This is a genomic window from Streptomyces sp. NPDC051677 (assembly GCF_044453465.1).
Lineage (GTDB): Bacteria > Actinomycetota > Actinomycetes > Streptomycetales > Streptomycetaceae > Streptomyces.
On sequence record NZ_JBITCT010000010.1, the window covers coordinates 57,672 to 110,789 of the forward strand.

General features: G+C 72.8%; 61 protein-coding genes and 2 pseudogenes (2 of these 63 running past the window's edge). 22 read left to right on the top strand and 41 right to left on the bottom strand.

Annotated features, from left to right (window positions below; genetic code table 11):
* On the bottom strand, window positions 1-445 hold the 5' end (the start) of the coding sequence (locus ACIBAF_RS13955; protein WP_399463420.1) for a helix-turn-helix domain-containing protein. It extends 449 nt beyond the left edge of the window; 445 of the gene's 894 nt are visible here — the first part of the coding sequence; the start codon lies at window positions 443-445; its stop codon lies beyond the left edge, outside the window.
* A 60-nt stretch (window positions 446-505) separates the two neighbouring features.
* Here ACIBAF_RS13955 and ACIBAF_RS13960 point away from each other — a divergent pair, with 60 nt between their 5' ends.
* Window positions 506-1,309 (top strand): phytanoyl-CoA dioxygenase family protein, encoded by an 804-nt coding sequence (locus tag ACIBAF_RS13960; protein WP_399463421.1) that lies wholly within the window; start codon window positions 506-508, stop codon window positions 1,307-1,309.
* A 74-nt stretch (window positions 1,310-1,383) separates the two neighbouring features.
* Here the strand turns inward: ACIBAF_RS13960 and ACIBAF_RS13965 are convergent, their stop codons facing one another.
* The 3 genes and pseudogenes from ACIBAF_RS13965 to ACIBAF_RS13975 all read right to left on the bottom strand — a co-directional run.
* A complete protein-coding gene (locus ACIBAF_RS13965) occupies window positions 1,384-1,899 on the bottom strand; it encodes a flavoprotein (RefSeq protein WP_399463422.1) in 516 nt (171 codons plus the stop codon).
* Window positions 1,900-1,908: 9 nt separating this feature from the next.
* Window positions 1,909-2,408 (bottom strand): annotated as a pseudogene (locus tag ACIBAF_RS13970) (nuclear transport factor 2 family protein).
* Window positions 2,388-2,483, bottom strand: a pseudogene (locus ACIBAF_RS13975) (ferredoxin); the annotation flags it as partial. The pseudogenes ACIBAF_RS13970 and ACIBAF_RS13975, both read right to left, overlap by 21 nt.
* 235 nt (window positions 2,484-2,718) lie before the next feature.
* On the opposite strand from ACIBAF_RS13975, the gene ACIBAF_RS13980 reads away from it, so the two are divergent.
* Window positions 2,719-3,345, top strand: coding sequence for a LysE family transporter (locus ACIBAF_RS13980; protein ID WP_399463423.1), 627 nt, complete (start codon window positions 2,719-2,721; stop codon window positions 3,343-3,345).
* Between the two features lie 153 nt (window positions 3,346-3,498).
* Entirely contained in the window at window positions 3,499-3,948 is a 450-nt protein-coding gene (locus ACIBAF_RS13985; RefSeq protein ID WP_399463424.1) for a nitroreductase family deazaflavin-dependent oxidoreductase, read from the top strand.
* An 81-nt stretch (window positions 3,949-4,029) separates the two neighbouring features.
* Here the strand turns inward: ACIBAF_RS13985 and ACIBAF_RS13990 are convergent, their stop codons facing one another.
* Window positions 4,030-5,055: a cation diffusion facilitator family transporter gene (locus ACIBAF_RS13990; protein WP_399463425.1), complete on the bottom strand. Its 1,026-nt coding sequence runs from the start codon at window positions 5,053-5,055 to the stop codon at window positions 4,030-4,032.
* Between the two features lie 109 nt (window positions 5,056-5,164).
* Between ACIBAF_RS13990 and ACIBAF_RS13995 the strand changes: the two genes are divergently transcribed.
* Entirely contained in the window at window positions 5,165-6,184 is a 1,020-nt protein-coding gene (locus ACIBAF_RS13995; RefSeq protein WP_399463426.1) for a glutathione S-transferase family protein, read from the top strand.
* Window positions 6,185-6,215: 31 nt separating this feature from the next.
* On the top strand, window positions 6,216-6,512 hold the full coding sequence (locus ACIBAF_RS14000; protein WP_399463427.1) for a DUF4235 domain-containing protein: 297 nt from the start codon (window positions 6,216-6,218) through the stop codon (window positions 6,510-6,512).
* Between the two features lie 65 nt (window positions 6,513-6,577).
* On the opposite strand, the gene ACIBAF_RS14005 is transcribed toward ACIBAF_RS14000, so the two are convergent.
* The 4 genes from ACIBAF_RS14005 to ACIBAF_RS14020 form a co-directional block, all read right to left on the bottom strand.
* Entirely contained in the window at window positions 6,578-6,823 is a 246-nt protein-coding gene (locus ACIBAF_RS14005) for a hypothetical protein (protein WP_399463428.1), read from the bottom strand.
* Window positions 6,824-7,022: 199 nt separating this feature from the next.
* Window positions 7,023-7,415, bottom strand: coding sequence for a VOC family protein (locus ACIBAF_RS14010; RefSeq protein WP_399463429.1), 393 nt, complete (start codon window positions 7,413-7,415; stop codon window positions 7,023-7,025).
* A gap of 73 nt (window positions 7,416-7,488) precedes the next feature.
* Window positions 7,489-7,953: a pyridoxamine 5'-phosphate oxidase family protein gene (locus ACIBAF_RS14015; protein ID WP_399463430.1), complete on the bottom strand. Its 465-nt coding sequence runs from the start codon at window positions 7,951-7,953 to the stop codon at window positions 7,489-7,491.
* A 31-nt stretch (window positions 7,954-7,984) separates the two neighbouring features.
* On the bottom strand, window positions 7,985-8,491 hold the full coding sequence (locus ACIBAF_RS14020; protein ID WP_399463431.1) for a GNAT family N-acetyltransferase: 507 nt from the start codon (window positions 8,489-8,491) through the stop codon (window positions 7,985-7,987).
* 107 nt (window positions 8,492-8,598) lie between these two features.
* On the opposite strand from ACIBAF_RS14020, the gene ACIBAF_RS14025 reads away from it, so the two are divergent.
* Both ACIBAF_RS14025 and ACIBAF_RS14030 read left to right on the top strand, forming a co-directional pair.
* A complete protein-coding gene (locus tag ACIBAF_RS14025) occupies window positions 8,599-8,961 on the top strand; it encodes a DUF1304 domain-containing protein (protein ID WP_399463432.1) in 363 nt (120 codons plus the stop codon).
* Window positions 8,958-9,521 carry a TetR/AcrR family transcriptional regulator gene (locus tag ACIBAF_RS14030; RefSeq protein ID WP_399463433.1) on the top strand — a complete coding sequence of 188 codons (564 nt, stop codon included), beginning with the start codon at window positions 8,958-8,960 and terminating at the stop codon, window positions 9,519-9,521. The genes ACIBAF_RS14025 and ACIBAF_RS14030 overlap by 4 nt, the downstream gene beginning before the upstream one ends.
* Before the next feature lie 7 nt (window positions 9,522-9,528).
* Here ACIBAF_RS14030 and ACIBAF_RS14035 read toward each other — a convergent pair whose 3' ends face one another.
* Complete coding sequence (locus tag ACIBAF_RS14035; RefSeq protein ID WP_399463434.1) at window positions 9,529-10,386, bottom strand: hypothetical protein; 858 nt, start codon at window positions 10,384-10,386, stop codon at window positions 9,529-9,531.
* 63 nt (window positions 10,387-10,449) lie between these two features.
* On the bottom strand, window positions 10,450-11,406 hold the full coding sequence (locus ACIBAF_RS14040; protein ID WP_399463435.1) for a GlxA family transcriptional regulator: 957 nt from the start codon (window positions 11,404-11,406) through the stop codon (window positions 10,450-10,452).
* Between the two features lie 71 nt (window positions 11,407-11,477).
* On the opposite strand from ACIBAF_RS14040, the gene ACIBAF_RS14045 reads away from it, so the two are divergent.
* Window positions 11,478-12,428, top strand: coding sequence for an NADP-dependent oxidoreductase (locus tag ACIBAF_RS14045; protein ID WP_399463436.1), 951 nt, complete (start codon window positions 11,478-11,480; stop codon window positions 12,426-12,428).
* A gap of 7 nt (window positions 12,429-12,435) precedes the next feature.
* On the opposite strand, the gene ACIBAF_RS14050 is transcribed toward ACIBAF_RS14045, so the two are convergent.
* Together ACIBAF_RS14050 and ACIBAF_RS14055 are read right to left on the bottom strand one after the other, a co-directional pair.
* Complete coding sequence (locus tag ACIBAF_RS14050) at window positions 12,436-13,542, bottom strand: NAD(P)-dependent alcohol dehydrogenase (RefSeq protein WP_399463437.1); 1,107 nt, start codon at window positions 13,540-13,542, stop codon at window positions 12,436-12,438.
* 44 nt (window positions 13,543-13,586) lie between these two features.
* Window positions 13,587-15,041 (bottom strand): aldehyde dehydrogenase family protein, encoded by a 1,455-nt coding sequence (locus ACIBAF_RS14055; protein ID WP_399463438.1) that lies wholly within the window; start codon window positions 15,039-15,041, stop codon window positions 13,587-13,589.
* 104 nt (window positions 15,042-15,145) lie between these two features.
* On the opposite strand from ACIBAF_RS14055, the gene ACIBAF_RS14060 reads away from it, so the two are divergent.
* The gene (locus ACIBAF_RS14060) at window positions 15,146-15,613 is read left to right on the top strand and encodes a MarR family winged helix-turn-helix transcriptional regulator (protein ID WP_399463439.1); all 468 of its coding nucleotides are present in this window, start codon (window positions 15,146-15,148) and stop codon (window positions 15,611-15,613) included.
* A 213-nt stretch (window positions 15,614-15,826) separates the two neighbouring features.
* Window positions 15,827-16,207, top strand: a complete 381-nt coding sequence (locus ACIBAF_RS14065; protein ID WP_399463440.1) for an anti-sigma factor antagonist — start codon at window positions 15,827-15,829, stop codon at window positions 16,205-16,207.
* Between the two features lie 35 nt (window positions 16,208-16,242).
* Here the strand turns inward: ACIBAF_RS14065 and ACIBAF_RS14070 are convergent, their stop codons facing one another.
* Genes ACIBAF_RS14070 through ACIBAF_RS14080 form a run of 3 tightly spaced genes read right to left on the bottom strand, consistent with a single transcriptional unit; the run spans window position 16,243 to window position 18,628 of the window.
* The gene (locus ACIBAF_RS14070; RefSeq protein ID WP_399463441.1) at window positions 16,243-17,241 is read right to left on the bottom strand and encodes a ribose-phosphate diphosphokinase; all 999 of its coding nucleotides are present in this window, start codon (window positions 17,239-17,241) and stop codon (window positions 16,243-16,245) included.
* Window positions 17,242-17,288: 47 nt separating this feature from the next.
* Entirely contained in the window at window positions 17,289-18,323 is a 1,035-nt protein-coding gene (locus ACIBAF_RS14075) for an alpha/beta hydrolase (RefSeq protein WP_399463442.1), read from the bottom strand.
* Window positions 18,324-18,325: 2 nt separating this feature from the next.
* The gene (locus tag ACIBAF_RS14080; RefSeq protein WP_399463443.1) at window positions 18,326-18,628 is read right to left on the bottom strand and encodes a hypothetical protein; all 303 of its coding nucleotides are present in this window, start codon (window positions 18,626-18,628) and stop codon (window positions 18,326-18,328) included.
* Here ACIBAF_RS14080 and ACIBAF_RS14085 point away from each other — a divergent pair.
* The 3 genes from ACIBAF_RS14085 (at window position 18,609) to ACIBAF_RS14095 (ending at window position 20,339) form a co-directional block, all read left to right on the top strand.
* Window positions 18,609-18,917 (top strand): sensor histidine kinase, encoded by a 309-nt coding sequence (locus ACIBAF_RS14085; protein WP_399463444.1) that lies wholly within the window; start codon window positions 18,609-18,611, stop codon window positions 18,915-18,917. The genes ACIBAF_RS14080 and ACIBAF_RS14085 overlap by 20 nt on opposite strands.
* Window positions 18,881-19,558 (top strand): response regulator, encoded by a 678-nt coding sequence (locus tag ACIBAF_RS14090; protein WP_399463600.1) that lies wholly within the window; start codon window positions 18,881-18,883, stop codon window positions 19,556-19,558. Before ACIBAF_RS14085 ends, ACIBAF_RS14090 begins: the two co-directional genes overlap by 37 nt.
* A gap of 91 nt (window positions 19,559-19,649) precedes the next feature.
* The gene (locus ACIBAF_RS14095) at window positions 19,650-20,339 is read left to right on the top strand and encodes a DUF4230 domain-containing protein (RefSeq protein WP_399463445.1); all 690 of its coding nucleotides are present in this window, start codon (window positions 19,650-19,652) and stop codon (window positions 20,337-20,339) included.
* Between the two features lie 67 nt (window positions 20,340-20,406).
* On the opposite strand, the gene ACIBAF_RS14100 is transcribed toward ACIBAF_RS14095, so the two are convergent.
* From ACIBAF_RS14100 to ACIBAF_RS14125, 6 genes are read right to left on the bottom strand one after another with little or no spacing between them, the layout of a single operon-like run.
* Complete coding sequence (locus ACIBAF_RS14100; protein ID WP_399463446.1) at window positions 20,407-22,185, bottom strand: complex I subunit 5 family protein; 1,779 nt, start codon at window positions 22,183-22,185, stop codon at window positions 20,407-20,409.
* The gene (locus ACIBAF_RS14105; RefSeq protein ID WP_399463601.1) at window positions 22,185-22,532 is read right to left on the bottom strand and encodes a sodium:proton antiporter; all 348 of its coding nucleotides are present in this window, start codon (window positions 22,530-22,532) and stop codon (window positions 22,185-22,187) included. The genes ACIBAF_RS14100 and ACIBAF_RS14105 overlap by 1 nt, the downstream gene beginning before the upstream one ends.
* Window positions 22,533-22,542: 10 nt before the next feature.
* Complete coding sequence (locus tag ACIBAF_RS14110) at window positions 22,543-23,283, bottom strand: MnhB domain-containing protein (protein WP_399463447.1); 741 nt, start codon at window positions 23,281-23,283, stop codon at window positions 22,543-22,545.
* A complete protein-coding gene (locus tag ACIBAF_RS14115; RefSeq protein ID WP_399463448.1) occupies window positions 23,280-23,540 on the bottom strand; it encodes a hydrogenase subunit MbhD domain-containing protein in 261 nt (86 codons plus the stop codon). The genes ACIBAF_RS14110 and ACIBAF_RS14115 overlap by 4 nt, the downstream gene beginning before the upstream one ends.
* A complete protein-coding gene (locus ACIBAF_RS14120) occupies window positions 23,533-23,985 on the bottom strand; it encodes a monovalent cation/H+ antiporter complex subunit F (protein WP_399463449.1) in 453 nt (150 codons plus the stop codon). Before ACIBAF_RS14120 ends, ACIBAF_RS14115 begins: the two co-directional genes overlap by 8 nt.
* Window positions 23,982-24,164: a hypothetical protein gene (locus ACIBAF_RS14125; RefSeq protein ID WP_399463450.1), complete on the bottom strand. Its 183-nt coding sequence runs from the start codon at window positions 24,162-24,164 to the stop codon at window positions 23,982-23,984. The genes ACIBAF_RS14120 and ACIBAF_RS14125 overlap by 4 nt, the downstream gene beginning before the upstream one ends.
* A 459-nt stretch (window positions 24,165-24,623) precedes the next feature.
* On the opposite strand from ACIBAF_RS14125, the gene ACIBAF_RS14130 reads away from it, so the two are divergent.
* Window positions 24,624-25,076 (top strand): VanZ family protein, encoded by a 453-nt coding sequence (locus ACIBAF_RS14130; RefSeq protein ID WP_399463602.1) that lies wholly within the window; start codon window positions 24,624-24,626, stop codon window positions 25,074-25,076.
* Window positions 25,077-25,110: 34 nt separating this feature from the next.
* Here ACIBAF_RS14130 and ACIBAF_RS14135 read toward each other — a convergent pair whose 3' ends face one another.
* On the bottom strand, window positions 25,111-25,347 hold the full coding sequence (locus ACIBAF_RS14135) for a hypothetical protein (protein WP_399463451.1): 237 nt from the start codon (window positions 25,345-25,347) through the stop codon (window positions 25,111-25,113).
* Window positions 25,348-25,480: 133 nt separating this feature from the next.
* On the opposite strand from ACIBAF_RS14135, the gene ACIBAF_RS14140 reads away from it, so the two are divergent.
* From ACIBAF_RS14140 to ACIBAF_RS14155, 4 genes are all read left to right on the top strand, one after another.
* Window positions 25,481-26,551, top strand: a complete 1,071-nt coding sequence (locus ACIBAF_RS14140) for a PHP domain-containing protein (RefSeq protein ID WP_399463452.1) — start codon at window positions 25,481-25,483, stop codon at window positions 26,549-26,551.
* 40 nt (window positions 26,552-26,591) lie between these two features.
* Window positions 26,592-27,248, top strand: a complete 657-nt coding sequence (locus ACIBAF_RS14145) for an HAD family hydrolase (RefSeq protein WP_399463453.1) — start codon at window positions 26,592-26,594, stop codon at window positions 27,246-27,248.
* Between the two features lie 306 nt (window positions 27,249-27,554).
* On the top strand, window positions 27,555-28,517 hold the full coding sequence (locus ACIBAF_RS14150) for an SDR family NAD(P)-dependent oxidoreductase (RefSeq protein WP_399463454.1): 963 nt from the start codon (window positions 27,555-27,557) through the stop codon (window positions 28,515-28,517).
* A 92-nt stretch (window positions 28,518-28,609) separates the two neighbouring features.
* Entirely contained in the window at window positions 28,610-29,638 is a 1,029-nt protein-coding gene (locus ACIBAF_RS14155; RefSeq protein WP_399463455.1) for an SDR family oxidoreductase, read from the top strand.
* A 67-nt stretch (window positions 29,639-29,705) separates the two neighbouring features.
* Here the strand turns inward: ACIBAF_RS14155 and nrfD are convergent, their stop codons facing one another.
* The 6 genes from nrfD to ACIBAF_RS14185 all read right to left on the bottom strand — a co-directional run bounded on the left by nrfD (window position 29,706) and on the right by ACIBAF_RS14185 (window position 36,653).
* Complete coding sequence (nrfD, locus tag ACIBAF_RS14160; protein WP_399463456.1) at window positions 29,706-30,659, bottom strand: NrfD/PsrC family molybdoenzyme membrane anchor subunit; 954 nt, start codon at window positions 30,657-30,659, stop codon at window positions 29,706-29,708.
* The gene (locus ACIBAF_RS14165; RefSeq protein WP_399463457.1) at window positions 30,656-31,519 is read right to left on the bottom strand and encodes a 4Fe-4S dicluster domain-containing protein; all 864 of its coding nucleotides are present in this window, start codon (window positions 31,517-31,519) and stop codon (window positions 30,656-30,658) included. The genes nrfD and ACIBAF_RS14165 overlap by 4 nt, the downstream gene beginning before the upstream one ends.
* Window positions 31,516-34,761 carry a formate dehydrogenase gene (gene fdh / locus ACIBAF_RS14170; protein WP_399463458.1) on the bottom strand — a complete coding sequence of 1,082 codons (3,246 nt, stop codon included), beginning with the start codon at window positions 34,759-34,761 and terminating at the stop codon, window positions 31,516-31,518. The genes ACIBAF_RS14165 and fdh overlap by 4 nt, the downstream gene beginning before the upstream one ends.
* Window positions 34,762-34,770: 9 nt before the next feature.
* Complete coding sequence (locus tag ACIBAF_RS14175) at window positions 34,771-35,007, bottom strand: hypothetical protein (protein WP_399463459.1); 237 nt, start codon at window positions 35,005-35,007, stop codon at window positions 34,771-34,773.
* Window positions 35,008-35,109: 102 nt separating this feature from the next.
* Window positions 35,110-36,069, bottom strand: coding sequence for a phosphotransferase family protein (locus tag ACIBAF_RS14180; protein ID WP_399463460.1), 960 nt, complete (start codon window positions 36,067-36,069; stop codon window positions 35,110-35,112).
* Window positions 36,070-36,164: 95 nt separating this feature from the next.
* Window positions 36,165-36,653 (bottom strand): erythromycin esterase family protein, encoded by a 489-nt coding sequence (locus tag ACIBAF_RS14185; RefSeq protein ID WP_399463461.1) that lies wholly within the window; start codon window positions 36,651-36,653, stop codon window positions 36,165-36,167.
* A gap of 95 nt (window positions 36,654-36,748) precedes the next feature.
* Here ACIBAF_RS14185 and ACIBAF_RS14190 point away from each other — a divergent pair, with 95 nt between their 5' ends.
* The 3 genes from ACIBAF_RS14190 to ACIBAF_RS14200 all read left to right on the top strand — a co-directional run bounded on the left by ACIBAF_RS14190 (window position 36,749) and on the right by ACIBAF_RS14200 (window position 40,435).
* Window positions 36,749-38,002, top strand: a complete 1,254-nt coding sequence (locus ACIBAF_RS14190; RefSeq protein ID WP_399463462.1) for an FUSC family protein — start codon at window positions 36,749-36,751, stop codon at window positions 38,000-38,002.
* Window positions 38,003-38,048: 46 nt separating this feature from the next.
* Complete coding sequence (locus tag ACIBAF_RS14195) at window positions 38,049-39,101, top strand: hypothetical protein (protein WP_399463463.1); 1,053 nt, start codon at window positions 38,049-38,051, stop codon at window positions 39,099-39,101.
* A gap of 89 nt (window positions 39,102-39,190) precedes the next feature.
* Window positions 39,191-40,435: a lactonase family protein gene (locus ACIBAF_RS14200; protein WP_399463464.1), complete on the top strand. Its 1,245-nt coding sequence runs from the start codon at window positions 39,191-39,193 to the stop codon at window positions 40,433-40,435.
* Here the strand turns inward: ACIBAF_RS14200 and ACIBAF_RS14205 are convergent.
* Both ACIBAF_RS14205 and ACIBAF_RS14210 read right to left on the bottom strand, forming a co-directional pair.
* The gene (locus ACIBAF_RS14205; protein WP_399463465.1) at window positions 40,403-41,125 is read right to left on the bottom strand and encodes a DUF2470 domain-containing protein; all 723 of its coding nucleotides are present in this window, start codon (window positions 41,123-41,125) and stop codon (window positions 40,403-40,405) included. The two genes, ACIBAF_RS14200 and ACIBAF_RS14205, sit on opposite strands and share 33 nt — an antisense overlap.
* A gap of 86 nt (window positions 41,126-41,211) precedes the next feature.
* Window positions 41,212-41,826, bottom strand: coding sequence for a TetR/AcrR family transcriptional regulator (locus ACIBAF_RS14210; RefSeq protein WP_399463466.1), 615 nt, complete (start codon window positions 41,824-41,826; stop codon window positions 41,212-41,214).
* A 108-nt stretch (window positions 41,827-41,934) separates the two neighbouring features.
* Here ACIBAF_RS14210 and ACIBAF_RS14215 point away from each other — a divergent pair, with 108 nt between their 5' ends.
* Window positions 41,935-43,509, top strand: a complete 1,575-nt coding sequence (locus tag ACIBAF_RS14215; protein WP_399463467.1) for a cytochrome P450 — start codon at window positions 41,935-41,937, stop codon at window positions 43,507-43,509.
* Here ACIBAF_RS14215 and ACIBAF_RS14220 read toward each other — a convergent pair.
* From ACIBAF_RS14220 to ACIBAF_RS14265, 10 genes are all read right to left on the bottom strand, one after another.
* On the bottom strand, window positions 43,471-44,301 hold the full coding sequence (locus ACIBAF_RS14220; protein WP_399463468.1) for a pentapeptide repeat-containing protein: 831 nt from the start codon (window positions 44,299-44,301) through the stop codon (window positions 43,471-43,473). The two genes, ACIBAF_RS14215 and ACIBAF_RS14220, sit on opposite strands and share 39 nt — an antisense overlap.
* A 31-nt stretch (window positions 44,302-44,332) precedes the next feature.
* Window positions 44,333-45,076 (bottom strand): PIG-L deacetylase family protein, encoded by a 744-nt coding sequence (locus ACIBAF_RS14225; RefSeq protein WP_399463469.1) that lies wholly within the window; start codon window positions 45,074-45,076, stop codon window positions 44,333-44,335.
* Between the two features lie 64 nt (window positions 45,077-45,140).
* On the bottom strand, window positions 45,141-46,442 hold the full coding sequence (locus tag ACIBAF_RS14230; RefSeq protein ID WP_399463470.1) for an alpha/beta fold hydrolase: 1,302 nt from the start codon (window positions 46,440-46,442) through the stop codon (window positions 45,141-45,143).
* 128 nt (window positions 46,443-46,570) lie between these two features.
* Window positions 46,571-47,608 carry a LacI family DNA-binding transcriptional regulator gene (locus tag ACIBAF_RS14235; protein ID WP_399463471.1) on the bottom strand — a complete coding sequence of 346 codons (1,038 nt, stop codon included), beginning with the start codon at window positions 47,606-47,608 and terminating at the stop codon, window positions 46,571-46,573.
* Window positions 47,609-47,699: 91 nt separating this feature from the next.
* Complete coding sequence (locus tag ACIBAF_RS14240) at window positions 47,700-49,124, bottom strand: BNR repeat-containing protein (RefSeq protein ID WP_399463472.1); 1,425 nt, start codon at window positions 49,122-49,124, stop codon at window positions 47,700-47,702.
* A gap of 98 nt (window positions 49,125-49,222) precedes the next feature.
* The gene (locus tag ACIBAF_RS14245) at window positions 49,223-49,543 is read right to left on the bottom strand and encodes an L-rhamnose mutarotase (protein ID WP_399463473.1); all 321 of its coding nucleotides are present in this window, start codon (window positions 49,541-49,543) and stop codon (window positions 49,223-49,225) included.
* A gap of 17 nt (window positions 49,544-49,560) precedes the next feature.
* A complete protein-coding gene (gene rhaS / locus ACIBAF_RS14250) occupies window positions 49,561-50,643 on the bottom strand; it encodes a rhamnose ABC transporter substrate-binding protein (protein WP_399463474.1) in 1,083 nt (360 codons plus the stop codon).
* 34 nt (window positions 50,644-50,677) lie between these two features.
* Window positions 50,678-51,670 (bottom strand): ABC transporter permease, encoded by a 993-nt coding sequence (locus ACIBAF_RS14255; protein ID WP_399463475.1) that lies wholly within the window; start codon window positions 51,668-51,670, stop codon window positions 50,678-50,680.
* Window positions 51,663-52,733, bottom strand: coding sequence for an ABC transporter permease (locus tag ACIBAF_RS14260; protein ID WP_399463476.1), 1,071 nt, complete (start codon window positions 52,731-52,733; stop codon window positions 51,663-51,665). Before ACIBAF_RS14260 ends, ACIBAF_RS14255 begins: the two co-directional genes overlap by 8 nt.
* Window positions 52,730-53,118 carry the end of a sugar ABC transporter ATP-binding protein gene (locus ACIBAF_RS14265; RefSeq protein WP_399463477.1) on the bottom strand. 1,129 nt of this gene lie beyond the right edge of the window, so 389 of the gene's 1,518 nt are visible here — the last part of the coding sequence; the start codon falls outside the window, past its right edge; it ends in the stop codon at window positions 52,730-52,732. Before ACIBAF_RS14265 ends, ACIBAF_RS14260 begins: the two co-directional genes overlap by 4 nt.

The following is a 53,118-nucleotide window of genomic DNA, read 5'->3' on the forward strand; positions in this document are numbered from 1 at the left end:
CCTCTGCGGCGCCGGGGCGGCGGGCGTCGGCGTACATGCGCCGCCAGGCCGCCCCGACCCGGTCGTGCAGGGCGACCGGGACAGGTCGGGCGACGTACAGGCCGTCCCCGGTGTCGTACGGGCGGAGCCAGGGCGTCCAGGACGGGCGGGCCTGGCAGTGGGCCCACCAGAACCGCCAGTGCCGGGCCCCGGGTTCGACGGTGTAGGCGTGCGGGACACGCGGCGCGAGGACCACCAGGTCCCCGACGCCCGCCCGCACCTCGCCGCCGCCCTGCCGTACCCGGCCGCTCCCGCCCGTCGTCCAGATGAACAGCCAACTGTCCGAGCCCCGCGGCCGGTCGACGCCGTACCCCACGCCCTCGTCGAAATGACCGGCCACCACCCACCCCGGCGGCGGGGAGGGATCCCCGGACTCGGCAGTCCTGGGCAGATCGTCAGCACGCATGGGCATCCTCCGGTACGCCGGGTCCGGCACAACATGAGCGGGTCTACCAAGGAGGCACCTATGACCGTCCCGGACATCGGCCTGACGCCGGCCGCGCTGCGACAGTACGAGGAGGACGGCTTCACCGTCGTCCGGGGGCTGTTCCGACCCGACGAAGTCGAGCGTCTGCGCGGCGAGTTCGCGGCCCTGCAGGCCACCGGCGAGGCGGTGCCGGGGCACTTCGAGCCGCGGGCCGGCGACGACCCGCTCGCCCGGTACCCGAGGGTGATGCACCCGCACGAGATCAGTCCCCTCGCCCGGCGGGTGCTGTTGGACGCCCGTCTGCGGGGCGTGCTGGAGCAGCTGCTCGGCGAGGAGGTGCTGGCCGCGCAGAGCATGTTCTACTTCAAGCCGCCGGGCGCCCGGGGGCAGGCGCTGCACCAGGACAACTTCTATCTGCGGGTCGAGCCGGGCACCTGCATTGCGGCTTGGCTGGCCTGCGACGTGATCGACCGGGAGAACGGCGGCCTGGAGGTCGTGCCGGGTACGCACCGGATGGATCTGTTCTGCCCGGAGGAGGCGGACGCGGAGGTGTCGTTCGCCCGGGAGTACGTGCCGCCGCCGCCCGGGGTCTCGGCGGTGCCGGTCGACATGGCGCCGGGGGACGTGCTGTTCTTCAACGGCAGTCTGGTGCACGGGTCGCAGCCCAACCGGAGCGTCGATCGGTTCCGGCGGTCGTTCATCGGGCACTATGTCGGGCTCTCGGCTCGGCGGATCGGGCGGTACTACCGGACGGTGTCCATGAGTGGGGAACGGGTGGCTCTGGCGGTCAGCGAGGGGGCCGGGCCTTGCGGTACGGAGTTCGCGCCGCAAGGCCCGCATTAGGAACGGCGCGCCCCTTCGGTTCCGGGGCCTGCCGGATCGGCGGACGCGAGGCCTCCCTCGACCCGCCGGGCGGCTCAGTCGAGCAGGTCCAGCGCCCGCTCCCAGCCGAACCCCTCCCCCTCCGCACCGCCGTACGGATGCCCGAACCGGACGCCCATCCCGCGGAGCCGTATCAGGCTGTCCTGGTAGGCGGGGTGGCCGGCGAGGAAGTCGTTCACGCAGGGCAGGACCCCGATGGGTATGCCGAGGCCGGAGACCTCGCACAGGGTGCCCAGGGCGAGGGTGTCGGCGATCCCGGCCGCCCACTTGTTGATCGTGTTGAAGGTGGCCGGGGCGACGACGACCGCGTCGGGTTCCGGGAAGGGCCGCGGATCGCCGGGGCGCCGCCAGGCGCAGCGGATCGGGCGCCCGGTCTGCGCCTCGACGGCGGCGGTGTCGAAGAAGCCGTTCATGGCGAGCGGGGTCGCGATGACGCCGACGTGCCACTCCCGCTCCTGCGCGGCAGTGATCAGCCTGCCGACGTCCGCGGCGATGCCGGCGGCGCAGACGACGACGTAGAGAAAGGGCGGCTGCTCGTCCTGTTCGGTCACCCGGGAACCCTACTCAAGCGGGAAGGACAGCCCTCGTTCGGCGTCGGGGCGCGATCCGTGGATCCGGCGGTCGGCCTCCTCGATCGGCACGTCGTCGATGCTCGCCTCACGGCGGGTCATCAGCCCGCGCTCGTCGAACTCCCACAGTTCGTTGCCCTAGCTGCGCCACCACTGCCCGTCGGCGTCGCGCGACTCGTACGGGAAGCGGACCGCGATGCGGTGATTGTCGTGGGCCCACAGGTCCTTGCGGAGCGCGTACACGTGCTCGCGCGCCCACTGGGCGGTGAGGAACTCGACGATCGCGGCGCGCCGGTGAGGAAGGTGACGCGGTTGCGCCAGACCGAGTCCTCGGAGTGGGCGAGCGCGACCTTGTGCGGGTCGCGGGTGTTCCAGGCGTCCTCGGCGGCCTGGACCTTCTGGGCCGCGGTCTCCCGGGCGGCGCGGCTGCTGCTGGGCTGAGAAGCGCCGGCGGGGCGGGGTCGGACCGCCGTCTCGGACACTCTGATCACGCCGACGGGACTGGCCCGCGCGACCTCCTTCACCATCGGGTCGCCGCCGCCGTCCTCACGGCCGGGCAGGAGGGCCGGATCGGCGAATGGGGCGATTCGGCCGGGATCATTCGCTCCGATGTGTCATTCCGGGCCGTGGCCATGAGCTGGGGACGGCGGCGGAAAACCGGTTGCCGGCGGCCGGTCGCGGGGCGCAGGATCCGGCCATGTCCACACGCGATGCCCGCCTGCCGCTGATGTCCGCCGCCGCTCTTCCGGCGCGGGTCCAGCAGCAGCCCGGCCGTCACCGAAGGCGCGACGCCGTCCGACCGTGACGGCCGCGTTCGTCGCGGGCCTGGTCGCGGGATACGGCATCGCCGTGCCCGTCGGCGCGGTCGCGACCTACCTCGTCTCCCTCACCGCCCGCACCTCCCTGCGCACCGGCGCGTGCGCCGCACTCGGCGTCGCCACGGCGGACGGGCTCTACGCCCTGGTCGCCACCGTCGGCGGCACCGCCGTCGCCGCCGCGCTACGACCGGTGCTGACGCCGCTGCGCTGGGCCTCGGCCCTGGTCCTGCCGGCGCTGGCGGCACGGGGCGCGGTGACGGCCGTACGCCGGTACCGGGCCCACCGAGTCAGCACCCGTACCGCACCGCCCCCGCCGAGCCCGGCCCGGGCCTACCTGAGCCTGCTCGGCATCACGCTCCTCAACCCGACCACCGTGGTCTACTTCGCCGCGCTGGTCCTCGGTGCCGGCTCCTCCTTGCGACCCCTGGACCAGGGCGTGTTCGTGACGGCGGCCTTCGTCGCCTCGGCGAGCTGGCAGCTGCTGCTCGCCGGGGGCGGCGCGCTGCTGGGCCGGGCGCTCACCGGTCACCGGGGGCGGCTGGTGACGGCGCTCGCGTCGAGCGGCGTGATGACCGTGTTGGCCGTGCTGGCAGTGCGCATGACGGGGTAGGTGTGCACTGTGCACCGTGCTCTGCCGCGGATGAATCACGGGGGTACCGGTGTTGAAGAAGTGTGCGCGTCGGACGTGCGGGACGCGGACGGCCGGCCGCGTGTCGATACGGCGATGCGACGACATGTCGATACGACGAAAGGGACGGATGCCATGCCTCTCGAAGGCGAGTACGAGCCCAGCCCGACGCCATGGGTGCGCGAGCAGGTGGAGCAGTACGAGAGCTCAGGCGGCACCGAGGGGACGACGCTGCAGGACACAGGGCTGCCGGTCATCCTGCTGACGACCCGGGGTGCGAAGAGCGGGAAGATCCGCAAGACGCCGCTGATGCGGGTCGAGCACGACGGCCGCTACGCCGTGGTCGCCTCTCAGGGCGGGGCCCCGAAGCACCCGGTCTGGTACCACAACATCAAGGCCGACCCCCAGGTGGAGCTTCAGGACGGGCCCGCCAAGCAGGACATGACGGCCCGTGAGATCACCGGCGCGGAGAAGGCCGAGTGGTGGGAGCGTGCCGTCGCCGCATATCCGCCGTACGCCGACTACCAGAAGAAGACGGACCGGGAGATCCCCGTGTTCGTCGTGGAACCGGGCGCCGGCGGCTGAGCGGAGGAACGCCCTCCAGGAATTTCGTAGAAAAATCTGCCGTGGGTGCGCATGAACGGGCGTGCACCGGGCAGCCGAGAGTCAGGCCCCGCCGCGTTCCCCCGTCGCGGCGGGGCTTTCTCGTGCCTCGCGCGCCGGGCGGTCGGTCACGTCGAGGAAGATCGGGGCCGCCTCCGGGGTCGTACGGGCGATCGAGCGCTTGATGCGGACGGCGACCTCTTCGACCCGCTCGCTGTCCATGCCCGGCATGAGGTCGACGCGGGCCGCCACCATGGTCGAGTCGAGGCCCGTCTTCATCGTGAACAGCGCCTCCACGCTGTCGATCTCGGGCTGGGCGTCGAGGAGCGCCCTGATCCGCGCGCCGGTCTCGGGGTCGGCCGCCTCGCCGATGAGCTGGTCGCGGGCCGCACGACCGAGTCCGTAGGCGACGTAGACGAGCAGCACACCGATCGCCAGCGAGGCGCCGGCCTCCCAGACGACCTGCCCGGTGACCATGTGCAGGACCATGCCGATCGCCGCCAGGGTGACGCCGAGCACCGCCGTGCCGTCCTCGGCGACGACCGTGCGCAGGGCGGGGTCGCGCAGGCCCGCGAGACCGCCGCCCTGCCGGTGCACCTGGTGCAGGGCCCGCAGCAGTGAGACGCCCTCGGCGAGGAAGGCGACGCCGAGCACGATCAGGCCCACCACATAGCCGCTGAACTTCTCGTCCGCGCCGGTCCGCAGGGCCTCGACGCCCTGGAAGACGGAGAAGCAGCCGCCCATCACGAAGATCCCGACGGCGGCGAGAAGCGACCAGAAGAAGCGTTCCTTGCCGTAGCCGAAGGGGTGCCGTTCGTCGGCCGGGCGCCGGCTGCGGCGCAGTGCGGCCAGGAGGAAGACCTCGTTCAGGCTGTCGGCCACGGAGTGCGCCGCCTCCGACAGCAGCGCGGGCGAGCCCGCGACCACACCGCCCACCGACTTGGCGACGGCGATGACCAGGTTGGCGGCGAGCGCCAGCAGGACGGTGAGACGTGTCCTGCGATCGGCTGCGCGGCCTGTCGTGGCTTCGGACGTGCGGCCTGTCGTGTGCTCGGGCGTGCGGTCGGTCGTGCGGTCGGCTGTACTCACCTTCGCCGACTGCCCCGGCGGGTCGGGATCACACCGTGCCGTCGGCGGAAATCGGGGAACGCGGTCAGCAGGACGTACTCGAGTACCGCGGCGAGCAGCGGGAGGAACCATGAGCGGCGGGGGCGACGGCAACAGCGCGTACGGGCGCACGACGTTCACCCGGTCCAGGAGTCACTTCACCGACCGGATCACCGCGGACGGCAGGGACGGCTGGCCCGTGACGGCCGACCGCTATCGGCTGGTGGTCAGCCGGGCCTGCCCCTGGGCGAGCCGGGCGGTGATCTCCCGGCGGCTCCTGGGGCTGGAGGACGCGCTGTCGATGGCGATCGCCGACCCGATCCAGGACGACCGCAGCTGGCGCTTCACCCTCGACCCGGACGGCCGCGACCCGGTGCTCGGCATCCGGTATCTCAGCGAGGCGTACGACAAGCGGGAGACCGACTACCCCGGCGGGGTCAGCGTGCCGGCGGTCGTGGACGTGCCCAGCGGCGAGCTGGTCACCAACGACTACCAGCAACTCACCCTCGACCTCGCCACCGAGTGGACGGCCCTGCACCGCCCCGGCGCCCCCGACCTCTACCCCGACCGGCTGCGCGACGAGATCGACGCGGTCATGGCCGACGTGTACAGGGACGTCAACAACGGGGTGTACCGGGCGGGTTTCGCGCGTGAGCAGGGCGAGTACGAGGAGGCGTGTGCGGGGGTCTTCCGGCGGCTGGAGCTGCTGACGGACCGGCTGGCCCGGCAGCGGTATCTGGTCGGCAGCGCGATCACCGAGGCCGACATCCGGCTGTTCACCACGCTGGTGCGTTTCGACGCCGTCTATCACGGTCACTTCAAGTGCAACCGCTGGAAGGTGACGGAGAATCAGGTCCTGTGGGGTTACGTCCGGGACCTCTTCCAGACGCCCGGCTTCGGTGACACCGTCGACTTCGACCACATCAAGCGGCACTACTACCGGGTGCACACCGGCATCAACCCGACCCAGATCGTCCCCCTCGGCCCCGACCTGGCCGGCTGGCGCACGCCGCACCACCGCGAGGAACTCGGCGGCCGCCCCTTCGGCGACGGCGCCCCGCCCGGCCCGGCGCCCGCCGACGAGGAGGTTCCGGCGGCCGGACGACCCTGAGAGAGCCTGCGAGAGAAGGAGTGAGGCAACCGTGGCCAAGAAGAGGAAACTCCCCCTTGTCTACCAGCCCATCGGCTTCGTGCTGGGCTGGGCGAGCGGCGCCCTGGCAGGGCTCGCGTTCCGCAAGGTGTGGATGGCGATACGCAACGAGGACGACGCCCCCGACGCCCTGGACCGGGACCGCGGCTGGGGCGAGATCCTGCTGGCCTCGGCGGTCCAGGGTGCGATCTTCGCAGCGGCCCGCAGCGCCGCCGACCGCACCGGCGCCAAGGCGATCGAGCGGTCCACGGGAGTCTGGCCGGCCAAGGAGAAGGGCGGCCGGGACTGAACACACCCGAGACGTCCGGCACGGGGGATGCTCTACGGCAACCCAGCCACGCGGGTGGCCACAGCTCACCGGGCTCCGGGTCGGCCCGGCACCCCGTGCCCGACGGCGGCCACGACACCGACTCCCGGTACGGCCCGGGTGACCTCGGGGGCGGAGGGGCGTCCGCGGATCCCGAGCTGCGGCAGACGGGCGGACGCGGGCCGCACACGTTCGGATCGGCCGGACGGCTCGGAGCCGACCGCTGCTGTGGCGCCGAGGGTCCCGGCGGCCAGGGCTCCGAGCTGCGGCAGACGGGCGGACGCGGGCCGCACGCGTTCGGATCGGCCGGACGGCTCGGAGCCGACCGCTGCTGTGGCGCCGAGGGTCCCGGCGGCCAGGGCTCCGAGCTGCGGCAGACGGCGGACGTGGGCCGCACGCGTTCGGGTCGGCCGGGCGGCTCGGAGTCGACGGGTGCCGCGGTGCCGACTCCTTGTACGGCCCGGGTAGCGTCAGGGGCGGGGGCTGCTTGGGTCAGCCCTGTTTCGGGGCTGTGGAAGGTTCGAGGCGGAGGGTGAAGGAGTGGCCCGCCGGGTCGGCGTAGCCGCGTTCCTCGTGGGGGCCGGAGGCGCCCTTGGTCTCCAGGGGGCGGCCGCCCAGGCCCACGATCCTGCGTTCCACCTCGTCGAGGTCGTCGACGAGGAAGTCCAGGTGGGCCTGGAGGGCGTTCTCGGGGCGCGGCCAGCTCGGCGGGGTCGCGTTCACGTCACGCCGGAAAGCCAGGCGGGTGCCGTCGGCGCCCCTGATCTCCACGCGGTTGGCGGTCGAATCGGTCTCCTCGGCGTCCAGCAGCCCCACGTAGAACTCGGCGAGCTTCTCGGGCTCGGCACAGTCGAGCACCACGACGCCCGCTTTCACCACTGCCATGTCGTCTTCTCCTCCGCGAGGTCCGGGCGGGGGCGAGCGCGTCCCGTCCCCGAACCTTGCGGATACCCCGGTTTCAGTCGGCCAGCAGCCACTCCCCGTCCCGCATCAGCTCGCGCCCCTGGAGCTCGTCGGCCTCACGCCAGGCCTGGATGCGGCCCGGGAGGACCCGGAAGTACAGGTAGGGCGCGGACAGTTCGCGCGGGTCGAAGCCGGTCTTGCCCGCGAAGATCTCGGCGTCCTCCTCCGGCAGCTCGGCCGGCGGCACGGCCACGGCCGTTCCCTCGATCATGACGACGTCCCGGGTCGGGCCGACGCCGACCCGGGCGATGCCGGTGGCCAGCAGGTTGCGGCCGGTGGGGCTGGTGGCGGGGGTGGCGAAGAGAAGGGTCGCGCCGTCCCAGACGTAGGAGAGCGGGACCAGGTAGGGGGCCGCGCCGTCCTCGGCGGCCGTGGCGACCCAGGCGTCCACGTCGTGCTCCAGCCGGTGGAGCGTGTCGAGCTTGCGCTGCTTCGCGGGGCGTGCGATTGCTGACGTCATGTCTCCAGTGTGACCTTCGCCCGCCCGGCTGTCAGAGGGATCGCCGGAGGGTGACGAGGCGCGGGGCGAAGCCGTGGCGTGCATAGAAGCGCAGGGCGTCGGTGTTGTCGGTGTAGGCGGTCACCTCGGTCTGGCCGGCGCCCTGTTCGACGGCCCAGGCGAGGAAGGCCTCGACGAGTCGCGCGCCGGCGCCGTCCCCGCGGTGGGCGGGGCGGACGTACAGGCTCATGAGGGTGGCGGACTTGACCGGCCGCACCGCCGAGGGCTCGGTGACCGACCCCATCAGGTGGCCGACCACCTGTCCCTCGCGCTCGACGGCGAGCACGAGGCGGGAGGGGTCTTCGAGGGCGGCCGCGAAGGACCCGGCGGCGTGTTCGCGCGGCCAGTCGGCGTTGACGGCGGGGTCGCGGGCGCCGGCGTCCTCGGCGAAGAGTCCCGCGCTGGAGGCGACGAGGCCCGGTATGTCCTCGGTGCGGGCCACGCGCACGGTCACCGCTGGGTCGGTCGCTGCTCGGTCGGTCGCCTCGTGATCAGTCATGTGCCGCAGGCTAGCGGCCCCCACTGACAGTCCATCGGCAGCAGACTGGACTTCCTGGACAGGTGTCCCGTTATAGTGGACACCTGTCCAAGAAGTTGAGGGAGACCATGGAAATCCTGGCGAACGTGCTGGTCGTTCTGGTGGCCGCGCTGCATCTCTACATCCTGGTGATGGAGATGTTCCTGTGGCAGAAGAAGCCGGGGATGTCGTTCCACGGCTTCGACGCGGAGATGGCGCGGCGGACCGCCTCGATGGCCGCCAACCAGGGGCTCTACAACGGTTTCCTCGCGGCGGGCCTGGTGTGGGGGTTGATCGCGGCCGACCCGACCGGGTTCCGGGCGCAGGTGTTCTTCCTGTCCTGCGTGATCGTCGCGGGCGTGTACGGCGCGGTCACGGCGAACCGTCGGATCCTCGTCGCGCAGGCCCTGCCCGGCGCGCTCGCCCTGGCCGCCGTCCTGATCGCGCAGTGACGCGCGGCGAGCCCGAGGACCCGCGGGCGGCCCGTACCCGGGCGAGGCTGCGGGCCGCGCTGCTCCAGGAGTGCGCGCAGCGGCCGTTGGCGGAGGTCGGCGTCGCCGCGCTGGTGCGGCGGGCCGGTGTCGGGCGGGCCACGTTCTATGTGCACTATCCCGACCTGGAGGCTCTCGCGGTCGACGCCTGCGCGGACGTCGTACGGGAGGCCGTGGAGGCGTTGCACGCCTGGCAGGGGCGGCCGGACCCGGTGCGGGCGCCGGCCGCGCTGGCGGAGTTCTTCGGCTCGCTGACCCCGCACGCCGCGCTGTACCGCACCCTGCTGGCGCCGGGCGGCGGGGGCCCGCTCGGCCGGGTGCTGCACCGGGACCTGCGGGCCTACAGCCTGCGCGAGCGGCAGCGGGCGGGCGCGGCGGACGCGCCCCTGGTCGCCTCGGCCGTCGCCGCGACCTTCGCCGGGGTGCTGGCGGACTGGCTGCACGGCGATCTCGACGGCGCCCCCGGAGAGATCGCGGACCAGGTGTGGCAGTTGCTGGTCGCGCTGCACGCGAGCCGCTGAGCGGCGGTCACGCGCAGGCCACCACGTCCTTCGCCAGCGGCCAGGCCTCGACGCCGTCGGGGGTGCGGACGTAGGCCGTCGTGCGGTCGTCCGTCAGCCACAACTGCCGGTCCCCGTAGCGGTATCCGGTGTCGTGGGCGTCGGCGGGCATCGGGACGTCGCCGTCGTACGGGGAGGTGAGGAGGTCGCCGTCGAGCACACCGTCGGGGTCGCGGACGTACTGCCGGCGATCGTCGGCCCGGCCCATCCCCAGGAAGTGCGCCTTCTGCCAGCCGCAGTGCTGCGCACCGGCGTAGCTGCTCAGTGTCGTGGTCGCGACCCGCTTCCCGTCGCGGTCGGTCCAGATCTCCTGGCCGCCGGAGTCGGTGACGCTCGCGGGGAGTTCGGCCGGATCGCAGGAGGCGTGGGTCTCCGGGCCCCAACCCGGCCTGTTCTTCTGGTCCTTGGCGACCACGACCGCCACCTTCGTCCGGCCGCCGACGTCGTAGGAGTACAGGACGCGATCGGTCTCCGCGCGCTCCACACGGAATCCGGAGCGCGGACCTGGCGGCTCGAACATGTGGAAGTACAGCCTCAGTCCGTCCTGAGGGGTGTCTCCGCCGTCGTGCTCGCTCCACCCGTCGGGCCCGGCGCCCCAGGCGATCTCACCGTCGCACTCCAGCGCCCGGCCCGCGGCGCCCGAGGCGAGGAGCATGGCCGCCGGGGTGTCCTCGTCCACCTCCTTCACGGCGATGTGGAGCGGGCCGCTGTACGGGGTCGCCACGGGCCCGCGGTCGATGACCATGTCCTCGCCCCCGTCGTCCTCGGCGCCGCATCCCACGGCGGCCACCAGTGCCGCCGTCACCACGACGAGCCCTCTGCGCACATCCGCCCCCTCGTTCCACCGACCGTTCCCGCACCACTTCGACGCCGCCGCGGGCCGCAACGTTCAGCGGACCGTCTGGAACGTCCTGCGGTACGCCTGTGGGGTGACGCCGATGGCCGCGTGCAGGTGCTGGCGCAGGGAGGCGCCGGTGGCGAAGCCGACGCGGCCGGCGATCTGGTCGACGGAGAGGTCGCTGGCCTCCAGCAGGTGCCGGGCGTGCGTGACGCGCTGCTGGATCAGCCAGCGGCCGGGGCTGAGGCCCACCTCGTCGTGGAAGCGGCGGGCGAAGGTGCGCAGGCTCATCCGGGCGTGTGCGGCGAGGTCGGCCAGGGTGAGGGGTTCGTCCAGGCGCTCCAGGGCCCAGGCGCGGGTGGCCGCCGTGCTCGCCGCGCCGCTCTCGGGTATCGGCTGTTCGATGTACTGGGCCTGGCCGCCGTCGCGGAACGGCGGGACCACGCAGCGGCGGGCCACCTTGTTGGCGAGTTCGCTCCCGTGGTCCTTGCGGACGAGGTGCAGGCAGACGTCGACGCCGGAGGCCGCGCCCGCCGAGGTCAGCACGCGGCCGTCGTCGACGAAGAGGACGTCGGGGTCTAGTTCGACCTGCGGGTATCTGCGGCGGAAGTGCTCGGTGACCTGCCAGTGGGTGGTGGCCCGGCGGCCGTCGAGGAGGCCGGCGGCGGCGAGGACGAAGGCGGCGGTGCAGATGGAGACGATGCGGGCCTCGGGCCGGATCCGGGCGAGGGCCTCGGCCACCCCGGCCGGCAGGTCGTCGGTGAGCCGGTCTGGCGCGACCGGGGCGACGACGACCGTGTCGGCCGTGTCCAACGCCTTCGGGCCGTGCTCCACGCCGATCGTGAAGTCGGCGTTCGTCTGCACGGGAAGGCCGTCGACGGTGCAGGTCAGCACCTCGTAGTGACCGTCGGCCGCGCCGAGGATGCGGCTCGGGATGCCGAGTTCGAAGGGGTAGACGCCGTCGAGGGCGAGGACGACCACGCGGTGCGTACGGTGCTTGCCAGCCATGGCACGATCCTATCGAAGCTTGGCAATCGTGCCATTTCCCGGGCAGGCGCGGCCCGGCAGGCTGGTTCACCATGAGCACTGTGCACACCATGCGTGTCATCGACCAGGACGTCCTCGGCGGTCCCGAGGCATTGAAGGAGACAGAGGTGGAGCGGCCCGCGCCGGGCCCGAACCAGGTGCTGGTCCGGGTGCGCGCCGCGGGCGTCAACCCGACCGACTGGAAGCACCGCGCCACGGGCGGGTTCCTGGGCGAGCCGCCCTTCGTCCTCGGCTGGGACGTGTCCGGAACCGTCGAGGCGGTCGGCGTCGGCGTCGCCGCTTTCGGGCCTGGCGACGAGGTCTTCGGCATGCTGCCCTACCCGTTCGGCCACGGCTCGCACGCCGAGTACGTCATCGCCCCGGTCCGTGCCCTGTGGCACAAGCCGGCCGGGATCGACCACGTCCAGGCGGGCGCGCTGCCGCTGGTCTCGCTGACGGCCTGGCAGGCCCTGGTGGAGACCGCCGACGTCCAGGCGGGGCAGCGGGTGCTGATCCACGCGGCCGCGGGCGGCGTGGGGCACGTGGCCGTGCAGATCGCCAAGGCGCGCGGCGCGCAGGTGATCGGCACGGCGAGCGCGGGCAAGCACGACTTCCTGCGGAAACTGGGCGCGGACGAGGTGATCGACTACCGGGAGACCGACTTCGTCGAGGCCGTGAAGGACGTCGACGTGGTCCTGGACACCCTCGGCGGGGAGACCTCCGTGCGGTCGTTGCGGGTGCTGCGGCCGGGCGGGATCGTGGTGTCGATCCTGCCGGTGGGCTCGGACGCATTCCACGAGGAGGCCGAACGGCTCGGTGTCCGGTCGGTGCGGATGCTGGTGGACGCGGACCGGGCCGGCATGCGGGCGATCGCGGAGCTGGTCGAGGCGGGGACGCTGCGGGCCACGATCGCGGGGACGTTCCCGCTGGCCGACGCCGCCGAGGCGCACAGGCTCGGCGACACCGGCCGGACCACCGGGAAGCTGGTCCTCACGGTCGACTGACCGTACGTCAGAAGGTCAGGACCGGCTTGATGGTCTTGCCCGAGGTCATGTCCTGGACCGCCTGCCCGATGTCGGCGAAGGCGTAAATGCCGATCAGACGGTCCAGCGGGAGCCGGCCTTCCTTGACCAGCTTGACCAGGGCCGGGATGAAGGTCTGCGTCTCGGCGTCGCCGAGGGTGAGGCCGACGACCCGCTTGCCGCCCAGCAGTCCGTTGACGTCCAGGGCGACCTCGGTGCCGAAGGGCGGTGCGCCCACGACGACGAGGGTGCCGCGGGCGGCGAGCGCGTCGACGCCCTGCCGCAGGACGGCGGTGCTGCCCGTGGTCTCCACTATGCCGTCGGCGCCCTGCCCGCCGGTGATCTCCGCGATCGCCTCGCCGAGGGTGGCCTGGCCGGCGTCGACGGTGTGGGTGGCGCCCAACTCCTTGGCCAGGGCGAGGCGTTCGGCGACCTTGTCGACGGCGATGATCGTGGTGGCCGGGGTGAGCGCGGCCGCCATGACCGCCGACAGGCCGACGGCTCCGGCGCCCAGGACGACGATCGTGCTGCCGATCGCAGGCGTCAGCACGTTCCAGACGGCGCCCACGCCGGTCTGGACTCCGCAGCCCAGCGGGGCGATCGACGCCAGCGGTACGTCCGGGTCGACCTTGACGAGGCTGCGCTCGTCGACCAACGCCCGCTCGGCGAAGGACGACTGGCCGAAGAAGTGGCCGCCGAGGGCCTCGCCGTTTCGGCTGATGGTGCTGGTGCCGTCGGCGCGGCGCCCGCCGATGAGGTTCAGCGGCAGCCAGGTCGCGCAGTAGGCGGGGTGGCCGCCGTGGCAGTTGCGGCAGTCGCCGCAGGAGGTGAAGGACAGCACGACGTGATCGCCGGGTGCGACCCCGGTGACGGCGGAGCCGACCGCCTCCACGACTCCCGCGCCCTCGTGGCCGAGGACTCCTGGCAGCGGGAAGGGCAGTCCGCCGCTCGCGACGCCGAGGTCGGTGTGACACACCCCGGCCGCCACCAGACGGACCAGCGCCTCGTGCGGCGCGGGGTCGTCGAGGACGACGTCGGAGAGGGTGAAGGGGGCTCCGCCGGACTCGACGACGGCGGCGCGTGTGGTGGTGGACATCGGTTGAACTCCCTTGGTTCCTACAGGTGTTCCTGCAGGCGCGTTCAGTCGAGCGAGACGACGACGGACTTGACCTGGGTGTACGAGTGGAGCGCCTCGGGGCCGTACTCGCGGCCGAAGCCGGAGTCCTTGACACCGCCGAAGGGGACGGCGGGGTCGAGCATCGCCCAGTCGTTGACCCAGACGATGCCGGCCTGGAGGCGGTCGGCGACGCGGTGGGCGCGGGCCAGGTTGCCCGTCTGGACGCCCGCGGCCAGGCCGTACGGCGTGGAGTTGGCCAGGGCCACGGCCTCGTCCTCGGTGTCGAAGGGCTGCACGGTGAGGACCGGCCCGAAGACCTCCTCCTGGACCACCCGGGAGTCGTTCGCGAGGTCGGCGATGACCGTGGGCTTGTAGTAGTAGCCGCCGTCGAGGTCGAGTCGCTCGCCGCCGCAGACGATGCGGGCGCCCTCCTTGCGGGCGATGTCGACGTACTCCTCGACCTTGCGCAGGTGCTTCTCCCCCGCCATCGGGCCGACGACGGTCTCCACCTGCCGGGGGTCGCCGACGGGCACGCCGGGCACGGCCTCGGCGAGGATGTTCAGCAGGGTGCTGTAGACCGGGCGGGCCACCAGCAGGCGCGGGCCGCCCATGCAGAACTGGCCGGTGTTGAAGACGAATCCCTTGATGATCGCGCCGACGGCCTTCTCCAGGTCGGCGTCCTCGAAGACGAGGTGCGCCGCGTTGCCGCCGAGTTCCATGGTGACCGGCTTGAGGTTCTCGCCCGCGATGCTCGCCGCGTGCCGGCCGATCGCGGTGGAGCCGGTGAAGGCGATCTTGTCGACGCCCGGGTGGCGCAGCAGCGCCTCGCCGGCGACCGGACCGCTGCCGGTGACGACGTTGACGACGCCGTCGGGGACGCCGGCCCGCTGGAGCAGTCCCGCCATGTACAGGGCGCTGAGCGGGGTCTCGTCGGCGGGCTTGTGCACGACCGTGTTGCCGGCGGCGAGGGCCGGGGCGAGCTTCGAGCCCGCCAGGATCAGCGGGAAGTTGAACGGGGTGATCGCGGCGACCACGCCGATCGGGCCCCGCCTGGTGTAGGCGTGGGCGTTCATCGGGGTGTCGCGGTTCGCGCCGTCCAGACAGAAGGCGAGGGAGGCGAAGTACTCGTAGTCGTTGGCCGCGTTGGTGACGTCGACCGCGTGGGCCAGGGTGATCGGTTTGCCGACGTCGAGGCTCTCCAGCCGGGCGATCTCGTCGGCCTCCGCGCGGATCAGCTCCGCGACCCGGAGCAGGATCCGGCCGCGCTCCCGGCCGCTGAGGCCGGACCACTGTCCGGCGTCGAAGGCCTCCCGCGCGGCCCGTACCGCCGCGTCCACGTCGGCGGCGCCCGCCTCCGCGACGGTGGTGACGACCGCGCCCCGGGACGGGTCGACCACCTCGGTCCGCGCTCCGTCCGCGGCCTCGCGCCACTGTCCCCCGATGAACAGTCGACCGGGGTCGATCTCGAAGGTGGTCATCACCACTCCTCAGCATCGTCGCCAAGATTTCAACCAACAGGATTCCTGTTGGTCCGCAGTCTCATTACAGACAGGTTTCCTGTCAATGGTCTACGCTCGGACTCATGGTCGGCACCCAGGCAGCCAAGGCAGCAGCGTCCACACCTCAGCCCCACCGGGCACCCCCGTCTCTGCTTTACATGGTGAAGCAGGTGGAGCTGGTCGTGCGATCCCACCTGGACGAGCTGGTCAAACCCTCCGGGATCACGGCGCTGCAGTACACGGCGCTCACCGTGCTGGAGCGGCACGACGGCCTGTCGGCCGCCCAGCTGGCCCGGGACTCCTTCGTCACCGCCCAGTCCATCGCCGATCTGGTGCGCTCCCTGGAGGGGCGCGGCCTGATCCGCCGCGAGCGCAATCCGCGCAACCGGCGCGAGTTGCTGATCCTGCTCACCGAGGAGGGGCGTGAGCTGCTTCAGCGGCACGCCGGGCCGGTGCGGGAGCTGGAGGAACGCATGGTGCGGGAGCTCACGGCCCACCAGGAGGAGCAGTTCCGCACCGCCCTGTCCAAGGCGTGGCACGCCCTGTCCTAGGTCCCGGCAGCCCTTCGCCCGCCCCGTCGGCCGGGACTTCGTTCACAACGCGAAAAAACGCGGACACTGTCGGTTGCATTTCGAAGACATATGTCAATCGAACATGCTGGAATTCACTCCAACGGGGGTAACTTGCTGGGGCGGGGAACTGCTGCGTGCGCCCCGACCGTTGGAGGCTCCCGACCGGTGGAGCGGGTTGGAGGCGATGTCGTCGTGCAGCAGGAACCCACGGCGGACACCCCGCACCTGCACGTCCGCCAGGACCGGGGGTACACGGTGCTGGAGTTCCGCGGTGAGATCGACATCGTCGCGGCCACGGAGATCGGCCCACGCCTGGACGACGCGACCGCGGGTCCCGGCCCCCGGATCGTGATCGACCTGACCCGGATCGAGTTCTTCGACTGCTCCGGGCTGCGGCTGCTGTACCGGGCGCGCGGCCGGGTCCTCGGCCAGGGCGGGCAGCTGCACCTCGTCTGCGCCCATCCGCTCACCCTGCGGATCCTGCGGGCCACCGGGCTGTCCCGGCTGCTGCCGCCCGCCACGACGCTGGACGCGGCCCTGGAACGGCCCGAGGCCACGTCCGGCTCGTTATGACGGCGCCCTGAAGCGCTACCGCCCACTCACCTCCACTACCGCCCACTCACCCCACTACCGCCCACTCGCCGCGCCACCGCCCACTCGCCGCGCGCCGCGTCGAACAGGGCGCTGACGGACTCGCCGTTGTGAATGCGGCGCACGGCCTCCGCGAGGGCGGGGGCGATGGACAGGATCCGCAGCTTGTCCGTGTACTCCTCCTCGGGCACCGGCACGGTGTTGGTGCACACGATCTCCAGCACGTCGGGCTGCTCGCTGAGCCGTTTGAGCGCGCCGGCCGCGAAGAGGCCGTGCGTGCACGCCACCCGTATCGAGCGCGGCTCCAACTCCCTGAGCCGGTCGAGGAGTTCCAGGACCGTGCTGCCCTTGGCGATCTCGTCGTCCAGGACGATGACGTCCCGCCCGGCGACCTCGCCGATGACGGCGCTGATGCTGACCCGGTCGTCGGCGTAGCGCTGCTTGGCGCCCGCCGCCACCTGGGCGCCGATCATCCGGGCGAAGGCGGCGGCCTCCTTGGCGTTGCCGAGGTCCGGTGAGACGACGGTGGTACGGGTGAGGTCGTAGCGGCGGAAGTGGGCGGCCAGCTCCCGGTGGGCGTGCAGATGGTCGACGGGCATCGAGAAGAAGCCGTGCACCTGGGGCGAGTGGAGCGTCATGGCGAGGACCCGGTGCACACCGGCCGCCGCCATCAGGTCGGCGACCAGGCGGCCGCCCAGCGAGATCCGGGGCGCGTCCTTCTTGTCGGAGCGGGCGTAGGAGTAGTGCGGCATGACGACGGTGATCCGGCCCGCCGACGCCCCGCGGGCCGCGTCGCACATCAGCAGCAGCTCGACGAGGTGCTCCTGCACGGGCCGGACCAGGGGCTGGACCAGGAAGACGTCCCGTTCCCGGCAGTTGGCCTGGAGCTGGACCTCCAGACAGTCGTTGGCGAACCTGCTGAGGCGGGTGGGGCTCAGCGGCACGCCGAGGTGGGCACAGACCTCGGCGGCCAGCTCGGGGTGGGCACTGCCGCTGAACACGGAGATGTCTCGCACGATCGGCTCCTCGCTGATCATGTCCGGCTGGGGCGGGAGCTCTCATGCTACGGACCACGCCCGTTTCGCCCACCCTCAGGAGTGCCCCGGAGCCCCAGGAGCGCCCAGAACCCCCTGAACCTCTCAGGCGCCGGAATCCGGTCACGGCCTTCCGGTAGACCCCGGGCTGCTCCAGGTCGACGAGGTGGCCGGCGTCGGGCACGGTCAGCAGCGTGGCGTCCGGCAGGACCTCCTCGTACTCGCCGGCGATCCCGGGGCTCTTGTAGTCGCAGGCGCCCCGGATCACCAGCACCGGCACGCTGGCCCGGCGCAGGGCGGGGCGCGGGTCGGGGACGGTGAGCTGGTCGGCGGTGGTGAGCTGGTCGGCGTAGAAGCCGGGCAGGGAGGCGGGGAGGCCGGTCAGGGGGCGCTCGGGGTGGCAGGTGGCCGCCGGGGCGGCGATGTCGAGCAGCCGGGCGAAGACGGGGTCGACCTCGGCGTCGGGGACGAGGGCGTGCGCGGCGCGCGGGTTCGCCTCCATCAGCAGCGACCAGGCGGCCAGCCGGGGGGCTTGCCTCCAGCTCGTCGATCCGGCGCTGCCGGTCAGGGGTGAGCCGGTCCCAGATGTCGCCCTCGGCACGGTCCTGCCAGGCCGGGGCCCACAGGACGCCGGGCGAGGTGAGGACCATGCGCGCGACGCGGTCGGGGTGCGCGGCGAGGTACTCGGCGGCCAGCGTGGCGCCCCAGGAGGCGCCCAGCAGGATGACCCGTTCGGCGCCGATCCGCCGACGCACGGCCTCCAGGTCGGCGACCTGGCGGGCGACGGTGTATCCGGCCGGATCGGCCAGCCGGGTGGAGCGTCCGGCGCCGAGCTGGTCGTAGGAGAAGACGTCGTGGCCGCGCGTGGCCAGCAGGCGCTCCAGCGGGTCGGGGCCGTCGCCGGGGGTGCCGGGGCCGCCGTGCAGCACGATCACCGGCGCCGGACGCCTGACGCCCTCGGCCGGCAGGTGGGTGTAGGCGAGGCGGGAGCCGGTCGGCAGGGTCCAGTAACCGGTCGGCTGCACGTGCGGCCGGGGCGGGGGCGCGTCGACGGGCTGGAGCACGGTCAGCCAGGCGCCGCAGAACGCCTGACGCCCTCGGCCGGCAGGTGGGTGTAGGCGAGGCGGGAGCCGGTCGGCAGGGTCCAGTAGCCGGTCGGCTGCGCGTGCGGCCGGGGCGGGGGCTCGTCGACGGGCTGGAGCACGGTCAGCCAGGCGCCGGTGGAGGTGGCCGACAGCAGGGCCGCCGTGATCAGCGCGGTGACGCCCTTGCGGCGCACGCCCGCGTACACGGGCAGCGCGCAGGTCACGACGAGTGCGGCGAGGCCGGACGCGGAGACGGTCGGCCGGGTGGTGCAGGAGTCGCTCACCAACGTCGTCCGGCACGCGCGACCCGCCCACGCGGTGGTCGACGTCGAGGTGGGGGTCGGCGCTGTCGGTGTCCGGGTGTCGGACGACGGGGCCGCCGCGGCGACCGAGCGGCGGCCGGGCGGTGGGCGGGGGCTCGGTTCCATGCGGGAGCGGGTCGCCGGGCTCGGCGGGCGCGTCGAGGCCGGGCGGACGCCCGGCGCGGGCTGGTGCGTGACCGCCACGATCCCCTGGCCGGAACGGAAGGGACCCGCATACTCCGCGTACTCCTGGCCGACGACGAGGACCTGATGCGTGCGGGGCTGCGGATGATGCTGGAGACGCAGGCCGACCTGACCGTGGTGAGGGAGGCCGCGGACGGCCGGGAGGCGGTGCGTCTGGCGGCCGGTGCGGCGCCCGACGTGGTGCTCATGGACGTCCGTATGCCCGTGCTGGACGGGGTGGCGGCGACCCGTGAGATCACCGGGGCCGGGGCCGGCGCGCCCAAGGTTCTGATCCTGACCACCTTCGAGCTCGACGAGTACGTCTTCGCAGCCGTGCGCGCGGGCGCGGCCGGGTTCCTGCTCAAGCGCAGCCCGCCGGAGGCCCTGATCGACGGCATCCGCACGCTCGCGGCGGGCGACGCGCTGCTGGGGCCGTCCGTCACCCGCCGGCTGCTCGCCGAGTTCGCCCGCGCCGCCCCCGTCGAGCCGGCGCCGGACACGGCCCGCCGGCTGTCCCGGCTGACCGAGCGGGAGCACGCGGTGCTGCTCCTGCTCGGCCGGGGCCTGTCCAACGCGGAGATCGCCGGACGGCTGCACATCGGCGAGGCGACCGTGAAGACGCACGTCGGCCGGGTCCTGGACAAGCTGGCCCTGCGCGACCGGGTGCACGCGGTCGTCTTCGCCTTCGACCACGGTCTGGTGCGGCCGGGCGGGCGACCACGTCCGTGACATCTGCGGGTCTCCTGTCACAGCTCGTCAACAAGACGGTCTGACAAGGGAATTGGCGGGCATCCGGTCAGTAGGAAGGAGGACCGTCCGCATGACGACTTCCATCAAGCCCGACAAGCCCGTCAAGCCCGTCAAGCGTCTCCCCCAGCGGATGCCCGGCTGGGCGAAGGCGCTCACCGCCGTCGTGGTCGTGCTCGTGGTGATGTTCGCCGGGATCCGGCTGAGCCTGCTGCCGGGACTGCGCGACTTCTTCGGCACCGAGACCCACGACCGCTCCGGTCCCGCCCTGCTCCAGTCCATCCAGGACATGAGCCGTTACGACGCCGCCACCGGAAACTTCCAGGTCGTCGTCGACCTGGAGAAGGACGCCAAGTTCCTCCCCGACGCGATCCGCGGCACCCGCACCCTGTACGTCGGGGCGGGCACCGTGGACGCCTTCGTCGACCTCGGCAAGGTCGGCGACAAGGACGTGACGGTCAACGGCGACCGCACCTCGGCCACGCTCCGGCTGCCGCACGCCCAGCTCGGCAAGCCGGCGCTCGACCCCGACCGCTCCTACGCGGTCTCCAAGCAGCGCGGTCTCCTCGACCGCCTCGGCGACCTCTTCTCCGACAACCCGGGCAGTGAGCAGGCCGTGCAGAAACTCGCGGTGAAGCACATCGGCGAGGCGGCGAAGGCGAGCGAGCTGACCGCGCGCGCCGAGACCAACACCACCGGCATGCTCCAGGGGCTGCTGCGCTCCCTCGGCTTCAAGGAGGTGAAGGTGGCCTACGCGCCCTGATCCCCCTGATCCCCGAACGCGGCGCCCGGCCACCGCGCCGGCATCGGCGTCGGCGTCGGCGTCGGGCTCAGCCGCCGAGCACGCCCGGCAGGGTCAGCGCGCCCAGGAGCGTGGCGCCGACCAGCAGCCAGGCCACATAGTCCCCGATGTGCCCGGACTGCAGCCGACGCAGCACAAGCGCCCGGCCGGGGCCGCCGAGCAGCCGCGGACGGGTGAGGGCGACGGCCGCCAGGCCCACGGCCAGCACGGTCGAGGCCAGGCCCAGCAGGGCCCCGGCCCAGGTCCAGCGGACGGAGGCGAGCGCGCCTGCCGAGCCGGTCTCGTTCACGGCGTGCGCGACGACGTGAGCGAGGCCGGGGGCCACGCCGACGGCGACGGCGGCCGTGAGCAGCAGCGCGGAGACCACGGTCATGGTGTCGGGGATCCGGGTCAGCCGTTCCCGGGTCTCGGGCCGCTCGCCGGAGCCGGTCGTCTCGTACCCCTCGCTCTCGCGCGGTTCCTCGGGGCGGGGGCCGAGGCCGAGGAAGACGCGGGCGGCGACCCGCAGCACCGCCCCGGCGGTCACCGCGGAGACGGCGACGTAGAGCACGGTCAGGGGGTGGCCGACGGCCTCCTCCGTGACGGACTTGCCCAGTGCCGTGCCGAACGGCGGCAGCCCGGCAAGGCCCAGCGCCCCGGCGGCGAACATCACGGCCACGCCCTTCAGCTTGCGGGCGCGGCCGTACAGGGCGTGCTCGTCCACGCTGCCGTAGCGGTCGAGGAGGATGCCGGTGCAGGCGAAGAGGGCGGCCTTCACCCCCGCGTGCCCGAGGACGTACAGGGCGACGCCGTCGTCGGCCTCGGGCTTCAGGACGCCGATGCCGATGAGGAACAGCCCGGTGTGGGCGATCGTGGAGCAGGCCAGCAGGCGTTTGATGTGCCGCTGGTACCAGCACATGACCGCGCCGACGGCCGCCGTCAGCGCGCCCAGCACGACGAGGGCGCGTTCGAGATCGGGGGCCGGGATCCCGCCGGGCCCGGAGAAGACGGTCGCGTACACCCGCCACACGCCGTACACGCCGAGCTCCACCATCACGCCGGACAGCAGCATGCACACGGGGGTGGGCGCGACGGCGTGCGCGTCCGGCAGCCAGAAATGGAAAGGCGCCACGGCGGCCTTGACCAGCAGACCGGTCGACACGAGGACGAAGGCGGCGAGGACCAGCGCGTCCGGCCCGCCGTGCCCGGCGGCGCTGTCGAGGCCCCGCCCGATCTGCGTCATGCCCAGCTCGCCGGTACGTCCGTACAGCAGCCCGATGCCCATCAGCATCGCGTACGCGCCGAGCGAGTTGATCACCCCGAAGGTCAGCGCTCCCTGCACCGCCCGGGGGTCGTCGATGCGGTAGCCGGTGAGCGCGTAGGCGACGACGCTCATCAACTCGAAGAACACGAACGCGTTGAACAGGTCCCCGGCGATCGCGAAGCCGCACATGCCCGCCTGGAACACCAGCAGCAGCGCCGGGAAGGAGCCCGCGTGGCGGCGGGGCGGCTCGTCGAAGTAGTGCCAGGAGTACGCCAGCGCGGCCGAGGTGAGCAGCGAGGCGAGGGCCGCCATGCCGAGGCCGGGGCCGTCGCCGATCACGACGATGCCGACGCTGTGGCCGTTCACGGGGGTCCGGGCGCCGACCCACTCGGTCATCGGGGGCGAGGAGTTCAGCAGCAGGACGAGGGCGAGCGCGGCGGTTCCCGCGGAGACCGCGCAGCCGACGGACTCGGCGGCGACCCGGGGCAGCCGCCGTCCACCGGCCACCAGCAGCGCGGCCCCGAGGAGGGGGACGGCGACGAGCAGCGGAAGGAGGTGGTTCATCAGCCGCGCAGCTCGGAGAGCTCGTCGGGGTCGACCGTGCCGTGTCGTTTAGCGACCTGCACGACCAGGGCGAGCAGGAGCGCGGTGACGGTGGCGCCGACGACGACGTCGGTGAGGGCGAGGGCCTGGACGACGGGGTCGACGACCGGTCGTGAGCCCGGCCGGAGGTCGGAGAAGACGGGCGCGGTGGCGTCGTCGCGGTAGCCGACGGCCAGCAGCAGCACGTAGGTGGCGGACTGGCAGACGGCGAGGCAGCCGACGGCGTGGATCAGGTCGCGGCTGGTGGCCAGGCCGTAGCAGCCGACCAGGAAGATCCAGACGGCGACCAGGTAGGGCAGGACGTGCATCACGGCGGCCTCAGCTCCCGCTCTCTTCCTCGATCTCCACGGCCTGGTCCAGGAATCCGGCCAGCAGGACGACGACGGCGCAGGCGACCTCCATGCCGATCGCCGCGTTCAGCAGGGGGACGGCGCCGCCGGAGGACAGGGTGTTGAACGTGCCGTACGGCAGCAGGTTGTTGGCGAGGAACGCGGTGCCGGCGAGGACCGCGGCCAGTCCGGTCACGACGTAGGCGGAGGCGGCGAGGGCGTCGCCGACCTCGTAGCGGCCGAGGGGCCGTACGCGTTCCAGGGCCCGGTAGTCGGCGCCGAGGTAGAGCAGGTGCAGGGAGGTCGCGGCGACGACGCCGCCCTGGAAGCCGCCGCCGGGGCTGAGCTGCCCGTGCGCCACGACGTAGAGGCCGGTGAGCAGGGCGACGGGCAGGACGAGGAGGGCGTAGCGGCGTACGGGCGGGGCGACCTCGGCGGGTTCGGGGCGGGCGCGGTGCTCGTCGCGGGTCTGCCGCAGCAGGACCACGCCGCCGAGCACCGCCGCGAACAGGATGGTCATCTCGCCGAGCGTGTCGAAGGCGCGCTGGTCGAAGTTGACGGAGGCGATGGTGTTGGCGGTGCGCCGGGCGAGCGAGGCGCGCACGGCGCGGTCGCCGTAGGGGTGCCGGTCGCCCCCGAATCCGGGCAGGTCCAGGCAGGCGGCGGCGAGCAGCGCGGCGAGGCCCCCACCGCCGACGCAGACCAGCCACAGCCGGTGCCGGGGGTTCACGGCGCGTCTTCCTTCCGCCTCGCCCGCCGCCGCACCTTGCGGACCGTCAGCAGCAGCAACAGCGGGGTCAGCGCGGAACCCACCGCCAGCTGCGACAGAGCGACGTCGGGGGCCTGCAGGACGGTGAAGAGCACGGCGAGGGCGACACCGAGGACGGCCAGGACCAAGGCCTGCCGAACCGGATCGCGGGTGGCGACGGCCACGGTGGCGGCGCCGGCGACCAGCAGCAGGGCGACGACGATCAGCGCGTCAGTCACGGCGCACCCCGTCCAGCCCGCCGGACAGTGCCCGCGAGGCGACGACGTTGCCGCCGATCAGCAGCGCGCCCACGACGAGCAGCTTGCCCATCGCCCGGCCCGGCCCCGTCGCCGCACACACGGCGAGGACCACCGCCGCCCCGAGGCCCGCGACCGCCCAGGTGAGGACCCGGGCGCGCGGCGGGTCCCCGGCGAGGTCGTCGGCGAGCAGGCGGGCGAAGACGAGGGTGCCGACCGGGCCGAGGAGCGCGAGGACGAGGGCGAGGTCGACGTAGGAGGGGCGGTCGTAGCCCTGGGCCAGGAGGAGGAGGCCGGGACAGGCCAGGGCGGTGGAGAGGTTCTGGGCGACGACGCGGCGGCGCAGCGGGCCGGTGGCCACGCCCCACAGGGCGGCCCCCACTCCCCCGGCCAGGACGGCGGTCGCCGCGAGGAGCCAGCCGTTCACCGGTCGGTCACCGCCCGCCGCCCCGCCCGGGCGGCGAGCGCCGCGAGGGCGGCGGCGCCGGCGCCCACCGCGAGTTCCAGCGCGTCGACGGTGCTGACGAGGAGCAGCCAGAGGGCGGCCAGCGCGACCCACCAGGCCAGGAGTTCGCCCAGGGCCAGCAGCGCCGTACGCCGGTGCATGCTCCTCCTCCCCCAGACCGTCGGTTCTGTGCCGTTTTCGGCATCCAAGCACCGCCTGTGCCGGGCAAGGCGGCGGCACGCGCGGGCCACAGCCCGGAGTGCCCCGGCAGCACGAACGGAAACGCGGGCCGGGGCCGGGTCGGCCGCATCCCCGGACGGTTTGCGGGTAACCGCCTTACTACGCAGGGAAGTTGAAGACTGGAGGACCGCATGGCCCGTGCAGCCCTACCGCGAACCCTGTTCCGCCCACGCGCCACCAAGAACAGCGAGGAGCCCGCCACACCGACGAAGCCGAAGAACAACCCGAAGAGCCTGAAAAAGCCGAAGGCGGGGCCTGCCGAGCCCGCCGCGCCGAAGAGCACGGCCGGGAAGACCGGAAACGACGGGAAAGCCGGGAAGGCCGAGAAAGGCGGCGCGGCGAAGGAGCGGAAGAAGGCGGCGCGCGCGGAGCAGCGGCCGTTGCCGTTTCCGCTGCGGCTGCTGGCGATGCTGTTCGCCTTCGCGTTCATGGTGGCGTTCGCCGTCGTGCTCGCCCGGCTCACGCTGGAGCCGTCGCCCGCCTCCGAGTCGCTGGTGCACTCCAACCTGCGCCCTGGCGACTCCCTGCGGGCCTACCTGGACCAGCCCGCGCTGCGCGACGCCGTCAAGCAGATCGGCGGGAATCTGCTGCTCGGGGTGCCCTTCGGGGTGCTGGTGCCGGTCCTCGCACCCCGGGCGCGCGGGGTGCTGCGGGTGCTGCTGCTGACCGCGACGGTCATGCTGCTGGTGGAGTTCGCCCAGGGCGCGCTGGTGGCCGGGCGGGCATTCGACGTCGACGACGTCATCCTCAACACCACCGGCGCGCTGATCGGTTACCTGCTCCTGGGGCGCAGGGTGAGCCGGGCGGTGCACGCGCGGGAGCGGCGCCTGTGACGGGGCGCGGGACAGGAGACCGGGCGGGCCGCCGTCAGTGCGGGGCCCAGGTGTACCTGTCCCCGCCCACCCAGCGCACCACGTCCGGGTCGTCGAGGTCATGGACCGTGACGCCGAACGCGGCGGCGATCTCGAGGACGTCGGTGATGGCCCTCGCCTCACCGACCACTTGACCGTCGACTTCCACGATGCGGAACGGCATCGGGCCGGGCTGCACCCCGAGCACCATGATCCGCGGGCGGGAGATACGGAGGCCAGCGATTTCGGTCATGACATAGAGGGTAGAACGCAACCCGCCGGTATGAATCATCAGATCACCACCGAAAGGGGACGTCTTCCGCGGAAGGCGACCTCCGTCATGCGGTCCGCGCGCGGGTGGGGAACTCTGGATCCAGGAGGTGGCGATGGATCCCGTCGAGGCTCTGGACCGGATCGCCTTCCTGCTGGAGCGGTCCCTGGCGCCGACCTACCGTGTGCGCGCCTTCCGTACGGCGTCCAGGGTGCTGGCGCGGCTGCCCGCGGCGGAGGTGGAGCAGCGGGCGGCGGCCGGGACGCTGGAGTCGTTGAAGGGCGTGGGCCCGAAGACCGCCCAGGTGGTGCGCGAGGCGCTCGCCGGGCAGACGCCGTCCTATCTGGAGAAACTGGAGGGCGAGGCCGGCCGGCCGCTCACGGACGGGGCCGGGTCCCGGCTGCGGAAGCTGCTGCGCGGGGACTGCCATGTCCACTCCGACTGGTCGGACGGCGGCAGCCCCATCGACGAGATGGGCCGGGCGGCGGCCGCGCTCGGCCACGAGTGGACCGTGCTCACCGACCACTCGCCGCGTCTGACGGTCGCCCGTGGGCTGTCCCCGGAGCGGCTGCGCCGGCAGTTGGAGGTGGTCGAGGAGCTCAACGCGACCTGGGCGCCGTTCCGGCTGCTGACCGGGATCGAGTGCGACATCCTCGACGACGGTTCGCTGGACCAGGAGCCGGAGCTGCTGGAGCAGCTCGACGTGGTGGTCGTTTCGGTGCATTCCAAGCTGCGCATGGAGTCCCGTGCGATGACGCGCCGCATGGTGACCGCCGTGCGCGACCCCCACGCCGACATCCTCGGCCACTGCACGGGGCGGCTGGTGAGCGGGCGGGGGCGGCCGGAGTCGGAGTTCGACGCGGACGAGGTGTTCGCGGCGTGCGCGGAGTCCGGCACTGCCGTGGAGATCAACAGCCGGCCCGAGCGGCTCGACCCGCCGCGCCGGCTGCTGAGCCGGGCCGTGGCGGCGGGCGCGCTGATCTCGGTCGACACCGACGCGCACGCGCCGGGCCAGCTGGACTGGCAGATCCTGGGCTGCGCGCGGGCCGAGGAGTGCGAGGTGCCCGCGGAACGGATCGTGACCACCTGGCCGCTGGCCCAGCTGCTGGCCTGGACGCGGGAGGGGCGGGTACCGGCAGGCACACCTGATACAGCAGGCCGCCGAGGCGGTCCGGGGCGGTCCTGAGCGGTCCTGGTCCTCAGCGAGTCGAGAGAAAGGAGCCCAGATGACCCGTGCCGCGGTGTTCGACGTCGACGGCACTCTCGTCGACACCAACCACCTGCATGTCACCGCCTGGTGGGAGGCCTTCCGGCAGGCGGGCCACCGGGTGCCCATGCACGCCGTGCACCGGGCGGTCGGACTCGGTTCCGACGACCTGATCGCCCATCTGCTCGGCGACGACCGCGACAAGGACGAGGACGCCGGGCTCAGCGCCGCCCACAAGGCCCTCTACGGACAGTACTTCGACCGACTGCCGCCCCTGCCGGACGCCGGCCCGCTGCTGCGGCGGCTGCGCGACGACGGCTGGACGGTCGTCCTCGCCACCTCGGCGAGCGGGGGCGAGCTGTCGGCGCTGCGACGCGCCATCGACGCCGACGACGCCATCGCCGCGACGGCGAGCGCGGACGACGTGGCACAGGGCAAGCCCGCGCCCGAACCCGTGCGGCACGCCCTGGACCTGGCCGGGGCGCCCGCCGAGAGCGCCGTGTTCGTCGGCGACACCGTGTGGGACATGCGCGCGGGCCGTCGAGCCGGGGTGCGCTGTGTGGGCGTCCTGTCCGGCGGCATCCCCCGCGCCGACCTGCTCGACGCGGGCGCGCAAGCCGTCTACGACGATCCCGCCGACCTCTTGGCGTCCCTGCGGGCGAGCCCGCTGGCCTGAGCCCGGCGTGACGGACGTCACCGCGCGCCGCTGCCGACCCGGGAACACCCATAGGTAGTTTCTAGTTGAACCAACCGTGGGTGTGGATGGGACAGTGTCCCCGGGCCTCACCTTTTGCCCACAGGGACGATCGTCCGGCTGAAGCCCTGTGGAGCGTTTCGCCGAGAGGCGACCGCCATCCGCGCCCACCGCTTGACCGCCCCGACCGTGATTCCCCCGTCCGGTCGGGGCTTTCCTCTGTCCGAACGCCCCAGCGTGCGGCGCGCACTTGACTTCGAGCGCACTCCAATTCGTAGCGTCTGGGACATGAGCACTGCACAGCACAAGATCGGTTCGGGGTTCGACGCCCACAGCACCGCCGACGACGTTCTCGCCGGCATCGACCTCAGCGGACGGCTCGCCCTCGTCACCGGCGGCTACTCCGGGCTGGGCCTGGAGACCACCCGCGCCCTCGCCAAGGCCGGCGCCCACGTCGTCGTCCCCGCCCGGCGACCGGACGCGGCCCGGGAGAACCTCGCCGGCCTCGACGGCGTGGAGACGGACGAGCTCGACCTCGGCGACCTGGACAGCGTGCGCGCCTTCGCCGAACGGTTCCTCGCCTCCGGCCGCGGCATCGACCTCGTCATCGACAGCGCCGGGATCATGGCCTGCCCGGAGACCCGGGTCGGCCCCGGCTGGGAGGCGCAGTTCGCGACGAACCACCTCGGCCACTTCGCCCTCGTCAACCGCCTGTGGCCGGCGATCGAGCGCGGCGGCGCCCGCGTCGTCTCCGTCTCCTCGCGGGCCCACCACTTCTCGGGGATGCGCTGGGACGACGTCCAGTGGCGGCAGGGCTACGACAAGTGGGAGGCCTACGGACAGGCCAAGACCGCGAACGTGCTGTTCGCCGTCCACCTGGACCGGCTGGCCCGGGACCGGGGCGTGCGCGCCTTCGCCCTGCACCCCGGCGGCATCATCACACCCCTCCAGCGGCACATCCCCAAGGAGGAGATGGTGGAGCGCGGCTGGATCGACGAGGCCGGCAACGTGCTCAACCCGTCGGGCTTCAAGACCCCCGAGCAGGGCGCGGCCACCCAGGTGTGGGCGGCGACCTCGCCGCAGCTGGCCGGGATGGGCGGGGTCTACCTGGAGGACTGCGACATCGCCGAGCAGGCCGTGGACGGCGACGAGCGCGCCGGCGTCAAGGCCTGGGCGACGGACCCGGAGCAGGCGGCGCGGCTGTGGGAGCTGTCCGCCGAGCTGACGGGCGTGAACGCGTTCGGCTCGTAGGCGCGCGGTCGCTGCCCGGGGGTCCGCGTGCGCAGGGCCCCGGCCGGGTACTCGGTCGGTTCCCCAGGGGGAATCGCCGAGAGGAGCCGAAGGTGAGCAGCGCAACAGGCAGCAACGTCGTCGTCACGGGCGCCACCGGCAACGTCGGCACGAGCGTGGTGCGTCTTCTGTCGGAGGATCCCGGCGTCGCCTCGGTGCGGGGCCTGGCCCGGCGGGTCCCGGACTGGTCGCCGCCCAAGACCGAGTGGGCGGCCGTCGACCTGGCCGACGAGCAGGCCGATCTCGCCGGCTTCTTCGAGGGCGCGGCCGCGGTCGTGCATCTGGCGTGGGCGTTCCAGCCCACGCACGATCCGGCGGTGACCTGGCGTACGAACGTCCTGGGCAGCATCCGGGTCTTCGAGGCCGTGGCCGCCGCGAACGTGCCCGTCCTCGTGCACGCGTCGTCGGTGGGTGCGTACTCGCCGGGACCGAAGGACCGGGCGGTGGACGAGTCATGGCCGACGCACGGCTGGCCGGACGCCGCGTACTGCCGGGAGAAGGCCTACCTGGAGCGGGCCCTGGACACCTTCGAGCGGGACCGCCCGCAGACCAGGGTGGTGCGGATGCGGCCCGCGTTCCTGTTCAAGCGGGAGTCGGCGAGCGAACAACGGCGCATCTTCGGCGGAAGGTTCCTGCCCGGGCCGCTCGTCCACCCCGAGCGGCTGCCCGTCCTGCCGGACGTGAAGGGACTGCGGGTGCAGGCGCTGCACACCGACGACGCGGCGGAGGCGTACCGGCTCGCCCTGCGCACCGAGGTGGGGGGCGCCTTCAACCTGGCCGCCGAGCCCGCCGTGGACGCGAAGCTGCTCGGCGAGATGTTCGACGCCCACCCCGTCCGCCTGCCCCGGACGGCGGCCCGTTCGGCGATCGCCACGGCCTGGGGCCTGCGCCTCCTGCCGGCTTCGCCGCACCTCTTCGACGCGGTCCTCAGGCTCCCCCTGATGGACTGCACCCGCGCCCGTGTCGAGCTGGGCTGGCGCCCCGAGCACTCGGCGCCGGAGGTCCTGGAGGAGTTCCTCCTGGGCCTGCGCGGCGGGGAGGGCGAGCCCACGGAGCCGATGCGCGGCCGCAAGGCGGCCTGAGGCCCGACCGCCTTACCCCACCGACCAGTCACCGCTCGTCGCCACGCGAGGCGCCGACGGCCGCGGGTCAGACCGGCTCGGGTGCCTGGCCGTTGAGGTGCTCTCGCTGGGGCAGCACCGTGTACTTCGGGTCACGGGCGGAGGCGATGCCGGCGGCGAAGACTCCGAAGCGGGTGCAGGCGGACCCGGTGAGGAGGGCGAGGCCGGAGGCGATGGCGGCGGTGCGCCGGTCACCGAGGAGGGCCGCGCCTGCCGCGCCGCCCGCCGTCAGAACGCGGGCGGCCCGCAGCAGCGCGCCCGCGCGGCCCTCGCGCCAGGTCTCGGCGACGAGGCCCAGGCGCTGTTCCGCTGCTTTCGACGCCGCCGTGTCGGCGAGGGCGGCCAGGACGGCGGCGCGGCGAACGGGCGTGTTCTCCTGCGGCGGGGCCACCACCAGGGCCATGCCCGCCGCCGCGGCGGTCGCGGACGCCGCGAACAGGTAGGGCAGTTCCCGGTGGGCGCCGTGCCAGGCCGGCACGGCGGTGTCCGCCGCCAGGACCGCGGTGTAGGTGGCGAGGAGGGGTCCCAGGGCGGCGGATGCCGCGGTCGCCGCACCGCCGAGCCGCGGCAACCGGCCCGTCGTCGCACACACCGCCGCCGCACCCGCCGCCGGTCCGTAGACCGACAGCAGCCAGGAGCCCATGCTCATCGGCGAGGTCGGTTTGAAGACGCGGAGCATGTTCGCGAAGCGGTCGGGGCGGCCCAGGTCGTGGATCAGGGCGGCGGCCGAGAGGGAGACGGCCGTGAGCGAGGAGACCTTCAGGGCGGTCGCGGTCGTGGTGCGACCGGTCAGCTGGGCGCCCGCCGCCAGCACCGACCCGGCGCCGGCGAGCCCGCCGAGGAAGAAGTAGCCGGCGATGTCGGGGGCGGCCCACGAGGGCGCTTTGATGACGGGACGGCCGTAGTAGGAGCCGAACTCGGCCCGGGGGACGACGGGTTGTTCGCCCCGTCGGCGGCGCCCGCCGGCCGGTGCGCCCGTCATCGTCGTCCCCTTCCGGCCGCCGCCGACGCGAACGACGCCGCGACGCCTCCGAGCAGCGCCAGGGCGGCGGCTCCCGCGTGCTTCCACATCGCGGGCAAATCCCGGGTGGTGACGACGGGGTCCGGCGGCAGGCCGTACACCTCGGGTTCGTCCAGGAGGAGGAAGAACGCGCCGTCGCCGCCGACCCCGTCCTCGGCGTCGTGGCCGTACAACTGCGCCCCGGGGACGCCCTCTTCGCGCAGCTGGTCCACCCGCAGGGCGGCCCGTTCGCGCAGTTCGTCCAGCGGGCCGAACTGGATGGACTCGGTCGGGCAGGCCTTCGCGCAGGCCGGTTCCTGGCCCGCGCCGAGCCGGTCGTAGCACATCGTGCACTTGAACGCCCGTCCGTCGGCGGGGCGTTGCTCGATGACGCCGTACGGGCAGGCGGGCACGCAGTAGCCGCAGCCGTTGCAGATGTCCTCCTGGACGACGACCGTGCCGAACTCGGTGCGGAAGAGGGAGCCGGTGGGGCAGACGTCGAGGCAGGCGGCGTGGGTGCAGTGCTTGCAGACGTCGGAGGACATCAGCCAGCGCATCTCCCCCGCACCCGCCTCGCCCTCCGACTCGCCTTCGCCCTCGCTCTCCAGCAGCGGCAGTCGGGTGCGGCCGTCCGGCTTCGGCTGTTCGATGAAGGCGACGTGGCGCCAGGTCGAGGCGCCGAGCGCCTGGGTGTTGTCGTAGGACATGGCGGTGAGGGAGAGGCCGTCCTCGGGGAGGGCGTTCCACTCCTTGCAGGCCACCTCGCAGGCCTTGCAGCCGATGCAGACGGAGGTGTCGGTGAAGAAGCCGACCCGTTCTTCCTCGCTTGCTCCCTCGCTCACTTGCGGACCTCCGTTCCGGTGGATGCGGTGATGCCGGCCCGCCTGCGGTACTCGGCGACCAGCCGGGGCAGGTCCGGCCCGCGGGGACGGCGGCCCGGGCGGATGTCGGCGGTGAGTGCCTTGTCCTCCTGGATGTGGGCGTTGGGGTCGAGCGCGATGGCGACGAGCTCGTTGGCCGCGTCGCCGGTCGACACGCCGTTGGGTCCCCAGTGGAAGGGCAGGCCGATCTGGTGGATCGTGCGGCCCTGGACGCGGAGCGGGCGGATGCGGTCGGTCACCAGCACCCGGGCCTCGACGGCGCCCCGCGCGGTCACGATCGTCGCCCAGCCGCCGTTCTCCAGTCCGCGTTCCCCTGCCAGCGCGGGCGAGACCTCGCAGAAGAACTCCGGTTGCAGCTCGGCGAGGTACGGCGACCAACGGCTCATGCCCCCGGCGGTGAAGTGCTCGGTCAGCCGGTGCGTGGTGACGACGTACGGGAACACGTCGGCGCCCTTCTCGTCGCCGCTGGGGTGGTAGCGGTTGCCCTCGCGGGACATCAGCCGGCGGACGGGGTTGCGGGGCGTCGAGGGGTGCAGCGCGTTGGGGAACGGGGAGTCCTGGGGCTCGTAGTGGACGGGCAGCGGGCCGTCCTCCAGGCCGGCGGGCGTGTACAGCCAGCCCTTTCCGTCGGCCTGCATGATGAACGGGTCGTCGCCGCGCAGCGCGTCGGCGCCCTCGGCGTCCTCGTCCGGCACGAAGTCCGGGGGCCGGTCGGGGATGAAGTCGGGCACGTCACGGCCGGTCCACTCCCCCGCGTCCGCGTCCCACCAGACGTACTTCTTGCGGTCGCTCCACGGTGTGCCGTCGGGGGCGGCGGAGGCGCGGTTGTAGAGGATGCGTCGGTTGGCGGGCCAGGCCCAGGCCCATTCGGCGGCCACCCAGTCCTGCTCCGTGTGCGGTTTCCTGCGGGCGGCCTGGTTGACGCCGTCGGCGTAGATACCGCAGTAGATCCAGCAGCCGCAGCGGGTCGAGCCGTCGTCCTTCAGCTCCGTGTACGCGCTGAGCGGGGCGCCGTCCGGGCCGTGGCCGTTGATCTCGGCGAGGACGGCGTCGGCGACCGGCTCGTCGAGCGGGCCGTCGACCGGGTAGTCCCAGGTCAGGTCCAGGAACGGCCGGTCCATGGGGTCCGTGGAACCGGCCAGCTTCGCCTTGATGCGGCGGCCCAGGTGGTACATGAACCACAGGTCGCTGCGGGCGTCGCCCTCGGGTTCGACGGCCGCGTGGTGCCACTGCACCCACCGGTTGGTGTTGGTGAAGGACCCGGACTTCTCGGTGTGGGCGGCGGCCGGGAAGAAGAACACCTCGGTGCCGATGTCCTCGGTGCGCAGCTCGCCGCTGTCGATCTCGGGGCCGTCCTGCCACCAGGTCGCCGACTCGATGAGGGAGAAGTCGCGGACGACGAGCCAGTCCAGGTTCGCCATGCCCAGGCGCTGCAGACGGGTGTTGGCGGAGCCGACGGCCGGGTTCTCGCCGAGCAGGAAGTAGCCCTTGCAGGCGCCGTCGAGCTGGGCCAGCACCGTGTCGTAGCTGGAGTGGGAGCCGGTCAGGCGCGGCAGGTGGTCGAAGCAGAAGTCGTTGCCGGGGGTGGCCGCGTCGCCGTAGTAGGCCTTGAGGAGGCTGACCATGTAGGCCCGCATGTCCGACCAGAAGCCCTTCTGCGTGCGGGTGGCCGCGACATGGTCGTCGAGGCTCATGCGGGGGTGGGCGTGCGGCATGGGCAGGTAGCCGGGCAGCAGGTTGAAGAGGGTGGGGATGTCGCTGGAGCCCTGGATGGAGGCGTGGCCGCGCAGGGCCTGGATGCCGCCGCCGGGCCGGCCGATGTTGCCCAGCAGCAACTGGAGCACGCTCGCGGCGCGGATGAACTGGCTGCCGGTCGAGTGCTGCGTCCAGCCGACGGCGTAGACGAAGGCGCTGGTGCGCTCGGGGCCGGAGTTGGCGGTCAGCGCGTCGCAGACGCGGCGGAAGGTCGCCCGGGGGATGCCGCAGATGTCCTCGACCGTCTCGGGGGTGTAGCGGGCGTAGTGGCGCTTGAGGATCTGGTAGACGCAGCGCGGGTGCCGGAGCGTCTCGTCGGTGGGGGCGCGGTGGCCGGTGCGGGCGCCGCCGGAGCCGTGCGCCTCGGGGCCGGACGCCCTGCCGGTGCGGTCCTCGTACTGTTCGTCGGCCTCGCCGGTGGGCTGCTGCACCTCGACGCCCTCGTACTGCCAGCTGTGCGGGTCGTACTGCGCGTTCTCCTCGTCGAGGCCGGAGAAGACGCCGTCGAGGTCCTCGGTGTCGCGGAAGTCCTCGCCGACCAGGGTGGCGGCGTTGGTGTACCTGAGGACGTAGCTGCGGAACTCCTTCTCCTCGGTGAGGACGTGGTTGATGATCCCGCCGAGGAAGGCGATGTCGGTGCCGGCGCGGATCGGGACGTAGAGGTCGCTGAGGGCGCTGGTGCGGTTGAAGCGCGGGTCGACGTCGATGATCGTCGCGCCGCGCTTCTTGGCCTCCATCACCCACTGGAAGCCGACCGGGTGGCACTCGGCGAAGTTGGAGCCCTCGATGACGATGCAGTCGGCGTGCTGGAGGTCCTGCATGAACGTGGTGGCGCCGCCGCGGCCGAAGGAGGTGCCGAGGCCGGCGACGGTAGAGCTGTGGCAGACCCGGGCCTGGTTCTCCACCTGGACGACGCCGAGGCCGGTCAGCAGCTTCTTGATGAGGTAGTTCTCCTCGTTGTCCAGGGTGGCTCCGCCGAGGCTGGCGATGCCCATGGTGCGGGCGGTGCGTATGCCGTCCTGCTCCCACTGCCAGGTCTCGCGCCGGGTGCGGACGACCCGGTCGGCGACCATGTCCATGGCCGTGTCCAGGTCGAGGGGCTCCCAGTCGGCGCCGTGCGGGCGGCGGTACAGGACCTGGTGGCGGCGGGCGGACCCGGTGGTCAGCTGAAGCGTGGCCGACCCCTTGGGACAGAGCCGTCCACGGCTGACGGGGGATGCGGGATCGCCCTCGATCTGCACGACCTCGTCGCCCTTGACGTACACCTGCTGCCCGCAGCCGACGGCGCAGTACGGGCAGATCGAGGGGACGACGCGGTCGGCGGTGTCGGTGCGGGGGCGCAGCCGCTCGGTCCGCGCGGACTTGGCGGCGCTGCCCCGGCCGGTGCGGTCGTCACCGGTGAGTTGACGCAGGACGGGCCAGGAACGGGCCCGGTCGGCGATGCCCATGCAGACTCCTCAGGCGGACGGCTCGTCGGGGACGGGGTGGTCGGACTGACCGCTCTCCGCCCGCGGGGCGCCCCGTCGGCCGGTGCCCGCCTCATCGGTGTCCGGGACGTCCTGTGCGGACTCGTCCGGCGTCTCGGGGTCGGTGGCGTCCCAGGGGTCCTCGCCCCCGTCGGCCTGCTGGTCCGGCAGGTCGCGCGGGACCGGCGCGCCGTCCTCGCCGGGGCCTGCGTGGCGGTGTGCGGCCACGACGTCCTCCCTCCGCGCTCCCCCGGGCGACGGTCGCCCGGGCCTCACGCGAGTACCTCCCCGGGCGACGGACGAAACGTGGGGGCGGGGCCGTTCCGCCCGTCATGCCGTCGCGGACTCGATCTCGTCCAGGGCCGCCACGAGCTCCGGGGCGACCCTCTGCTGCACCCACCGCTCCTGATCGGCGCCGACCGCCCGCGGGATCGTCTCGATGAGCATGATCAGGTAGAGGTAGGCGCGGTAGAGGGCGAGACGCAGCCGGGCGGGCCGGTCGAACACGGCGCGTCCTCCGGCGGCCCGGTAGCCCTCCAGGAACGCCTCGTCCTTCCTGATGTCCCCCAGCAGCGCCAGGGAGACGAAGTCCGCGAGCGGGTCGCCCCAGAACATCCGCTCGCCGTCGATGAGGCCCCCGATCCGGGCCGTGCCGTCGGTGCGGTCGACGAGGACGTTGCCCGGCCACAGGTCGTAGTGGACCAGCCGCGGGACGGTGACCTCGTCGAGGGCGTCGTACGCGGACCGGGCGACGGCGGCGACGTCCTCGACGGGACGGGGCAGTCGGGCGCCGTGCTCGCGGGCGTCGGCGAGGAGGGCGTCGAACATCGCCGTGAACGCGGTGCGCCAGTCGGGCGCGAGCGGGCCGAAGGCGCCGGTGGGATAGCCGAAGCCGGGCCCGGTCACCCCATGCAGCCGGGCCACCTGACGGCCCAACTCCCCGCGGAGCTCCGCCTGTTCGGCAGCCGTGAGCGAGTCGTCCCAGGGGGTGCCCGGGGACAGCGTCATCAGCAGCCACGCCTCGTCGAGGGCCACGACCCGCGGCGCCGGGACGCCTGCCTCGGCCGCCCCGCGGCAGAACTCCGCCTCGCCGAGCAGCAGCCGGCTCTCGTAGCGCAGGCCCGGCGCGGTGGGCGCGACCTTCAGTACGTAGCGGCTGCCGTCCGTGAGGCGGAGCTCCTCGACGGTGTTGTACGTGCCGCCGCCGAGCGGTCCGAGGCGGGCCAGGCGGTCGGGCGGGATCCCCGCCGCCTCCAGCGCGTTCCGGGCCCGTGCCCAGGAGTCCGTCACCGTGTGCCCACCCCTTCCTCCGGTCGGCCGGGTTCGTCGGCGCAGGGGATCAAGAAGTGCGCGAACCCGGACGGTTGCCGACTCTTCCTGGTCGGCTACCGGTCGCGCAACCGCGCCGCCCGCACCCGGTGAAGGTGGATCAGGACGTCGTGGGTGGTCGCGAGCGCCATGTCGGGCGTGGTGTCCGGGTAGGCCGCCGACAGCGAGGTGCGGGCCGGTTCGCGGACCGTGCGGAGGTCGACGGCGTGGTCGCGGTAGCGCACCCGGTCGAGGGTCTCCTCGTTGCTTCCCGGGGCCGCCGGGCCCAGCGTCCAGCGCCGGACATCCCCGTCGGGGCCGGTGGCGTTGAACGAGCCGCGCCCTGCTGCTTCGGGTAGTGGGCGGGGCCGGCGGGCACGTAGCCGAGGCGCTGGTCGTGCGCGGACAGCAGCGTTTTCGTGCCGGTGTGCTCCCGCCGCCACATCACGTTGTCGGCCATCGCCTCGTCGCGATCCGAGCCTCGCGCGCCTGCCCGCGGTAAGACCATCCGGCGGACCGCCGTCACCCGGTGCGGACAACCGGAGGACGGCGGGGGCTGACCCCATGGCTCACCTGGGCTTCCCCGGCTGCCCGCGACGATCTAGGCTCGCTCGCGGCCGGAAACGTTCGAGGCAGGTGGGGAAAGGGAACTGGTCTGGGGATGCAAGAGGCACGTGAGCGCGCGGGGCCGCTCGTACGGTTGGTGCAGCGCCACCGGGACCCCGTGGTCGTCCAGGCGCTGCGGGCTGCCGCCGCGGCCACGATCGCGTATGTCATCGCCCTGCGCCTGAGCCCCGAGGCGTTGCCGCTGACCGCGCCGCTGACCGCGCTGCTGGTCGTCCAGGTCACCCTGTACGCGACGCTGACCAACGGCATCCGCCGGGTGAACGCGGTGGTGGCCGGTGTGCTCGTCGCCATCGCCTTCAGCCTCCTGGTGGGTCTGACCTGGTGGAGCCTCGCGCTGCTGATCGTGGCCTCGCTGGGCGTGGGGCACCTGGTGCGGGTCGACGAGTACGTCCCCGAGGTGGCGATCAGCGCCATGCTGGTGCTCGGGGTGACCACCGTCGGGGACACGGCGTGGGCGCGGGTGGTGGAGACGCTGATCGGCGCGGTCGTCGGGCTCGGCTGCAATGTGCTGCTGCCGCCTCCGGTGTGGGTGGAGGAGGCGGGCGAGTCGATCGAGGGACTGGCTCGCCGGCTGCGGCAGCTGATGCTGCGCATCGGCGAGGAGGCGGCCGGCCGCACTCCCGTGGAGGAGGCGGCCGCCCGGCTGCACGAGGCGCGCCGGCTGGATCACGACATCGTCGAGGTGGACGCGGCGCTGCGGCAGGCCGAGGACAGCCTGCGGCTCAACCCGCGCGTGCGGGAGGGGCTGCTGCACCGGGTGGTGCTGCGCACCGGTCTGGACACGCTGGAGATCTGCACGGTCGTGCTGCGGGTGCTCGCCCGCACGCTCACCGACCTCGCCAAGGAGCGCGAGCCGGAGCCGCTGTTCCCGCCGGAGACCGGCGCGACCGTGGAGCGGCTGCTGTCGGAGATCGCCGACGCGGTGGTCAGCTTCGCGGTGCTGGTCACGACGAGTGTCAGCCTCAACGCGGACGCCGCCGAGGCCCGGCTCAGCGCCGAGCTGCGGCAGGCCGTGGCCACCCGTGACAAGCTCGCCCAGCTGCTGCTGGAGCGGCTCCAGCACGACGCCCGGCAGTGGCAGCTGCACGGCGCGGTGCTGACGGAGGTCAACCGCATCCTCGACGAGCTCGACACCGAGCACCGCTCCCGTCGGCTTCTGGAGGATCTGGACCGCGTGTCACGGGAACAGCGCGAGCGCATGCCTCGTCTGACCCGTCTGCGCGAGCGCCTGGGCGTTCAGGAAGAGCTGTGGCGGAACCGTACGGGGATCACCCGGCGTTCTCCTTGACAGGCTCCGCGACGGGGCGGGCGTGGGACACGAGGGGAGCATGCGGATGGCCGACACCACCGTACGGATCGACGGGGACACGCTGAGGCTGCCGGGCGGGGTGGCGGTGCGGTTCATGCGGACGCTTCGGCTGCCGGAGAAGGGCACGCACGGCCTGCCGCCCGGCCTCGGCGCGTTCCCGGTCCGCCGGGTCTCCGACCACGCCGACACGGTGCCCGGGGAGTGGCTGGCGCGGGGCGGTGTGCTGCTGCCGATGTACCTGCGTGAGGCGATGTGGTTGAGCTTCGCGGGCTCGACGGAGCCGGCCGCGCTGCAGGTCGGGGCGGGCAAGGTGTGCGCGGTCTCCGGGAAGCCCTGGAGCAGCCGGCTCTCCCGGGACCCGCAGAACTACCTCTCGCTGCCTCGTCAGCCCTGGCTGGACGGCATCAACTCGGGCAAGGGCACGGTGCGCCAGTTCGTGGCGGTGCCGCTGGGCCTCGGGGCGACCGTGGAGGGCCAGGTCACCGGCGAGGAGGTCTGGGGCGGGGTCCAGTTGCAGTCGTTCCCGCTGAACGAGGTCAGGCGCGCCGAGTGGCGGGAGGCGGAGCGCCGCCGCTCCCTGGAGACGAGGAGCGTGAAGTCGGTGCGCGCGTACGGCGCCCCGCCGCCGCCCGGCGCGGCCCCGATGACGCCCGCCGCGGCCCCCGCTCCGGGCGGCGCGCCCCGGGCCCGCGCGGCCGCCGCGATGGGCCTGGGCGTGGGCGGTTCGATGCGCCAGGAGGTGTACCAGGACGTCCGTCCGGTCGCGGACTACGCGGAGCGGCCCGCCGCCCGGGTCTTCGTGCATCTGGTGACCCCGCCGGAGTGGCGGCGCATCACCGGCGAGGAGCCCCCGCCGTCCCCGGTGGACCGCGCCGCGTACACCCAGGCCGGGCTGCCCTGGTTCGACTACTACGACAACGACGCGCACGACGTCGCGCCCAGCGACACCCTGGCCGACGTGCAGCCGGTGGGCGAGTGGCTCGGCACCGACCTGGACCCGTGGCAGCAGCCCGCCCCCGGCCAGGTGCACCACCTCAAGGACGCGCCGGGGAAGCCGGTGGAGGACGGCGACTGGTAGCCCGCCGGGTTTCCGCTTTTGCGTTCGACGGCCGGTCCGGGTCAAGGTGGCTGTCACGGAGGATGCGGACGACGACCTGAGGTGCGGGCATGAGCAGTGGGACGGACGCGGCCGACGGTCGCTGGAGCAGGCGCCGCTTCGTCGGGTTGCTCGGCGGCGCGGCGGCGGCGTCTGCTCTGGCCGGGTGCGGCAGCGGCAGTGCCGGCGGCTCACCGGACGCCGAGGAAGCCCCGCAGGCCGCGCCGCCCCAGCAGCCGTCGTCCGCCTCGACGGCGTCCGCGCCGCAGGCCTCGCCGAGCCCCTCCGGCCCCAGGCCCCTCTACGTGGGCACGTACACCTCCGCCGAGGGCGGCGGGAAGGGCATCGGCGTCGCCTCGTACGACCCCGGCTCGGGGCGGATCACCGGCCGGGGCACGATCACCGGCGTGCCGGACCCGTCGTACCTCGCGGTGCACCCGAACGGCCGAACGCTCTATGCGGCGAACGAACGCGAGGCGGGCGCCGTGACGGCGGTACGGCTGTCCGACGAGAAGGTGCTGGGCAGCCGGGCCACGGGCGGGGCGCACACCTGCCATGTGTCGGTGCACCCCAGCGGGCGGTGGCTGCTGAGCGCCGACTTCGGCTCGGGCAGTGTGGCCGTGCACCCGATCGACGCCTCGGGGGCGCTCGGCGACCGCACCGCCCTGGACACGCACACCCGTCCGGCGCCCCGGCAGGGCCAACAGGGGCCGCACGCACACCAGTTCATCACGGCTCCGGACGGCGGCCATGTCCTCGCCGTCGACTTCGGCACCGACACCGTGTACAGCTACCGCCTGAACGAGAAGGCGGGCACGCTCACGGAGGTCGCGCAGGCGCACACCCGGGCGGGCGCCGGGCCGCGCCATCTCACGTTCCATCCCGGCGGCCGGCACGCCTACCTCGCGAACGAGGCCGACGACACGGTCACCGTCTGCACGTACGAGGCGTCCAGTGGCCGGCTGACGATCGGGAAGCCGCAGTCCACGGGCTCGAAGGCGGGCACCAACTACCCGGCGCAGCTGGCGGTCACGCCGGACGGCGCGTACGCCTTCCTCGCCAACCGCGGCGACAACAGCCTCGCGCGCTACGCCGTGGAGGCGGACGGGGCCCGGCTGCGGCTGCTCGGCACGGTGCCGGTGGACGGGGACTTCCCTCGGCAGATCGCCCTCTCGCCGGACGGCGGCCTGCTGTTCGCCGCCAACCAGCGCTCCGGCACGGTCAGCGTGTTCCGGGTGGACGGCGCGAACGGTGGACTGCGGCTCGCGGGCGAGCCGTTCGCGTCACCCGTCGCCGTCTGTGCGCTGCCGCTGTAGGGCGCGCGGGCAGGCGGCCGCGGCCTGGGTGAGCAGGACGTGCATGCGCTCGGTGAGCTGTGCGACGTCGTCGGCGGGCGCGTGGAAGGGCAGGCGGACGTCGCCGTGGGCGCGGGCGCGCTCGATGCGCAGCGTCAGTCCGTGCCGGTCGACGGCGAGCGGCTGAACGCGGACGGCGCCGTGCAGGCTGTCTCGCCGGAAGAGCCGGGTGAGCCGCTCGACGGCGTCGGGGTGGGCGTCGGCGAGATGCGTGAGCAGCTGGGCCTCGGCGGTGGCGAGCGGGTCGGGCCGGGCCTGCGTGAACTCGTCGAGGGCGACGACGACCGCGCCGGTGGGCGGTTTCAGCACGACGCGGGTGGCGTGGAAGGCGAGGCGGTCGTCCTCGGGGGTGAACCAGCCGGCCAGCCAGAGCCGGGCGCGGACCCGGCTGCGTACGGGAACGGGCGCCGGGTCCGCGAACTCCAGCACGGCGGACGGCTCGCCGCGGGGTGCGCAGATCGCCGCGGTGCGCAGGGCGCTGCCCTCGGGCGCATGAAGGATCACCCGGCCGTTCTCGTCGACGGTGTGCGCGCCGACGAACTCCTCGCGTCCGCCGTCCGCGGTCACGGTGCAGGACCACGAGGCCGCGAGCACCGATCGGGCCCGCTCGGCGGCGGACGGCATGGCCGCCCAGCTTTGGCTGTCACCCATCCCAAAACCTCCTTAGGTAAGCCTTGCCTAACCTATCGGAGATCCGCGGCCGCGCCAACCACTGCCCCAAGGCTCCCTGTCCGAAGTCACCCCGGAGCCGACATGACCCCCAGCAGCGCACGCGTGCACAGCTCCCGCACCTGATCCCGCGACAGGTCCGGCTCGCGCAGCCACTCCAGGCAGACCGCCGTCGTGAAGGCCAGCCAGCCGCGCACCGCCAGCCGTACGTCGGGCCGTTCCTCGAAGACCGGCCCGAACTCGGGGTCGGCGCCCAGGGCCGCCAGGATCTGGCGCTCCTGTGCCACCAAAGCCCGCTGATACACCTTGCGCACCGCCTGGTCGCCGGCCGCGTCCGCGCGATGGAAGGCGCGGTAGCCGTGGGCGTGGGTCTCCACGTACTCCAGGAAGGCGTCCAGGCCCGAGGCGAGCTGTTCACGGACCGGGATGCCGGGGACCGCCGCCGTCATGCGCAGCATCCGCTCGCTCTCGCGCTCGACGACCGCCGCGAAGAAGTCCCGTTTGGTGGGGAAGTAGTGGTACAGCAGGCCACGCGAGACGCCGGCGATCTCGGCGACCTGCTCGATCCACACCTCGTCGTAGGGGCTCTCCGAGAACAGGCGCGCGCCGACCGACAGGAGCTGCTCCCTGCGTTCCCCGGTACTGAGTCGGCGTCGGGTGCGCTCCCCCTGGTTCGCGGCCATGCCCGCACTTTACTTGACGTCGGTTCAACAGCGGGACCAGACTGAACCGCGTTATTGAACCCACGTACAACATGCTCAACGTGCCGCTGCATCAAGGGAGATCGCGTCATGGCGGAGACCGCGGGGACGGCGGAGACGACGGGGACGACCGGACCGACGGGGAAGGCCGCCGGGGACACGGCCGAGGCACTGCCGAAAGGATTCCGCGGCGCGGAGCTCGGCTGGCCCGAGCTGGAGCGCATCCCGCATCCACCGCGCCGGCTCCCGCTGCTCGGCGACGTCCTGGGCGCGAGCCGGCGCACCCCCCTGCAGGACTCCATGCGCTACGCCGGGCAGCTCGGGCCGATCTACCGGCGCAAGGCCTTCGGCCGGGAGTTCGTCTTCGTGTGGGGCGCGAAGCTCGCCGCCGACATGGCGGACGAGACGCGGTTCGCCAAGCACGTGGGGCTGGGCATAGCCAACCTCCGGCCCGTCGTGGGGGACGCCCTGTTCACGGCGTACAACCACGAGCCGAACTGGCAGCTCGCGCACGACGTCCTGGCCCCGGGGTTCAGCCGGGAGGCCATGGCGGCCTACCACCCGATGATGCTGGACGTGGCGGAGCGGCTCACCGGCCACTGGGACCGGGAACTGGCCGCGGGCCGGGCGGTGGACGTGCCCGGCGACATGACCAAGCTGACCCTGGAGACGATCTCGCGCACCGGATTCGGGCACGACTTCGGATCCTTCGAGCGCGCCCGGCCGCACCCCTTCGTGACGGCGATGGTGGGCACCCTCACCTACGCGCAGCGCCTCAACACCGTGCCCTCCCCCGCGCTGCTGCGGCGGGCCACGCGCCGCAACGAGGCCGACATCGCCTACCTCGACCGCACCGTCGACGACCTGGTGCGGGCGCGCCGCGAGCAGGGCGGCGGGGAGGGCGACCTGCTCGACCGGATGCTCGACACCGCCCACCCCGAGACGGGCGAACGGCTGTCGGCGCAGAACGTGCGGCGGCAGGTCATCACCTTCCTGGTCGCCGGCCACGAGACCACCTCGGGCGCGCTCTCCTTCGCCCTGCACTACCTCTCGCTCAACCCGGACATCGCGGCCCGTGCCCGCGCCGAGGTGGACCAGGTGTGGGGGGACGCGGCCGTCCCCCGGTACGACCAGGTGGCCAGACTGCGGTACGTCCGCCGGGTCCTCGACGAGTCGCTGCGGCTGTGGCCGACGGCGCCCGCGTTCGCCCGGGAGGCCCGCGCCGACACCGTCCTGGGCGGGGAGCATCCGATGCGGCGCGGCGGCTGGGCGCTGGTGCTCACGGCGATGCTGCACCGCGACCCCGAGGTGTGGGGGCCCGACGCCGAACGGTTCGACCCGGACCGCTTCGACGCCCAGGCCGTACGCGGCCGCGCCCCGCACACCTTCAAGCCGTTCGGCACCGGGGCACGGGCCTGCATCGGACGGCAGTTCGCACTGCACGAGGCCACGCTGGTGCTGGGAATGCTGCTGCGCCGCTACGAGCTGCGCCCCGACCCGGCGTACCGGCTGCGGGTCACGGAACGGCTGACGCTGATGCCGGACGGGCTGCGTCTGCACCTGGAGCGGCGCACCTGGACGTCGCCCGGCGCGCAGGTCGGCGAGGAGAGCGGGGCAGCGGCGCCCTCAGAGGCCCGCTGTCCAGTGCACGGGGCGGGTGACTGACTCAGGCAGCTTCGTGCCCGCGCTCCCCCGGGCCGCGTTCAGCTGCGGCTGCGTCAGGAAGAACGCGCCGGTCAGATCGGCGTCCGTCAGGTCGGCGTCGCGCAGGTCGGCGCCGATCAGGTCCGCTCGGCGCAGGTCCGCGCCGGTGAGGTCGGCGGCTATCAGATAAGCGCCGCGCAGATTCGCGCCGCGCAGGTCGGCGCCCTGGAGACGGGCGCCCATCAGATCGGCGCCCCGGCGCTCCTTCTTGCGGCCGCCCACCCCGGACCTGGCCAGCTCGCTGGTCTTCAGGAGCAGCACATTGACGTCCTGACGGTGCGCCGGGACGTCGAGCGCGATCAGCTCGTCCGGGGGCAGAGCGGTGAGCTCCTCGGTCTTGTCCAGGGCCCGGCGCAGTTCGGCGTGGATCGGGCGGGCCGCGGGAAGGGCGAGCGCCTCGGTGAGGTACCACAGGAGTTCGTGGAGCTGCCGGACGACCGGGAACACCTCGGCCATGCGGCGGGCCTCCTCGCGCGGGGCCGTACGCCGGTCCCGGCCGCCGAAGGTGACCTGCGAGACCTGCTGCCCGGCGCCGAAGCAGTCGTAGACCGTGCAGCCGGTGAAGCCCTTCTGGCGCAGCCGGGCGTGGATGCCGCAGCGGTGGTCCTCGCCCAGGTTGGGGCACTCCTGGCCGGCGGGCTTGTCGATCGCGAAGTCCGCGGAGCGGGCGAAGGGCAGGGCCACACAGCACAGGCCGAAGCAGTTCTGGCAGTCGCCGCGCAGGGAGTTCCGGTCCACCGTCGTCTCTTGCATGCCCTCCACCCTACTGACCTGCGACGCCGCCCTACCGGCTGAACAGTTCGAACGCCACGGCCGGCCGGCCGCCGAACCGCTCGCCCACGGACTGCGCCACCCCGGTCAGGAACCGCCGTGCGTAGGCTTCCGGCTCCTCGTCGGTCAACGCCTCGATGTACGCGCGATGTTCGAGGAGCGAGCCGACCGCCCGCTCCAGTCCCGCCGACGCGTCCACGGCGTGGGTGGGCGTCGCGGAGCCGGCCACGGCGACCCAGCGCACGCCGTTGAAGGGCTCCAGGCCCTGCTCGGTGAGTTCCGGGAAGATCCAGCGGTTGCCGGCGTCCCCGGCCGCGTCCAGGGTGGCGCGGCCGACGGCGACGTGGTCGGGGGTGTTCCAGGCGACCCCGCCCCAGGTGTCTCGGTGGTTGAGGGTGATGACGAGTTCGGGACGGTGTCTGCGGATCGCGGCCGCGATGTCCCGGCGCAGGGCGAGCCCGTACTCGATGACGCCGTCCCGGTGGTCGAGGAACTCGACCGTCGACACGCCCACCACGGCCGCGCTCGCCCGCTGCTCCCGCTCGCGCAGGGGGCCGCACTCGGCGGGCGCGAGGGTGTCGATGCCCGCCTCACCGCGGGTGGCCAGGACATAGGCGACCTCGCGGCCGCCATCCGTCCAGGCGGCGACCGCCGCGGAGCACCCGTACTCCAGGTCGTCCGGGTGCGCCACCACGGCCAGGGCACGCTGCCAGTCCTCGGGCATGGGCTTGAGCTGGGCGATCGTCGGCTCGGTCATGTCGGCAGACTAGCCGGTGACGGTGACAGCGACGGGGACGGCGGCAGTGGCGGTGACGCCGGCGTCACGCCTCGTCGCGGGTGAGGGCGAGCAGGCGGTCCAGGACGCGGGGGCCGCCGGCCCGGACGCCGTCGTGCTCGAACTCGTCGGTGACCCAGGTGCGCAGGCCGCGGACGGCGCGGGCGGTGGCCAGGGAGTGGGCGGTGTCGACGTACAGGTCGTCGTGGTAGATCGCGGCCGCGACCGGGACCTCGTTGGCGGCGAGGCGGGCCGGGTCGTACAGGGGCGCCCAGTCGGTGCGGGCGGCGAGGAGTTCGGCGGTCTCGCGCAGCGGGCGCAGCGCGGGGTCGGCGTCGAACATCCAGGGGTGGACGGTCTCGCCGGTGAGCAGCAGCGGTCCGTCGCCGGCGAGGGTCTTCGCCGCGTCGAACTGCGGGAACTCGGCCCGCACCCGGTCGGCGGCCCAGGCGGTGGGGCGGGCGTCCTGGCCGTAGATGGCCTCGTGGACGAGGGCGTAGAGGGGGTGTCCGGCGTAGGACAGCAGGCTCTGGATCTCCTCCTGGAAGGCGTCGGACAGCTCCGGGCCCTGCGGGGTGGGGACGAAGGCCTCCTCGAGGAGGTGGTGCAGTCGGTGGCTGCCCTCGCTGCCGCCGAGGAGGATGCCGACCGTCTGGAAGGCCTCGACGGTGAGCCGGTAGCCGGCCGGCAGCGTCACCTCGTGGTGCAGCAGGTGGTCGGCGATGCGGCGGACGCGCTCGGCGTCCTGCGGGTAGCGCGTGTAGTGCGCGGCGACCTTGCGCTCCATGCGCGGGTAGGCGGCGCGGTAGACGTCGTCGGCGTGGGCGTCGAGGGAGGGCAGGCCGCCGGTGATGACGGCGGCGGCGAGGCCCTCGGGGGCGAGGGAGAGGTAGGTGACCGTGCAGAAGCCGCCGAAGCTCTGGCCGAGGACGGTCCACGGGGCTCCGCCGGTGACGTCACCGCGGATCAGCTCGCAGTCGCGGACGATGGAGTCGGCGCGGAAGTGCGCGAGGTAGTCGGCCTGTTCGGCCGGTCCGCCGCGCAGCGGGAGCGTCTGGCGGTTGGCCGGGGTGGAGTGGCCGGTGCCGCGCTGGTCGAGGAGGAGGACCCGGTACTCCTTCAGCGCGCGGCCGAGCCAGGCCGGCTTTCCGACGAACCGGTTGGCGCCGAATCCGGGGCCGCCCTGGAGGTAGACCAGCCAGGGCAGGTCCTTCTCCGCCTTGTCGCTCGCGACGACCTCGCGGGCGTAGAGCCCGATGGTCTCCCCGGCCGGGTCGGCGTGGTCGAGGGGCACGGTGAAGCGGCGGTCGGTGAGGACGACGCCGGGCTGGCGGTAGCTGACGGACAACAGGGGCTCCCGGGGCGATCGGTGAAGCGGACCGCGTCCCAGTTCAGCACATGCCGGGGCGGAGCCGGGGCCCGGGGGATCATGAACCCCTACTGAACGGGCGCACAGCGCGGGTACTGAACCGCCGCTCAGCGCGCCGAAAGGCTGGACCGGCGCACCACCAGCTCCGGCTGGAGCACGACCCGCCGGTGCTCGTGCCGTCCGGCGTGCGCTCCCCTCTCCTCGCTCTCCTCGGTCTCCTCCAGCAGCATCTCCGCGGCGAGGGCGCCCATGGTGACGGCGGGCTGGCGCACGGAGGTGAGGGGGACGGCCGCCGCAGCGGCGAACTCGATGTCGTCGTAGCCGACGATGGCGAGATCGTCGGGGACGCCGACGCCGGCCGCGTACATGGCCTGCAGGACGCCGAGGGCGAGCAGGTCGTTGGCGCAGAACACGGCGGTCGGGCGGTCGGCGAGGCCGAGCAGCCGGGCGCCCGCGTCCCGGCCGGCGGCGACGTCGAGGCGTTCGGTGGGCAGCTCGCGCAGGTGCTCGGGGCCGAGGCCCGCCTCGGCGAGCGCGTTCAGCGCGCCGGTGCGGCGGTCGCGGACCTGAGTGAAGCCGGGCGGGCCGCTGACGTAGGCGATGGAGCGGTGTCCGGCGTCGATGAGATGCCGTACGGCGAGCGCGCCGCCCGCCACGTCGTCCACCGACACCGAGCACTCGGTGGTGCCCTCGGAGACCCGGTCGACGAGCACGAAGGGGATGCCGTGCCGGCGGAAGGAGTCGATGTTGCGGCCGGTGGCGTCGGCCGGGGTGAGCAGCACGCCCCGCACCCGCTGCTCGGCGAAGAGGGACAGGTACTCGGCCTCCTCGCCGACGCTCTCGGCGCTGTTGCAGACCATCACGCCGAGCCCGGCGTCCCGCGCGGCCCGCTCGGCGCCGCGGGCGACGTCCACGAAGAAGGGGTTGCCCATGTCGAGGACGAGCAGCCCCATGATCCGGCTGCGGCCCGCGCGCAGTTGGCGGGCCGACTCGCTGCGGACGTAGCCGAGCCGGTCTATCGCCGAGAGCACGCGCGCCCGGGTCTCGGTGGCGACGGTGTCCGGGCGGTTGATGACGTTGGACACCGTGCCGACGGAGACTCCGGCGGCACGGGCGACGTCCTTGATACCCACCGAATGGGCCATCAGGCGGGGACCTCCAGGTGAACGGGGCACGGCGGGACGGCCTTCACATTACCGTCAGGCCGCCGCGCCCCTGTCCGTGTCTCTGTTCGGGTCATGCGGGCAGTGCGAAGTCGATGACGTGGAGCGCCGACGGGGTCGTCCCGCTCGACTTCTCCTGGTACATGAACGACAGCGTGTTGTCGGCCTTGACCCGCAGCTCGTCGATCACGACCTCGCCGAAGGCGTTCAGGCCGCTGCCGTCGAAGAGCACCGTCCAGTCCGTGTAGCCGGAGGACTTCGAGGCGCCGGCGATCCGCCCGAAGGGGAAGATCGCGTACGCGTTGTCGTACTTGTCCAGGACCAGCTTGGTGCGCTGGCTGGAGCCGAGGACGACGGGGATCTCCGTCTTCTGCCAGCTGCCGGAGGAGTTCTTGCGCAGATGGAAGGCGCGGCCGTTGGCGGTCCGGTCGCTGACGTAGTTGGTGGTGCACTGGCCGAAGCGGCCCGGCACGTAGCTGATGACGGCGTGCGGGAGGCCGGTGGAGTCGGTGGCCTGGCTCTCCTGGTTCATCAGGGAGTGGTCCGGGTTGAGGGGGTCCACGACCAGACCGGAGTCGGTGACGGCGACCGTGTCGGAGGCGCCGGTGGTGCCGACGAGCGTGCCCGCGTTGTTGCGCCAGGTACGGCCGCGGTCGGTGGAGTAGACGTAGCCGGTGTCGTGGTTGGTGATGCCGCCGCTGGAGCACATCACGGCGCCGTTCTGCTCACGCCAGGTGAAGAAGGAGTGCAGCCGGCCGTTGACGTCGTAGTCGATGCCGTGCAGGTACATGTTGCGGGCCGTGCTGGAGCCGTGCTCGCTGGTGTAGGCGCCGGTGGAGCTCGACCATTCGCCGAGGTTCGTCCAGGTCGAGCCGTCGTACTCCGCGAGGGCGTTGCGGCCGTTGCCGGAGATGCCGACCCGGTAGCTGAGCTGGAGCTTGCCCTCGGGCGTGGAGACGAACTGCGGGTAGGTGAACTGCGAGGTGAGGGCGAGGCCGTCGAGGGTGGTCTGCACGGCGCCGAAGACGGAGGACGTCCAGGAGGTGGTCGCCGGGTTGTCGAGGAGTCCGGCAGCCGACTTCACGTAGAAGAAGCCGTCGCTGTGGGAGTCCATGTTGAGGTGGAGCCGGCCGTCGATCTTGGAGACGCCCATGGAGATGACGTTGTGGGAGTCGCTGGCCTTGAGGACGTGGGAGAGGGTCACGGTCGACCAGGTGCTGCCGCCGAGGACGCGGCGGGCGACGACCGCGTTGCCGGTGGAGGTGTACCAGGTGGCGTACTGGTAGCCCTTGTAGGTCAGCAGGCCGTTCTTCTGGAACGAGTTGTTGTTGACCAGGCCGTCGTAGGAGACGAAGAAGACGGCCGTCGCGTCGAGTTGGGTGGTGGCCTTCTTGGTGACCGAGGGGCCTGGGTCGGCGGCGCGTGCGGTGCCGGCGGCGAGGACGGGGGAAGCCGCGGCGCTGAGGAGGGCGCCGGCCAGCAGGGTGCGTCGTCTCATCTCGGGGGACTCCGTTGTCGTGCGAGAGCAGAGGGGCGAAGGGGCCCGGGGGGGGCGGGCGGCGGGGGAAAGCGGCGAGGAGGGGACAGCGGGTGGTGTCAGGCGAGGTGGAAGACTTCGGTGAGCGGCTTCATGGCCTCGTCGGGACGGGCGCCGTCCAGCGACTCGAAGAACGGCGCCATCTCCGCCTGCCAGCGGGCGTTGACGTCGGCGGCCTCCATGCCTGCCTGGGCGGCCGCGAAGTCCTCCGTCTCCAGGTAGCCGACGAGCAGGCCGTCGTCTCTCAGGAAGAGCGAGTAGTTGTGCCAGCCGGTGGCCGAGAGAGCGTCCAGCATCTCCGGCCACACGGCGGCGTGGCGTTCGCGGTACTCGGCGAGCCGGTCCTGACGGACCTTGAGCAGGAAACAGACGCGCTGCATGAAGTACCGCTCCCGACTTAGAAGTTGAACTGGTCGATGTTCTTGGCGTCGAACACGGTCGGCTTGCCGAGGCTGATCACGCCGTCCTTGCCGATGGTGTACGTGGTGCCGCCGGCCTTGAAGGTCTCGCCCTCCTTGCCGGTGATCTGGCCGGAGGCCAGCGCCACCGCGGTCTGCGCGGCCAGGGCGCCGAGCTTGGAGGGGTCCCACAGCTCGAACGCGTCGACGGTGCCGTTCTTGACGTAGGTGCGCATGTCGTTCGGGGTGCCGAGGCCGGTCAGCTTGACCTTGCCCTTGTACTTCGAGCCCGACAGGTACTGCGCGGCCGCCTTGATGCCGACGGTGGTCGGGGAGATGATCCCCTTCAGGTTCGGGTACTGCTGGAGCAGGCCCTGGGTCTGCTGGAAGGACTGCTGGGCGTCGTCGTTGCCGTACGCGACCTTGACGAGCTTGACGTCCTTGTACTTCGGGTCCGCCAGCTCCTTCTTCATGTAGTCGATCCAGACGTTCTGGTTCGTCGCGGTCTGCGCGGCCGACAGGATCGCGATCTCGCCCTTGTAGCCGATCTGCTGGGCGAGCAGCTGCACCTCGGTGCGGCCCAGGTCCTCGGCGGAGGCCTGCGAGACGAAGGCGTTACGGCACTCGGGGTTGGTGTCCGAGTCGTAGGTGACGACCTTGATCTTGTTGCTCATGGCCTGCTTCAGCGCGGTGCACAGGGCGCCCGGGTCCTGCGCGGACACGGCGATCCCGTCGACCTGCTGCTGGGTGAGGGTGTTGACGTACGACACCTGCCCCGAGGTGTCGGTCGCGCTGGACGGGCCGACCTCCTTGTAGCTGGAGCCGAGCTCCTTCAGGGCCGCCTCGCCGCCCTTGTCGGCGGAGGTGAAGTACGGGTTGTTGACCTGCTTCGGCAGGAAGCCGACGGTCAGGCCCTTCTTGGTGGCCGCGTTCGGGTCGGCCTTGCCGGCGGAGGCGGCGGCGCCGGTGCTCTCGTTCTTCACGTCCTCCTTGGTGGTGCCGCCGCAGGCGGTCACGGCGAGGGCGAGGGAGGAGACGGCGGCGACGGCCGCGCAGGCACGACGGAGGGATGACTTGCGCATGGTGGTGTGGGTCCTTTACGAGGAGGGCTGTTTCTCAGGCCGTCGAGGTCGAGGCGGCGGCTCTACGGCCTGCCCTCGCGACGGAGATCTGCCGTGCGACCCGGGGGCCGAGCACGGAGACGACGAGCAGGACGCCGGTGACGACGATCTGCGACTGTGCGGAGACGTCCTTCAGGCTCATCACGTTCTGCGCCGCGCCGAGCAGGAAGACTCCCGCGATCGCGCCGCCGAGCGTGCCCTTGCCGCCGTCGAAGTCGATGCCGCCGAGGAGGACCGACGCGATGACGGAGAGTTCGAGGCCGGTGGCGTTGTCGTAGCGGGCGCTGGCGTAGTGCAGGGCCCAGAAGATCCCGGTGAGGGAGGCCATCAGGCCGGTCACCGTGAACAGGATCAGCTTCTGCCGCTTGACGCGGATCCCGGCGAACCGGGCGGCCTCCTCACTGGCGCCGATCGCGAACAGCGAGCGCCCGAACGGTGTGGCGTGCAGGACCACGAAGGCGATGGCGAGGAGGACGACGAAGGGCAGGAAGGCCTGTGGGAGGAAGCTGTCCCCGACGCGGCCGGCCGCGAAGTCCAGGTACTGGGTGGGGAAGTCGGTGACCGCGTCGGAGCCGAGCACGATCTGCGCGACGCCCCGGTAGGCGGCCAGGGTGCCGATGGTGACGGCCAGGGACGGCAGCCCGAGCCGGGTGACGAGCAGGCCGTTGACGAGCCCGCAGACCACGCCGAGCAGCAGGCAGATGGGGATGATCGCCTCGATGGTCAGGCCCTGGTTCCACAGGGCGCCCATCACCGCGCCGGACAGGCCGGCCGTGGAGGCGACCGACAGGTCGATCTCCCCGGAGACGACCAACAGGGTCATCGGCAGGGCGACCAGCGCGACGGGGAGGGTGTTGCCGATCAGGAACGACAGGTTCAGCGCGTTGCCGAATCCGTCCACGGTGGTGAAGGAGAACAGCAGCAGGACGATCAGGAGGGCGCCGACGACGGTGTCCCAGCGGATCGCTCGGTTGAGGGACTCAGGCACGAGCCTCCCCCTTCTCTACGGCCGGCTTGACGGACGCCGACTTCTTCTTCAGGGCGGTCGCCACCCGCAGGGCCACGATCCGGTCCACGGCGATCGCGAGAAGGAGCAGGACGCCGTTGATGGCGAGCACCCACACCGAGCTGACGCCGAGGGCGGGCAGGGCGCTGTTGATGGAGGTCAGCAGCAGCGCGCCGAGGGCGGCGCCGTAGACGCTGCCGGAGCCGCCGGTGAAGACGACGCCGCCGACCACGACCGCGCTGACGACGGTCATTTCGTAGCCGTTGCCCGTGCTGGAGTCGACGTTGCCGAACCGGGCCAGGTACATGGCGCCCGCTAGGCCGGCGAGGCCGCCGCAGAAGGTGTACGCGGCGAGGATGCGCTTGCGCACCGGGATGCCGGCGAGCCGGGCGGCCTCCGGGTTGGAGCCGAGCGCGTACAGCTCGCGCCCGCTGCCGAAGTGCTTGAGGTAGTAGGCGGTGGCGATCAGCACGGCCAGCGCGATGAGCGCGAGATACGGCACGGCGGACAGGCCGCCGGAGCCGAAGTCCACGAAGCCGCCGGGAAGGTCGGCCGCGGTGATCTGACGGGAGCCGACCCAGATGGAGTCGATGCCCCGGATGATGTACAGCGTGCCGAGGGTGACGACGAGCGCGGGCACCTGGCCGAGGCTGACGAGCAGCCCGTTCAGCAGGCCGAAGCCGATGCCGAGCAGCACGGCCAGCACGATCGCGATCACCGGGTTGCCGCCGCCGTGCAGATAGGTGCCGGCGGCGAAGGCGCTGATGCCGAGGGTGGAGCCGACCGACAGGTCGACGTTGCGGGTGATGACGACCAGGGACTGGCCGGTGGCGACCAGGACCAGGATCGTCGCGTTCAGCAACAGGTCCTTGATGCCCTGCTCGGACAGGAACTCGCTGTTGCCCGCCTGGGTGATGGCGATCATCACCAGGAAGACGACCAGGATGGCCAGTTCGCGCATCTTGAAGACGCGGTCGACGAGCCGGGTGCCGCTGGACTTGGGCGCCTCGGCGACGGGGGCCTCGTGGGAGGTGGTCACCGTCATGCGGCGGCCCTCCCGGTGGCTGCGGCCATCACGGTTTCCTCGGTGGCGTCGGAACGGGGGATCTCGGCGGTCAGGCGCCCTTCGTGCATCACCAGCACGCGGTCGGCCATGCCGAGGATCTCGGGCAGGTCGGAGGAGATCATCAGGACGGCGACGCCGTCGGCCGCCAGTTCGCTGAGCAGCCGGTGCACCTCGGCCTTGGTGCCGACGTCGATGCCGCGGGTCGGCTCGTCGACGATGAGCACCTTGGGGCTGGTGGCCAGCCACTTCGCGAGGACGACCTTCTGCTGGTTGCCGCCGGAGAGCGTGTTGACGGTGTCGGCGATCCGGGCGTACTTGACCTGGAGCTTGACCGCCCAGTCGAGGGAGCGGCTGCGTTCGGCGC

What these genes read in the sequence shown, in the direction of transcription:
- ACIBAF_RS14205 (WP_399463465.1), bottom strand. Translation starts at nt 41,125, where the DNA reads ATGGGTGACAGCCAAAGCTGGGCGGCCATGCCGTCCGCCGCCGAGCGG.
- ACIBAF_RS14105 (WP_399463601.1), bottom strand. Translation starts at nt 22,532, where the DNA reads ATGCACGTCCTGCCCTACCTGGTCGCCGTCTGGATCTTCCTGGTCGGC.
- ACIBAF_RS14215 (WP_399463467.1), top strand. Translation starts at nt 41,935, where the DNA reads ATGGCGGAGACCGCGGGGACGGCGGAGACGACGGGGACGACCGGACCG.
- ACIBAF_RS14025 (WP_399463432.1), top strand. Translation starts at nt 8,599, where the DNA reads ATGGAAATCCTGGCGAACGTGCTGGTCGTTCTGGTGGCCGCGCTGCAT.
- ACIBAF_RS14140 (WP_399463452.1), top strand. Translation starts at nt 25,481, where the DNA reads ATGGATCCCGTCGAGGCTCTGGACCGGATCGCCTTCCTGCTGGAGCGG.
- ACIBAF_RS14020 (WP_399463431.1), bottom strand. Translation starts at nt 8,491, where the DNA reads ATGACTGATCACGAGGCGACCGACCGAGCAGCGACCGACCCAGCGGTG.
- ACIBAF_RS14200 (WP_399463464.1), top strand. Translation starts at nt 39,191, where the DNA reads ATGAGCAGTGGGACGGACGCGGCCGACGGTCGCTGGAGCAGGCGCCGC.
- ACIBAF_RS14210 (WP_399463466.1), bottom strand. Translation starts at nt 41,826, where the DNA reads ATGGCCGCGAACCAGGGGGAGCGCACCCGACGCCGACTCAGTACCGGG.
- ACIBAF_RS13960 (WP_399463421.1), top strand. Translation starts at nt 506, where the DNA reads ATGACCGTCCCGGACATCGGCCTGACGCCGGCCGCGCTGCGACAGTAC.
- ACIBAF_RS14125 (WP_399463450.1), bottom strand. Translation starts at nt 24,164, where the DNA reads ATGCACCGGCGTACGGCGCTGCTGGCCCTGGGCGAACTCCTGGCCTGG.
- ACIBAF_RS14040 (WP_399463435.1), bottom strand. Translation starts at nt 11,406, where the DNA reads ATGGCTGGCAAGCACCGTACGCACCGCGTGGTCGTCCTCGCCCTCGAC.
- ACIBAF_RS14195 (WP_399463463.1), top strand. Translation starts at nt 38,049, where the DNA reads ATGGCCGACACCACCGTACGGATCGACGGGGACACGCTGAGGCTGCCG.
- ACIBAF_RS13985 (WP_399463424.1), top strand. Translation starts at nt 3,499, where the DNA reads ATGCCTCTCGAAGGCGAGTACGAGCCCAGCCCGACGCCATGGGTGCGC.
- ACIBAF_RS14225 (WP_399463469.1), bottom strand. Translation starts at nt 45,076, where the DNA reads ATGACCGAGCCGACGATCGCCCAGCTCAAGCCCATGCCCGAGGACTGG.
- ACIBAF_RS14010 (WP_399463429.1), bottom strand. Translation starts at nt 7,415, where the DNA reads ATGGCAGTGGTGAAAGCGGGCGTCGTGGTGCTCGACTGTGCCGAGCCC.
- ACIBAF_RS14055 (WP_399463438.1), bottom strand. Translation starts at nt 15,041, where the DNA reads ATGACCACCTTCGAGATCGACCCCGGTCGACTGTTCATCGGGGGACAG.
- ACIBAF_RS14095 (WP_399463445.1), top strand. Translation starts at nt 19,650, where the DNA reads ATGACGACTTCCATCAAGCCCGACAAGCCCGTCAAGCCCGTCAAGCGT.
- ACIBAF_RS14050 (WP_399463437.1), bottom strand. Translation starts at nt 13,542, where the DNA reads ATGTCCACCACCACACGCGCCGCCGTCGTCGAGTCCGGCGGAGCCCCC.
- ACIBAF_RS14185 (WP_399463461.1), bottom strand. Translation starts at nt 36,653, where the DNA reads ATGGGGTCAGCCCCCGCCGTCCTCCGGTTGTCCGCACCGGGTGACGGC.
- ACIBAF_RS14150 (WP_399463454.1), top strand. Translation starts at nt 27,555, where the DNA reads ATGAGCACTGCACAGCACAAGATCGGTTCGGGGTTCGACGCCCACAGC.
- ACIBAF_RS14260 (WP_399463476.1), bottom strand. Translation starts at nt 52,733, where the DNA reads ATGACGGTGACCACCTCCCACGAGGCCCCCGTCGCCGAGGCGCCCAAG.
- ACIBAF_RS14100 (WP_399463446.1), bottom strand. Translation starts at nt 22,185, where the DNA reads ATGAACCACCTCCTTCCGCTGCTCGTCGCCGTCCCCCTCCTCGGGGCC.
- ACIBAF_RS14045 (WP_399463436.1), top strand. Translation starts at nt 11,478, where the DNA reads ATGAGCACTGTGCACACCATGCGTGTCATCGACCAGGACGTCCTCGGC.
- ACIBAF_RS14220 (WP_399463468.1), bottom strand. Translation starts at nt 44,301, where the DNA reads ATGCAAGAGACGACGGTGGACCGGAACTCCCTGCGCGGCGACTGCCAG.
- ACIBAF_RS14235 (WP_399463471.1), bottom strand. Translation starts at nt 47,608, where the DNA reads ATGGCCCATTCGGTGGGTATCAAGGACGTCGCCCGTGCCGCCGGAGTC.
- nrfD (WP_399463456.1), bottom strand. Translation starts at nt 30,659, where the DNA reads ATGACGGGCGCACCGGCCGGCGGGCGCCGCCGACGGGGCGAACAACCC.
- ACIBAF_RS14190 (WP_399463462.1), top strand. Translation starts at nt 36,749, where the DNA reads ATGCAAGAGGCACGTGAGCGCGCGGGGCCGCTCGTACGGTTGGTGCAG.
- ACIBAF_RS14060 (WP_399463439.1), top strand. Translation starts at nt 15,146, where the DNA reads ATGGTCGGCACCCAGGCAGCCAAGGCAGCAGCGTCCACACCTCAGCCC.
- ACIBAF_RS14135 (WP_399463451.1), bottom strand. Translation starts at nt 25,347, where the DNA reads ATGACCGAAATCGCTGGCCTCCGTATCTCCCGCCCGCGGATCATGGTG.
- ACIBAF_RS13995 (WP_399463426.1), top strand. Translation starts at nt 5,165, where the DNA reads ATGAGCGGCGGGGGCGACGGCAACAGCGCGTACGGGCGCACGACGTTC.
- ACIBAF_RS14015 (WP_399463430.1), bottom strand. Translation starts at nt 7,953, where the DNA reads ATGACGTCAGCAATCGCACGCCCCGCGAAGCAGCGCAAGCTCGACACG.
- fdh (WP_399463458.1), bottom strand. Translation starts at nt 34,761, where the DNA reads ATGGGCATCGCCGACCGGGCCCGTTCCTGGCCCGTCCTGCGTCAACTC.
- ACIBAF_RS14145 (WP_399463453.1), top strand. Translation starts at nt 26,592, where the DNA reads ATGACCCGTGCCGCGGTGTTCGACGTCGACGGCACTCTCGTCGACACC.
- ACIBAF_RS14240 (WP_399463472.1), bottom strand. Translation starts at nt 49,124, where the DNA reads ATGAGACGACGCACCCTGCTGGCCGGCGCCCTCCTCAGCGCCGCGGCT.
- rhaS (WP_399463474.1), bottom strand. Translation starts at nt 50,643, where the DNA reads ATGCGCAAGTCATCCCTCCGTCGTGCCTGCGCGGCCGTCGCCGCCGTC.
- ACIBAF_RS14245 (WP_399463473.1), bottom strand. Translation starts at nt 49,543, where the DNA reads ATGCAGCGCGTCTGTTTCCTGCTCAAGGTCCGTCAGGACCGGCTCGCC.